Below are 57,671 nucleotides of genomic sequence, written 5' to 3'. Positions count from 1 at the left end.
TCACGGTGGCCGAGCCGATTCCGAGGTCGGCCAGGTTGACCGAGACGTTCGCCGCGCCGCTCTCGCGGTTGAACAGGGCAAGGTAGCGGTCGGTGCTGCCCGGCACGTCGGCGGTCCACGCCTGCCGGGTGCCACCGGTGAGCTGACGGTTGTTCGCGCTGTTCTGGTCGACGGCCAGCACGGCGGCGTTGGTCATCAACGCCAGCTCCGAGGCGCGGTTCTCAACCAGGTTGCCGCCCCACATCAGCGGCGCGCGGTTGATCGCCCAGAGGGTCATCAGGGTGCGCTGCTCGTCCGAGGTGAGGTTGGAGTAGCGCGGTGAGCCGACGGGCCCGTACTTGGAGAGCCGGCCGATGGGGATCATGTCCGGGTCGGGCCAGGCGCCGGTGGCGCGGTACGGGGTCCAGTTGCGGAGTTGGTCGAAGAGGGCGTCGACGGACGACCAGTTGTCCCAGAGGTCGTTGACGATCCGCCACATGTGCGCGTTGGCCTGGACGTGGCTTCCGCTGGCCAGCGGGGTCGCACCGGGCGACAGGCTCAGCACCATCGGACGGCCACTGCGCTGGATCGCCAGCTTGTAGCCCTCGATCTCCGCCTGCCGGTAGGTCGGCGCGGCGATGTCGTCCACCTTCACGAAGTCGATCCCCCAGGACGCGAGCAGTTGGAACACCGAGTCCAGGTAGCTCTGCGCGCAGGGGTTGGACATGTTCAGGCCCCACATGAGGTTGAGCCAGGCCGCGGTGGTGCTGTTGTTGATCTGGTTGGCGCGGCAGCTGGTGCCCGAGATCGGGACGTTGTCGGCCACCGCCTGGCGGGGGATGCCCCGCATCAGGTGGACCCCGACCTTCAGGCCCTGGGCGTGGATGTAGTCGGCCAGGGGTTTGAACCCGTTGTCACCGGCGGCGGAGGGGAACCGGGTGGTGTCGGGCAGCAGCCGCCCGTTGGCATCCATCCGGAGCCGGGGTTGCAGGTTGGAGTCCTGGTTGGGGCTGTTGTTGTGCCGTCCGGGGTAGTACCACCCCCAGTCGATGACGATGTACTGCCAGCCGGACTGCCGCAGGTTGGTGGCCATGTAGTCGGCGTTCGCCCGTACGTCGGCCTCGGTGACGCTCCAGTTGAACGAGTCGTAGCTGTTCCAGCCCATCGGCGGGGTGCTGGCCACCGCGTTGTCCCAGGCGCGCGCCGGCTCCGGAGCGCTGACGGCGACGCCGCCGACGGCAACCAGGGCGACGACCAGTACGGCGGCGAGGCGGCGGAATGTCGGTGGTACCAGGACGAGTCTCATCGGAGCCTCCCGGATAACACGCAGGAAATAGGCAGACGCCGATGTTAACGTTCACATAACAGGGCCGTCAACCAGCCGTCACCCGCCCTCAACGGCCGAAGCGGCGTTCGACCTCGGCGCGGGTGGGCATGGCGGTGGCCCCGCCCGGCGACTCACAGACCAGACCGGCGACCCGCAGCGCGAACGCCACCGAATCGACCCAGCCCGTCGGATCCGCCGGCTCGCCGTCACGGAGCAGGTCGGCGATGAGCGCGGCCATGACCGAGTCACCGGCGCCGGTGGCGTCGACGGCGTCCACCTTCGGCGCCGGCACCCGCACCGGGTCGGCCCCGGCGGCGGCCAGCACCGCGCCGGCCGCGCCGAGCGTCACCACCACGGTGGACGCGCCCAACTCCCGCAGGTACGCGGCGACCCCCTCGACCGGCTCACCCGGATACAGCAGCCCGGCGTCGGCGCTGCTCAGCTTGACCAGGTGCGCGCCCGCGGCGAACTCCGCCACCACCTGCCGCAACCCGTCCAGCGCGACCGGCCCGTCGAGCAGTCGCGGGCGAACGTTCGGATCGAGGACCCGCAGGCCGGTGGCGAACGACCAGGCCCGGCGGGCGGCGGCCAGCGTGCCCGGCTCAAGCAGCACGATCGAGCCGCAGTAGAGCACGTCGGCGCCCTCCGTCAGCGCCAGGTCCACGTCGTCCGGGCCGAGCAGGCCGTAGGAGCGCGGCTCGCCGTAGAAGTGGAAGTCCGGCTCCGGGCCGGCGTACGTCACCACCGCCAGCGTGGTCGGCGCGGACACCGTGACCGCACCGGCCAGGCCGACGCCGACCCCGCTCAGGAAGTCGCGGATCCGCTGGCCCAGCACGTCGTCACCGAGCGAGCCGACGAACTGGGCCGCCCCGCCGAGCCTGGTCACCCCGACGGCGACGTTGAGCGGGCCGCCACCGATGGCCTGCCGGTAGACCCGCTCCCCGTCGACGTCGCTGTCGAGCAGGTCGACGAGCGCCTCGCCGAGCACCACCGCGTACCCCATCAGAGCCCCCTCGCCCTCGGCGGCCGCGACGGCCGTCTCGCCCCAGGCTGGCACAGCGGGATCAGTCCGCGTGGTGGATCGGCCCGTCGGTCGCGGCCAGGGGGCGGCCACTGCCGCCCCAGCGGGCCGCGACGATCTGCGCGGCCACGCTGACCGCGGTCTCCTCGGGGGTACGACCACCGAGGTCCAGCCCGATCGGTGAGGCCAGCCGGTCGAGTTGCGCGGTGCCGAGCCCCGCCTCGCGGAGTAGTTTGTGCCGTTCGTCGTGGGTACGTCGTGACCCCATCGCGCCGACGTACGCCAGGGGTTCGCGCAGGGCCAGCGCCAGCAGCGGCACGTCGAACTTCGGATCGTGGGTGAGCACGCAGACGACCGTGCGCCCGTCGACGCGGCCGGCGTCGATCTCGTCCCGCAGGTAGCGGTGCGGCCACCGCACCACCACCTCGTGCGCGTCGGGGAAGCGCCGGCCGGTGGCGAAGACGGGCCGAGCGTCGCAGACGGTCACCCGGTAGCCGAGGAACACGCCGATGTGCGCCACCGCCGCCGCGAAGTCGATCGCCCCGAAGACGATCATCCGGGGCGCGGTGGCGTACGCGGCCACGAAGAGACTGAGGCCGCCGCCCCGACGCTGCCCCTGGTAGCCGTACCCCAGGACGCCGCTGTGCCCGGCGGCGAGCAGCCCGAGCGCGTCGTCGGCCGCGGCGTCGTCCAGCCGGTCGTCGCCGAGCGAGCCCGTCACCCGCCGCCCGGTCAGCACCAGCCGGCGACCCAGCCGCCCCGCCGGGTCGGACGTGTCACCGGCATCGGCGGCCACGCAGGTGACGACCGCGGCCGGTTCGCCGGCCTGCCGCGCGGCGGCGACCACGTCGAGTTGCGCCAGGGCATCGCCGTCGAACCGCTCGACGAACACGTCCAGCTGGCCGCCGCAGGTGAGCCCGACGGCGTACGCCTCGTCGTCGCTGACGCCGTAGTGGACCAACTCCGGTACGCCGGTGTCGAGCACGTGGCGGGCCCGCTCGTAGAGGTCCGCCTCGACGCAGCCGCCGGAGACGCTGCCGGTGACCGTGCCGTCCGCGGCGACGAGCATGGCGGCGCCGGGCGGCTGCGGCGCGGACCGCCAGGTGGCGACCACGGTGGCCAGGGCGACCGGCTCGCCGGCCCGGCAGCGGCGGTGCAGTTCGTCGAACACGTCGGGCACGCGCTGCCGCCTCCTTCGTCTGCGCGACGCTACGGGCGGCGTGAGGCGACCCGAGGCGGGCGATCTGCGCGGGAAGACCGTCGGGGCGCAGACCATCACTATAGGAAGCAACCCGCCGGACCGGATAGGAGTCCGCCGAGCCGGCGCCGACCCGCCGTGTTTGACATATCGAGGACCGACTATTGCGTCGGTGGCGGGCGACGTGGTGGGATGGCCCGTACCGGGTGGTGCGAGGGCTGTCGCGCCGCCGGTTGCCGGGTTGTTGGACGCGAGGGCACCGGTCCAGGACAGGACCGTCGATGGCGCGTGTCCGCCGGCCGATCTTCTGCCGGGGCGCGCCAGGGTGATCGTCGTATCCGCTTGCGGCGGGGCGGCCTCGGGCGGCACGCCTCGCGAGTCAGGAGAACCCGTGAACCGTTCCCGTACGGCCGCAGTGCTCACCGCGGCCCTGACCCTTGCGCTGGGCGCCGTCGCCCTGGCGTCCAGTCCACAACCGGCGGCCGCGCACGGCGCGGCGATGACGCCGGGCGCCCGCACCTACCTCTGCTGGCAGGACGGCATGAGCCAGACCGGCGAGATCAGGCCGAACAACCCGGCGTGTGCCGCCGCCGTGGCGCAGAGCGGCACGAACTCGCTCTACAACTGGTTCAGCGTGCTGCGCTCCGACGCCGGTGGCCGTACCACCGGCTTCATCCCGGACGGGCAGCTGTGCAGCGGTGGCAACACCGGCTACCGGGGCTACGACCTGCCCCGCACCGACTGGCCGCTGACCCACCTGACGTCCGGCGCGCGGTTGGACTTCCGGTACAGCAACTGGGCGCACCACCCGGGCACCTTCTACTTCTACGTGACGAAGGACAGCTGGAGCCCGACCCGCGCGCTGGCCTGGAGTGACCTGGAGGAGCCGTTCCTGACGGTGACCAACCCGCCGCAGCGCGGCGCGGTCGGCACCAACGACGGTCACTACTACTTCAGCGGCAACCTGCCGTCGGGCAAGAGCGGTCGGCACATCATCTACTCCCGCTGGGTGCGTTCGGACTCGCAGGAGAACTTCTTCGGCTGCTCCGACGTGACGTTCGACGGTGGTAGCGGTCAGGTGACCGGTGTGGGTCCGGGCGGGAACAACCCGACCACCCCGCCGCCCACCACGCCCCCGCCGACCACGCCTCCGCCGACCACCCCGCCGCCCACCACGCCCCCGCCCACCACGCCTCCGCCGACCACCCCGCCGCCGACCACGCCGCCGCCGTCCAGCGGTGACTGCATGGCCGTCTACTCGGTGACCAGCACCTGGCAGGGCGGATTCCAGGGACAAGTCACGATCATGAACCACGGCAGTACGCCGTTCTCCGGCTGGACCGCGAGCTGGACCTGGCCCAGCGGACAAGTGATCAACCAGGTCTGGAATGCCACCCAGACGACGTCCGGCGCCTCGGTGACCGCGACGAACGTCCAGTACAACGGCACGGTCGCGCCCGAGGGCACGACATCGTTCGGCTTCCTGGCCAGCAGCACAGGAACCAACGCCCTCCCGACGGTCACCTGCGCCCGTCGCTGAGGTCCCCCTGAAATGATCAAGAGGTTTGCGTCATCCGGAGCGCTTCCGGTGACGCAAACCTCTTGATCGACGGGGTGCGGGGTGGGTGCGCGGTTAGCGGACCATGGAGCCGACTACCGGCTTCGTCAGCAGGGCCGACTGGTTGCGCTGGATGCCCGGGTCGAGCGTCTTGGCCACGAAGATGGCGTGCCAGATGCAGAAGATCAGCACCGTCCACACCTTGCGGGAGTGGTCGAACTCCTCCCGCTTGTGCTCGTCGAGCAGCCGCAGCGCGTACGACAGGTCGAGCAGGTCACCCGCGCCGGAGGTGCTCAGCACGTGGCGGGCCCACTCGTACATCTCGCCGCGTAGCCACACCCGGGTCGGGGTCGGGAAGCCCAGCTTCTTACGGTTGACGATCGCCGGCGGCACGACGCCCTGCAACGCCTGACGCATCGCGTACTTGGTGGCGTCGGAGCGCGGCGGCAGCTTCAGGTCCACCGGGATCTTCGCCGCGACGTCGAACACCTCGCGGTCGAGGAACGGCACCCGCACCTCCAGCGAGTGCGACATCGAGATCCGGTCGGCCTTGACCAGGATGTCGCCGCGCAGCCAGGTGTAGAGGTCGACGTACTGCATCTTGGTGACGTCGTCCAGCTCGGTGCACTCGGCGTAGATCGGGGCGGTCACGTCGGTGTAGCGCACCGAGGGGTCGTAGCGACGCATCAGGTGCTGCTTCTCCTCCTCGGTGAACATCCGCGCGTTGCCGTAGTAGCGCTCCTCGATCGGCGTGGTGCCCCGCTCGAGGAAGCTCTTGCCCTTGACCCCCTGCGGGATGGCCTTGGAGACCGCCCGCAGCCCCTTCTGCACCCCACCGGGCAGGCCGTTGACGGTGCCCAGCGACAGCGGCTCCCGGTAGATCGTGTAACCGCCGAAGAACTCGTCGGCCCCCTCACCGGAGAGCACCACCGTGACGTGCTCGGCGGCCTTCTTCGCCACGAAGTAGAGCGGCACCAGCGCCGGGTCGGCCACCGGGTCGTCCAGGTGCCAGACGATCTTCGGCAGCGCGTCGATCATGTCCTGCGGACCGATCTTGGTGGGGATGGTGGTGACGTCCAGGTGCCGCGCCGAGTCCTGCGCGACGTCGATCTCGGAGTAACCCGGGACGTCGTAGCCGACGGTGAAGGTCAGGATGTTCGGGTTGAACTCGCGGGCCAGCGCGACCACGGCGGTCGAGTCGATGCCGCTGGACAGGAACGAGCCGACCGGCACGTCCGAGCGCATGTGCATGCGAACGCTCTCGCGCAGCGTCTCGCGGATCTCGTGGTACAGCTTCTGCTCATCGTCGACCGGCGCCGGCCGGAACACCGGCCGGTACCACCGCCGTACGTCGATCCGCCCGCCCGGGGTCCAGGTCAGGTACTCGCCCGAGCCGATCCGGCTGATGCCCTTGTGCAGCGTGCCGGGCTCCGGCACGTACTGCAGGGTCAGGTAGTGACTCAGGTTCGCCGCGTCCACGCCCGCGTCGCCCTGGTAGTTGCTGTGCGCGAACGGCAGCAGCGCCTTCTTCTCCGACGCCAGGTAGAGGCCGTCGGCGGTCTCCAGGTAGTGCAGCGGCTTGATGCCGAAGTAGTCGCGGGCGCCGAACGCGCGCCGCTCCTGCCGGTCCCAGATGACGAAGGCGAACATGCCGCGCAGCCGGGTGAGCACCTGCTCGCCCCAGTAGTGGTAGCCGGCGACGATCACCTCGCCGTCACCGGCGGTGGCGAACTGCGCGCCGAAGTCCCGGATCAGCTCGTCGCGCAGCTCGATGTAGTTGTAGATCTCACCGTTGAAGGTCAGCAGGTAACGGCCGTTCGCGTAGGGCAGCGGCTCGTGACTCGACGCGACGTCGATGATGGCGAGCCGCTTGTGGGCGAACACTCCGTCCGCGTACCGGCCGGACGCGTCGCCGACCACCTCGACCCCTGTCTCGTCCGGGCCGCGGTGGTGCAGGCATTCCAATGCTCCGGCGATGTGGTCGCGGTGCGCGGCGGCGTTGCCGTTCGCGCTGAAGAAGGCCAGGAGTCCGCACATGGTCGTCATCTTTCCACGCGCTCCGTCGGCCCGTCGCAGCCGTCCGTCGTTCGGGGCGCTCCCGGCCGCCACCACCGCGAACCGGGCGCGCGGTACCGTCGGGACCAGCCACGAGCGGAGGGGAGCGGCGCAATGACCGAGGAACGCAAAAGCACCGAGGGTACGCCGACAGACGGCACGGAATCGCACGATCCGGACTTCCCGGAGGCGTTCCTGTCGTTCATGCGGCAGGGCTGGCGCGACACCGAACTCCCGGTCACGCCGCGTCCAGAGATCCCCAACTACGCCAAGCGGCGGGCTGCGCTCTCCGCGGCCTTCCCGGGCGAGACGCTGGTCATCCCGACCGGCGGCGAGAAGGTCCGTGCCAACGACACCGCGTACCCGTTCCGGCCGGGCAGCGACTTCGCCTACCTGACCGGTGACCACGACCCGGACAGCGTGCTGGTGCTGCGCCCGAACGGCTCGGGCCACGACGCGACGCTGTACATGCGGCCCCGCTCGTCCCGGGAGACCGACGAGTTCTTCCGCAGCCGGCACGGCGAGCTGTGGGTGGGCCGGCGGCACACCCTCGGCGAGAAGTCCACCGAACTGGACCTGCCCACCGCCGACCTGACCGGGCTGGAGGCGGCGCTGGCCGACCTCGCTCCGGGGCGTACCCGGGTGTTGCGCGGTTTCGACGCCCAGGTGGACGCGGCCGTGCGCCCCTACGACGGGCCGCGCGCCGAGGGTCAGCCGGCCCGCGACCGGGAGCTGGCCATCGCCATCTCGGAGCTGAAGCTGGTCAAGGACGAGTGGGAGATCGGCCAGCTCCAGGACGCGATCGACGCCACCGTCCGGGGCTTCGAGGACGTGGCCCGCGTCCTGCCGGCCGACCGCGCCGTCTCGGAGCGCCTGCTGGAGGGCATCTTCGCGCTGCGCGCGCGGCACGACGGCAACGACGTCGGGTACGGCTCGATCGTCGGCGCGGGCGAGCACGCCACGATCCTGCACTGGGTGCACAACCACGGCGCCACCCGCCCGGGTGATCTGCTGCTCATGGACATGGGGGTCGAAGGGCGCAACCTCTACACCGCCGACGTGACCCGGGTGCTGCCGGTCGACGGCCGGTTCACCGCCCTGCAACGCCAGGTCTACGACATCGTGTACGCCTCACAGCAGGCCGGCATGGACGCCATCCGCCCCGGCGTGAAGTTCAAGGACGTCCACCTGACCTGTATGCGGGTGCTCGCCGAGGGCCTGTCCGACCTGGGCCTGCTGCCGGTGAGCGTGGACGAGGCCATGGACGAGAAGTCGTCGGTCTACCGGCGCTGGACGCTGCACGGCTTCGGCCACATGCTCGGCATCGACGTCCACGACTGCTCGAACGCCCGCAAGGAGACGTACCGCGACGGCGCCCTGGGCGAGGGCTACGTGCTCACCGTGGAGCCGGGTCTCTACTTCCAGCCCGAGGACGAGCTGGTCCCCGCCGAGCTGCGCGGCATCGGCATCCGCATCGAGGACGACGTCCTGGTCACCGCGACCGGCGCGGTCAACCTGTCGGCTGGCCTGCCGCGCACCTCCGACGAGGTGGAGACCTGGCTGGCCGAGCAGCGCGAAGCCGGGCCCCGTCTGCCCGGCTGACCCAAGCCCCACCCCTCGACCTCGCCCCCGAGCCCCTGGGGTCGCCGCCTCGGCATAGACCTGGGCCAGTGCCTGGACCTAGTCCGGGCCTGGCCTGGGCCTGGGCCTGGCCGATGTCCGGGCCTGGGCCTGGGCCTGGGCCTGGCCGATGTCCGGGCCTGGGCCTGGGCCTGGGCCTGGCCGATGTCCGGGCCTGGGCCTGGGCCTGGCCTCGGGCCTCGGGCCTCGATCTGGACTCGTGGCCGGCGGGTGCCGGACCACCGGCCGTGGCCGGCGCGTTGATCCACTCCAGATCACCGAGCTTGGGGTATCCAGACGCCGGGATACCGCGCCATCGGCGCACTGGAGTGGATCATGCCTGCTACCGGGCTAGATCCACTCGACCTCCTTGATGTCGGGGTTTCCGACCCGCTCGGAGAGCGCGTTTTCCAGGAACCCGAGCCGATCACCACCAGCGGCACCGCCAAGCGCCCCACGCCGGACGGCAAGGGGCGCCTCGTGGCGTTTGGGCTGCTCACACCCCTTCCTGTCGCCCCGGACCGTTACGGGCTCGTGCCCTAACTTGAGGCGTATGCGGGGTTTTCTCGGATACGTCCGCCTCGCGAAGATAGTTCTCATACGGTGGACATCAGAGGCTGCAACCGATTTGTAGCTGGTCGTGGCGCTGCGGGCGGTGCGACCCCGTCTGGTAGCAGGAGAGGCGGAAGGCTCTGATGTCCAACGACGTAACGAGTACCGACGGCGGGGCCTCGACGGCTCCGCCAACACGACGACGACGGGCCCTGTGGGTTGCCGGCGTCGCGGGCCTGACCGGGGTGGTCGGCCTGGCCGCCCTCGGTGGCGTAGCCGCACGGGACGACAAACCCACCTCCGCCCGGGTGTCCGACGCCCAGCCGTCGACCAACCGGCAGAACGTCAGCGACGCCGACGCGAACGCCGACGGCGGCAAGGAGAACGGCGGCAAGGAGAACGGTGGCAACGACGAGTGGAGCGGCGACGACTGGAGCGGCAGCGACGACCGCGCCGGCAAGGACGACAAGCGGGACGAGAAGGATCGCACCAAGCAGGTGCCCTGCGACTCGGACAAGCTGATCCAGGCGATCACCTTCGCCAACGACGGCGACGGCGGTGTGCTGGAGCTGGCCAAGGGCTGCACGTACACCCTGACCCGCAACCAGGACGGCAACGGCCTCCCGGTGATCACCGAACCCATCACGCTCAAGGGCGAGCACACGACCATCGGTCGTGCGGCCACCGCCGACTACTTCCGCATCCTGAACGTCGGACCGGGCGGGCAGCTCACCCTCAAGGGCCTGAGCATCAAGGGTGGGCAGACCATCCAGCGGGCGATGACCGTGGAGCCGGCGACGGTCTGGGGGCCGTACGCGACCTCGGTCCGGACCACGCCGGCCACGGGTAAGCCGGCGGCCACCACCGCAGCGGGCGCCGCAGCCCAGCCGGCCACGACGGCGGCGGCGAAGTCGGCGACGTCCACCGCAGCGGCAGCCAAGCCGACTACAACGACGGCCAAGCCGACGGCGGCCAAGCAGACGGCGGCCAAGCAGACGGCGGCCAAGCAGACGGCGGCCAAGCAGGCAACGACCAAGCAGGCGGCGGTCAAGGGCGCGGCGGTCAAGGGCGCTGCCGCCAAGCCGGGAGCGAGCAAGGCGGCGGAGCCCACAGCAGCGACCAAGGCGGCAGCCGCAGCGAAGCCGGCAGCGCCAACGGCCAAGGCGATCAAGGCAGCGGCCACCAAGCCGGCAACCGGAACCGCAGCCAAGCCGGCAGCGGCAACCGCCCCGACGACGGCGGCGACCGGAGCTCAGGTTGCGCCGCTGGTGGAGGAGCCCGGGTTCAACGACGGCGCCGGGGTGCTCGTACAGCCTGGGGGTCGGGCCGAGATCCTGGACAGTGAGCTGCTCTACAACCAGTCCGGCGGCAACGGCGGCGGGCTGGCCAACTTCGGCAGCACCAGGCTCAGCAAGACCACGGTCGCACACAACACCGCCTTCTTCTTCGGCGGTGGCATCTTCAACGCCGGCGTGCTCCAGGTCGACGAGTCGAAGATCAAGGACAACACCGGGATCATCGGTGGTGGCGGCATCGCCAACGGCGCGGCCGAGATCTTCACCGAGTCCGTCGACGGCGGTGCGGTCTGGGTCTACAAGAGCGAGATCACCGACAACGAGACGCTCGGCTTCGGCGGCGGCGTCCTGGACGTCGAGGGCACCACGACCCTGCACGACACGAAGGTCACCGACAACACGGCGGTGCTCGACGGGGGCGGCGTTGCCGTGGCCGACAGTCAGCTCACCCTCAAGCACGCCACGGTGGCCAGGAACAGCGCTGGCCGCGACGGTGGCGGTGTGGCGGTCGTCTCCGACAGCACCGCGACGATCGAGGACACCGCCATCAAGGACAACACCGCGGGGTCCGCCGGCGCTGGCCTCTTCAACGACGAGAGCCGCACGACGCTGCGCGACAGCGAGGTCGTCGGCAACCGGGCCATCGGCCCGTTCGCCCGGGGCGGCGGCATCCTCAACACCGAGGGCAGCGAGGTCACGCTCCACCGGACGAAGGTGGCGTACAACTTCTCCACCCTCGAGCCGGGAGGCATCTTCAACAGCCTCGGCGGCACCGTGACGCTGGACGACGAGTCCGCAGTCACCGCCAACCGTCCGACCAACTGCTTCAACGTTCTGGACTGCTTCGCCTGACCGGGTGGGGCTGAACCACATAGAACGCCCCTCCGAGCCGTCACCGGCTCGGAGGGGCGTACCCATTTGGGCAGGTCACGGGCCCACAGGCCGACTTGGGCAGGGGTGTGTCCGTCCGGTCCTCGCTGGGGGCAACGTGAACCTAATGTGGGGTTGTTTCGGATACACCCCCGAGGCGAGGAACATTCTCATACGGTGTTTTTGGGAGCTACAACCGATTTGTAGCAGGGGACGACCGTCTGAGGGCGGCGACCCTGTCTGGTACGAGGAGAGGGCAGAGAGCTCCGATGTCCAACTACCTAACGAACAACGAAGCCTCCGGGCGGGCGACGGCCAAGAGCCGCCGCAAGCTCTGGCTCGCCAGCGGCGTGGCCGGTCTGACGGGCGTGATCAGTCTCGCGGCGGTGGGCGTCGCGGGCAGCGCCGGGGCGGTCGGCCTGAACTGGAACACCGCGCAGGTGAGCAAGGACGGCGACCAGCACGGTGACGAGGGTCGTGACTGGGACAAGGACCAGAACAAGGACAAGGACAAGGACCGGGACAAGGACCACGAGCGTGGGAAGGAGGTGCCCTGCGACACCGACAAGCTGATCCAGGCGATCGTGTTCGCCAACAACAAGCACGGCGGTGTGCTGGAGCTGGCCAAGGGCTGCACCTACAACCTGAGCCGCAACGACTACCAGGGCAACGGTCTGCCGGTCATCACCGAGAACATCACCCTCAAGGGCGAGCACACCACCATCGCCCGTGAGGCCACGGCCGACTACTTCCGGATCCTCAACGTCGGTCCTGGCGGACACCTCACCATCAAGGGCCTGACCGTCAAGGGTGGTCAGACCCTCGAACTGTTGAGCGCCGTCGAGCCGGCGGCCGTCTGGGCGTCCTACTCGGACTCCGAGGCGATCGCGGCGCAGGTGAAGGCCGGCGTTCCGCTGGACCAGGCCCTCACCGCGCGGCAGGCCAACCCGAAGGCCGGCCTGAAGGCCGCGCCGAAGGCGACCGCGAAGGCCGCCACGAAGGCGGCGCCGGGCGCCGTCACGCCGCTCGTCGAGGAGCCGGGTGACACCGACGGCGCGGGCATCCTGGTGCAGCCGGGCGGCTCCGCCGAGATCATCGAGTCCGAGGTCGTCCTCAACCAGTCCGGCGGCAACGGCGGCGGTGTGGCCAACTTCGGCACCACGAAGATCTGGCACAGCACCGTCGCGGGCAACACCGCCTTCTTCTTCGGTGGCGGTGTCTTCAACGCCGGCCTGCTCAAGGTCGAGGAGTCGAAGATCAAGGACAACACCGCGATCATCGGCGGTGGCGGCATCTCCAACGGCGCCGCGGAGATCTTCACCGAGGACGTCGACGGCGGCACGGTCGAGCTCAAGAAGACCGTGATCAGCGACAACGAGACGCTGGGCTTCGGCGGCGGCTACCTCGACATCGAGGGCAACACCACCGCGTACGACACCGAGATCACCTCGAACACGGCGGTCCTCGCCGGTGGTGGTCTGGCGGCGGCGGACAGCCAGCTGAACCTGCACAAGGTGACGGTCGCGAAGAACAGCACCGCCGGGGTCGGTGGCGGTCTCGCCATCGCCTTCGACAGCGCGGTGACCGTCGAGGACAGCTGGATCAAGGAGAACACCGCCGGCTTCTTCGGCGGCGGGGTCTTCAACGCCGGCAGCATCCTCACGCTGCGCAACAGCGAGGTCGTCGGCAACCGGGCCATCGGCCCGATCGGGGTCGGCGGCGGCATCTTCAACATCTTCGGCGAGGTCAACCTGTCGAAGACGAAGGTCGCCAACAACTTCTCGACCTTCGCGCCGGGCGGTGTGTTCACCTTCTTCGGGCCGGTGAACGTGGACGACAAGTCCGCCATCACCGCGAACCGCCCGACGAACTGCCTGGCCATCCCGGGCGGCGCCATCGAGAACTGCTTCGCCTGATCAAGAGCACGGAGCACGACGCACCACACGGACCGGCCCCCTTCCGCGACGCGGGAGGGGGCCGGTCCCCGCTCACTTCTGGACGAACACCGCCACGCTGCGCGCCGGCACCGTGAAGGTGCCGGACGCCCGGTCGAACGACGACGTCCGCAGCGCCGGGTCGGCCGAGTTGACCAGCACCGGGTGCAGCGACACGTCCGCGCCCCGCAGACCGGTCACCGTCTGCGTCGCCGTCTCCGGAGTGCTGTTGAAGACGACGGTCAGCGCGGTCCACGCCCCGCCGAGACCACGCGCGTCCAGCGTCATGGTCAGCACGCCCGGGGTCTCCGACTCGCCGGACAGGGGGAAGGCCACCCGTCGCTGCACCTGCTCGGCGCTGCCCAGCCCGAACACCGGCGACGACGCCCGGACGCGCAGCAGCTCGGCGTACCGGGCGTCGGTGGTGCCGATCGCCGCACAGTCGGGCACCAGGGCCGGGTCGGCCAGCAGCGGCTTCGCGTACGGCCACTTGTCCTGGTTGTCCTGCGCCGGTGGCAGGCCGACGCCGAACCCGTTGCCGTTGGCGCAGTCCCAGCGGATCTGGTTGAACCAGTCACCGGAGTTGAACGAGTTGCGGTCCAGCGACTTCGACCGCAGCCGTTCCGTGCCGGCGGTGACGAACCCGACGCCCTGCCCCAGCACCACCGTGCTCAGCGCCAGCACCTGCATCCGGGACCGGTCCGCCGCGCTGGTGCCCTGCGGCAGCTTGTACGCCAACGCGTCGTACAGGATCTCGTTGTCGTGCGCGTCGACGTAGGTGACGGCCTCCCCCGGCGCGGCGGTGTAACCGGCCGGCGAGCCGTTGTAGTCCACCTGGGCCCCGGTGACCGTGCGCCCGGAGGTGTCGGTGAACCGGTAGTCCCGCAGGTTGCCGGTGAGGCCCACCTTGATCAGGTCGTGGGCGTGCAGCAGGCGGGCCTTCTGCTCGGCCGCCGACCCGTTCACCTCATCGCCGTTGGGGTCGGTGTAGAGCCCGGAGGCGAAGCCCTGCACGCGCGGGTTGGCGTCGAACGGGCCGCCACCGCGCACAGCGTCGCGCAGCCGGTCGTTGAACGTGCCGATGCCCGTGCCGGCCATGTTGGCCTGGGTGGCCTGCTCGAACCGGGCGTCGTTGGCGACCTCGCCGAAGTTCCAGCCCTCGCCGTACAGCATGATCGCCTTGCCGTCCACGCCGTCACGGGCGACGGTGAGCCGATCCAGGGCCGCCCGGACGGCCAGGATGTTCGCCTTGGGGTGGTGGCCCATCAGGTCGAACCGGAAACCGTCCACCTTGTACTGCCTGGCCCAGGTGACCAGCGAGTCGACCACCAGCTTGCCCATCATCGCGTGCTCGGGCGCGGTGTTCGCGCAGCAGGTGGAGTTGGCCACGGTGCCGTCGTCGAGCAGCCGGTGGTAGTAGCCGGGCACCACCTGGTCGAGCACCGACCTGGGGTCGACGCCGGCCGCCGCCGTGTGGTTGTAGACCACGTCCATGACCACCCGCAGGCCGGCGTCGTTCACTCCGGCCACCATGCGACGGAACTCGGTGGTCCGCGCCGCCCCGCTCGGGTCGAGGGCGTAGCCGCCCTCCGGAACGGTGTAGTGCAGCGGGTCGTACCCCCAGTTGTAGCCGTCGGTCTCGGCCACCGCCGCCACGCATTTCTGCTGCTCCGCCGAGTCCGGCGGCAGCGCCGCCAGGTCGCAGGCCGGCTGGCGCTGGTCGGCCCGCTTCTCGGGGATGGTGGCGAAGTCGAACGCCGGCAGCAGGTGCAGGTGGGTGACGCCGGCGTCGCCGAGCGCCCGCAGGTGTTTCATGCCGGCGGTCCCCGGGTCGGTGAACGCCAGGAACGTGCCCCGCCGCTGCGCCGGCACGGTGTCGTCGGCGATGGAGAAGTCACGCACCGACAGCTCGGAGATCTGCGCCTTCGAGGCGGGCACGGCGGCCGGCTTGCGCAGCGTCCGCCAGCCCGGCGGGGCCAGCGCCGCGTCGTCGAGATCAACGAGCTGGCTGTGCGTCGAGTCCGCCGCGAGGGACACCGAGTACGGGTCGGTGACCGACGCGGTGACCATCCGCTGCGCGGCCGGCTGCCACGCCTGCACCCGGTAGCGGTAGTACTTCCCCGTCCAGGCGTGGCTGCCGCGTACCGACCAGACGCCGGTGCGGTCGTCGCGGCGCATCGCCACCGTCGTCGGCGCGGCCGTGGGCGAGTCGAACAGTTCCAGCTCCACCGTCCGGGCGGTCGGCGCCCAGAGCGCGAGGCTCGGCGTCCGGCCGGCGAAGGTCGGGCCGAGCGTGACCTTGGTGGCCCGGGAGTACACGTCGTCGAGCACGCCGGGGATCTGCACGCCGGTCGCGGCGAGCAGCTTGCCCTGGGCGTCGCGCTCGGTGACCAGGAGCTGTCCGCGCAGCGCCGCCGGCACCTTCGCCAGGTCACCGCGGTCGAGGGTGAAGGCCCGGTGGGACCACAGGTGCGGGAACGCCGCGCGCTGGGCCTCGGTGAGCCCGTTGCGCTGCGCGCGCAACGGCAGACTGGTGTACGCCCCGGACAGCTCCCCGTCGACGACGCTCACCCCGCCGGCCGGGGCGGCCACCAGGGCGTACACCCGACCGTCGGTAGGTGGGGTCTGCCAGGCCACCGTGGACCTGTCGATCCAGTGCGCCTTCTGCTTGCCGATGTCGGTGTCCCCGCCGGCGCTGGTCGCGGTCGACGGCAGCAGCCGCCCCGGGGTGCCGGCGAGCAGCCACACCTCCCGTCCGGCGCTGGCGAAGTCGAGCCGCTGGTCGTCGGGCAGGTCCTTGGTGTCGCCCTTGTGCAGGATGTAGTTCAGCCCGGTGGCCCCGGCCGCCAGCGGCACCCGGAACACCGCGCCGAACGCGTCGGTCGACGTGGGCGCGAGCGGGGTGGCCCAGTCGGTCGGGTTGGCCGCGCCGTCCCACAGGTGCAGACCCCAGCCGTCGTAGGTGCCGTCGGCCCGCCGGTAGTGGATCACCGCGGTGCCCTTCTCGACGGGCGGGTCCGACTGGCCGGTGGCCGCCTGCCTGCTCGGGTAGATCGCCGGGTCACCCTGCTTGAGCCAGATCTCACCGGTGGCGCTCACGTCGATACTGCGGTCCTGGGCGACGTCCTTGGTGCCGTTCTTGTCGACCACCACGAAGCCCACCGACTTCGCGCCCGGCTTGAGCTTCACCCAGGCGAACCGGCCGTAGGAGTCCTCCCCGGCGAACGGTTGCCCGGTGGGCCACTCGGTGACGTACGCCGGGTCGATGTCGCCCCAGGCGTACAGCCCCCAGTCGTCGTACCCCCCGGCCGGGCGCTGGTAGTGCACCACCGCCCACTCCCGGGATCCACCCAGCTGGGGCGTGCCGACGACCGCGACGGACCGGGCGGTGGCGGTGCGGCCCCGGCCGTCGCGGACGACCGCGCGGTACTCGACGCGGGTGCCGCCGGCCAGCCCGTCCAGGTCGTGGTGCACGGTGTACGGCGCGTGGTCCGCGCTGCCCAGCAACGTCCACCGGCCGCCGCTGACCCGGGCCGCCACCGTGACGGTCGACAGCGGGTCGCCGGTCACCTGTGCGGTGACCGCCGCGCGGGTCGCCACCGACGCGTCCGGCGCGGGGGTGGTGATGGTGATGGTCGGCGTGCCGCTCGGCCGGGCGATGGGGCTGCCCGCGCGGTACACGGCCGCCGACAGCGGCGGCACGGTCAGCGTGACCTTCCCGTCGCCGCCGGCCTTCGCGCTGGCGGAAGCGCCGTAGATGCCGGTGAAGGTGGCGCCGGCCGACCAGGTGTCCACGCTGACAGTCTGCGCGGTCGCGGCGTTGTTCACCGCGACGAGGTACTCGGTCCGGTCAGCGGGCGCGACGCGGGAGGCGGCGAACACGCCGGGACCGTCGGCGGCGTACCGGGTGACCTGGATGCCGTCGCGCAGCGCGGGGTGTGCCTGGCGCAGCCGGCCCAGCTCGGCGATCGTCCGGTACAGCGGGTGGGCGGTGTCGAACTGGTCGCTGGCGTGGGTGCGGTCGGTGCCGAGCAGGTCGTCGTCGAGGTAGTCGGGCACCTTCGAGGCGAACATGTCCTGCCGGGCGTCCTTGTCCCCACCGGGGCCGGTGAAGCCCTGCTCGTCGCCGGAGTAGATCACCGGCTGGCCGCGGGTGAGGAACATGAGCTGGTGGGCGAGCTGGTCGCGGCGCAGGTGACTGGCCGGGTCGGTGCCGCCGCCGGCGATGAACGACCCGATCCGGCCCATGTCGTGGTTGCCGAGGAAGGTCGTCAGCCGGCCGGCGTCGGTGTCCCGAGCGGCGTAGAGGTCGTCCCGGGCGTACACGTCGGCGAGGGCCTTCGCCGAGCCGGCACCCGCCGTGTAGCCCCGCGCGGCCTCCTGGAACGCGAAGTCGAGGGTGGCCGGCAGGCCGCCGCGGCGCACGTACGTCGAGGTGACCTCCGGATCGGCGCTGTACACCTCGCCGAAGACGAAGAAGTCGCGTCTGCCGGCCGTCTCGGCGGCCCGCTCGACGCCCCGGGTGAACTGCGGCCAGAAGTCCATGTTGACGTGCTTGACGGTGTCCAGCCGGAACCCGTCGACGCCGGTCGCGCCGATCCAGTCCCCGTACGCCTTGGTCATCCCCTGGACCACCTCGGGCCGTTCGGTCCACAGGTCGTCGAGACCGAAGAAGTCGCCGTACTCGCTGTTCTCGCCGGCGAACGTGGAGTCGCCCCGGTTGTGGTACATGCTGGCGTCGTTGAGCCAGGCCGGCACCTTCACCGTCGCGTCACCCGGCTCGGGAAGGACCGGCGTGTACGGGCCGGCGTTCGCGTCGACGGTCGGGAAGTCCCGGCTGCCGTCGGCGTAGTTGCGGTCCTCGAAGGCCCGCCCCCGCGCGTCCGTGTACGGCGAGGTCGCCTTGTCCACGTAGGCGTAGCGGTCCTCGGCGTACCTGATGACGTCGGCGGTGTGGTTGACCACCACGTCGAGATAGACCTTGATGCCTCGCCGGTGCGCCAGCGAGACCAGCTCCTTGAGCTGGGCGTTCGTGCCGAAGTGCGGGTCGACCTGGGTGAAGTCGGTGATCCAGTAACCGTGGTAGCCGGCGGAGATGTCGTTCCCCTCGCCCTGCACCGGGCGGTTCTTGAAGATCGGGGCGAGCCAGATGGCGGTGGTGCCCAGGCCCTGGATGTAGGCCAGCTTGTCGATCACGCCCTTGAGGTCACCGCCGTGGTAGAAGCCCTTGTCGGCCGGGTCGAGACCGGTGCGCAGCCGGTCGCCGGTGAGCCCGCCGGAGTCGTTGCGGCGGTCGCCGTTGGCGAACCGGTCCGGCAGGACGAAGTAGAACTGCTCGGCACGCGCGGCGTCGGCGCCCGCGGCCAGCAACGCGTCGGCGCTGGGCTCGTCGCGCCATTGGACCGCGCCGGCCGCGGTCAGGGATTCGGCGCTGGACGGCCGGGGGTCGGCGTTGGCGCCGAGTGGACCGGCGGAGGCCGGCGCGCCGACGAGAGTCACGGTGAGCAGGCTGACGAGCGCGAGCAGGGCGGTACGGCGTATCGGCGGGGGTTTCATCGACGGCCTTCCTCTGGTCGTGATTGGCCGCACGCTAACCCTTGCCGCAACGATCTGCAATACCTTGCAAACAAAGTCGTAACAGAGCAGCAAACTTGCGGAAGGCTCGCTCAGAACCCGCTACAACGCGCCCCGTCGACAGTGCACCCGCGCGGCGTCGAGGACGCCCGCTCCAGGTGGAACCGCAGCGCCACCGACCCACCGGCCGGCACGTCCACCCCGCTGACGTACGTGAAGCCGCCGTCGAACTGCCGCAGCGTCCCCTGGGGCACGCCCTCCACCCAGGTGGTCACCAGTCGACCACCGGCGAACTCGAACCGCACCGTCCAACCCCGGTCCACACCGGACCCGTTGACGATCAGCACCTCGCCGATGAAACCACCGTCGAAGCTCTGCACCACCCGGTAGCGTCCGCTCACCGCCGACGGCTGCCGCGACGGCCGGATCGGCGGTCGCGCCGACGTCGACGCCACCGTCGGACCGACCGTCGACGGCCGCGACGTGACCGGCGTGACCGGCGCGCTCGGCGGCAGCCCACTGGCCCGCGGCGACAACCCGGGCAGCAGCGCCGAGTTCTCCGGCAGCGGCGTCGGCGACAGCCCGGACGGCGACACCGGCGCCTGCGGCAACGGCAGACCCGCCGGTGGCGGCCCGCCGTCCCGCGCCGGACTACGCCCCCGGTACGCGCCCAGAGCCACGAAGAGCAGGACCACCATCACGACGACACCGGCGCCCACCACGATCCACGGCGACGACGCGATGGCCGCCGGACCGTGCGACGGTCGCGGGGCACGACGCATGCCGGACATGTACCTCCCTCAGCGGGCCGTCCGGGCAGCCTAGCGATCGACGGCCCGCCCCGGAAAGCGTCGGCGTCGCGCGCGACGCGCCCGACGCCCGGTCAGCTGAGCCGGCACTCCACCCCGTTGATCACGCACCGCACCGGACGCTGCGCCGATCCATCCCAACTGACCCGCAACCGCAGGGTCTGCGTGTCACCGGCACCCAACGACTCTCCGCCGCTGAGCACGAACGCGCCGTCACCCTGCGCCGCCACCGAGATCCCCGCCGCCCCGCTGACGCGCAGACCCCGCGTGTCATCCGCGAAGGCCAACTCCACCCGCCAGTCCACCGACCGGTCCGACCCGTTCGTCACCGACAGCGTGGCATCGGTCGCGTTCCAGCCATCCGTGCCGACCTTGTACTGCGCCGACACCGCCGGGTCCTTTGTCGCCAGGGCCGCGGCGCTCGTCGCGCCCGGCGACGGCGACTTCGTGGTGACGCGCGGCGACGGCGTCCGGCTGCTGCGCGACGCGCGCGGCGACGCCGACCGCCGCTCCAACCCACCCGGTGTCGGGGCCGACGACGAGGCAGCCGGCGTCGTCGGCAGGAACACCGGCGGCGCGGCCTGCGGCGCGCTTTCCCGCTCCCGGGTACGGAACGACAACAGCGCGACCACCAACAGCACCGCCAGCGCGCAGACGCCCACCAGCACCACGATCCACGGCAGCGACAGCACCACTCGCGCCGTCCGCGGACCTCCCGCGCCGTCCGGCCCCACCGCCATCAGGTCTCCCCTCGTCCCACCGACGCGACAGCGTAGCCAGCGCCGGGCGGACCGGAAACCTGGCGGGTACGGATCAGACCGACCGGCCCCCTCCGTCCGGAAAACGGCTCGGGCGCGTCGACGCTCCGCTGGCGGTCAGCCCGTCCGGACGACCGTGCAGATCAGCGGCCCCTCGCCCGAGGTTCGCAGCAGGTAGCGGTACCGCTCCCCCGGCACCGCACGCCCCTGGCTGTCCAGGAACTCCCACTCGACCGACACCAGGGTCAGCAGCGCGGACACCGCCTGCACGTCCTCGATCCGGGCGTGCGCGGCGATCAGCTCCCGGTCCTGGTAGTCGGGTGCGGCACCCACAAAGGACAGCGCGACCGCCGCCAGCGAGGTGAACGAGAAGCTGTACGTGTCCGCCACCACCAGCCCGGGTAGGGCGTAACACCCACCGAGGGACGGCAGGTCGCCCGAGGTCAACGCGGCGCCGTACCGGTCGAAGAACCCGGTCAGCGTGTCGAGATCCGTGGAGGCGTTCACGGGGACAGCAATTGCCCCGCGCCGGGTGGGCCAAACCTCGGGCCGAGCCTCAGCGGGGCGGGACCCGCACCTCGATCTCCGTACCCAGTCGGGCGCCCCCGGCCAATCCCAGGTCGTCACCACTCCAGAACCGGCCCGGGTCGTACCAGTTCGGACGCTTGCCGGCGGGCAGCAGGCCCATCGCCTCGTAGGTCACGGCCACCACCTCGGCGCAGTACGCCGTCTCCAACGCCCGGTCCCGGGCAGCCGCGCTGGTCGGAGCGGCAGTTGTCCCCCGGTTGGCCGCACTGCCCGCAGCGACCGGGGTGACCCCGTCGGTCGAAGCGGTCGGGGTGACCCCGTCGGTCGACCCGGTCGGGGTGGCCGATGCAGCGGGATCGATCCAGGCCGCTTGGGCGGCCCGCGATACGGCTCGGAGTGCCGCCCGGCCAGGACCCGGCAACGACGGCACCCGGCCGCGCACCCACCGCCACGCCAACTGGGCGGTCGACGGGAACGGCGTGCCGTCCAGGCGCGCGACGGTCCGCAGCACCGCGCGTTCCATTTCGCCCTCCGCCGGCGGGTCGAGCTGCCGCAGCCAAGCCCGCTGACCGTACCGGTTGGCCCACACGCAGACCGCGTCCCGCAGGTCGTGCAACTGAACACCGCGCTGGTGCGTGCCCGACCACAGGTCCGGCAGGGACTTGCCCAACTCCGCGTGCCACATCAGCGGCGGCATGTCGTCCAGCACGACAGCCATTCCGACGTGGTTGACCGGACTGTTCGTGGTGAACTGGATCGCCCGGTCCGGCACGCTGCGGCCCCGGAACACCCACACGTCACCGGTGCGGGTCAACTCGACGGCCTCATCCAGGCTGATGCTCATGAGGGACTAGCCTAGGCCGATGCGGCAACGAGTGCGGTGGTGGAAGGTCCTCGGCCTGGCCGGCCTCGCCGGGGTGGCAGCGTCCGGTGTGGTCATTGCCCGGGCCGAGCGGCGCCGACGCGCGTACACCCCGGAGGAGATCCGGGAGCGACTGCGGGAACGTCACGCCCAGGCCAACGACGCAGCGGACTCCGCCTAACCACCCGCCGGTCCAACCTCCGGGCAACCGAGGCAGGTCCGTGCGGGCATGATCGTGCTCGATCCTGGTTGTAGTGGCCTCGGCCGCGCGACGAGGGCCCTCTTTCCTGGTTCGAGCACGATCTTGCGCCGTGTGCGCCGTCTCAGACTTCACTCGGGTTGGTGCGCCCTGGTCGGTGAGAGAGCACTTTCGGGGATGTTGCTGCCTCAGCGGGTTCTGAGGCAGCAACATCCCCGATACTGCGCGGATTACCGAGCGTCGGATTGTGATTTTGTCCGGTTTCGGTAGGCCAATGCGCTTGGACACGCGCGGACGATCGTGCCCGCCCCTTTGATCGACTCCAGGTCAGCGATATCGGGGTATCCCGCACGCCCGGACACCCCGACATCGCCGACGTCGACTCGATCACGCCCCCACATCTCCCCCGAGACACCGGATCGCCCGGATGATCCACTCCGGGCGGTGATGTGGGGGCGTCCCTCTGCGCGGACGCCCCCAGATCGGCGCTCTGGTGACGATCACGCCGGTGGGGCCCGTGCACGGCGTCACGGATGCGATGTCTGTCCGGGTTTGGGCCGTCGGCATGCTGTGGTCGGTGACACCGAGCGGGCGGAATCGCGGGCCGGGCGGGGTCGTTATACCTGGCACGCCGTCGCGACCCCCGGGTCGCAGCCCCGGCCGCCGGGAACACCCGCCAGGCCGGCGTCGTTACACCCCCCGCACCGCCGAGCAGCTCGCCAGCGCAGGCCGGTAGCCGCGGCCGGGAACAGCCGCCAGGCCGGCGTCGTTACACCCCCCGCGCCGCCGAGCAGCACGCCGGCCCAGAGCCGGTAGCCGCGGCCGGGAACACCCGCCAGGCCGGCGTCGTTACATCCCCCGCGCCGCCGAGCAGCACGCCGGCCCAGAGCCGGTAGCCGCGGCCGGGAACACCCGCCAGGCCGGCGTCGTTACATCCCCGCACGGCCGAGCACCACCGGCCGTCCCCGGTCCATCAGCGGGGGAATGATCCGCTGACCCGGACCGTTGGACCACCCTCCGGAACATCCGAGCAGGCCCCTGCTGGGCCGCCGGCTGATCCCCCCACGATCTTTCCCCGCCTTGGCGCGCCCCCGTGTGCCGAGTGCGCGTTTCCCCCGACGCAGAGGAGCACGCCATCATGCGTACCGATCTGATTCGTAAGGCCGCTCTGACCGCTGCTGGTCTCGCGTTCACCGGCGGCGCTATCGCCGGCCCCGTTACGGCCGCGTTCGCCGCGGAGAGCACCGCCAAGCCGACGTCCCAGCCGCAGTCGCAGTCGCAGTCGCAGTCGCAGTCTGAGCGTAAGGGTCATGGTGAGCGGCAGTTGGGTGTGCGGTATGAGGCGCAGCCGAACTTCTACTACTGCGGTCCGGCCGCTACCCGTAACGCGCTGAGTGTGCAGGGTAAGGACATCAGCGTGGACGCGATGGCCAAGGAGATGGGCACCACCGAGGCCGGCACCAACAGCATCAACGACATCACGCCGGTGTTGAACAAGGAGACCGGTAAGCCGGACGCCTACCACAGCGTGGAGATCAGCAAGCCCGACGCCGACGCCACCCAGACCGACCGGTTGCGCGCCGACATCGTCAAGACCGTTGATGACGGTCGGGCCGTGGTCGCGAACATCGCCGGCACCAGCGTCGACACCGACGGCAACACGCACTCCTTCGAGGGCGGGCACTACATCAGCGTCGTGGGCTACCGCGATGACGGCAACACCGTGCGGATCGCCGACTCCGCCGATGCGAACACCGCCGCCTACGACATCACCGTCGAACACCTCGCCGACTGGATCGCCACCCGCGGCTACGCCACCAGCTGACAACCAACGACAAGGGCCGGACCCCACGGGGTCCGGCCTTTCGGCGTACCCGGGTCCGGGATCTTCCTGCCGGCAGCGAGCCGGCGCCAGGTGCGCTACCGGTGTCGGGTCTGGGCCAGCGCCGGGTCGGCAGGCTGCTCTGAATCGGTGGCCGGCGCAGGCTCGCCCGACGGCTCCGGCTCGGCGGCCTCCAGACGGTGGGCACGTCGACGTAGCCACCACGTGCTGCCCAGGCCGGCCAGCACCGCGAGGACAAGGCCGGCCCAGGAGATGTCCTTGAGCCAGTGCTCGGCCGCCCGACCGACGCTGAACAGCAGGTACGTGGTGCCGAACGCCCAGACCAGCCCGCCGGCGGCGTTGGCCACCAGGAACCGCCGGTACGGCACGTGCAGGGCCCCGGCGAGCGGGCCGGCCAGGATCCGCAGCAGCGCCACGAACCGACCGAAGAACACCGCCCACACACCGTGCCGGGCGAAGCTCTGCTCGGCGCGGGCGAGTTGGGCGGGGCCGAGATGACGGGGGAAGCGTCGGCCGAGCCGGGCGAGCAGCGGACGTCCGCCGCGACGCCCCACCGCGTACCCGATGGAGTCACCCACGATCGCTCCGGTCGCGGCGGCCGTCGCCACCCACTCGGGTTCCACCACTCCGGTGGCCGCGAGCAGCGCGGAGCTGACCAGGACGATCTCACCGGGCAGGGGCACGCCCATGCTCTCCACGCCGATCACCCCGGCGACGAGCAGGTAGACCGCGATCGGCGGCAGCGACACGAGCCAGTGCTGGACGTCGAACACGGGTGACCCTCCTCCGGCCGGGCCTCGAACCCTACCCGCGGTCGACGCGGCCGATCGGCCCCTCGACTACTGCCGCACATTCCGTAACGCGTCCTAGGAGGCTAGGGGTGAGGGGTGGCGAGCGGCGGGGCGGCCGGGTTGCGCAAATAGCAAGACGGACGTACGGTTTTGTTTGAGAGCAGAATCGGCGGTAAGTGTTACCTAACCTCGGCGGCGCCCCGGCCGGTGCGACAGACTGCTCAGGACTACTCACGGTCGCTGGTGTGAAGGAGTACGACGTGGCGAGCCTCGACACCTTCGGTGCGAAGACCCAGCTACGCGTCGGAGACGCGAGCTACGAGATTTTCAAGATCGACAAGGTGGACGGCCACGACCGGCTGCCGTACAGCCTGAAGATCCTGCTGGAGAACCTGCTGCGGACCGAGGACGGCGCGAACATCACCGCCGACCACATCGAGCAGCTCGGCGGGTGGGACCCGACCGCCGACCCGAGCGTGGAGATCCAGTTCACCCCGGCGCGGGTGCTCATGCAGGACTTCACCGGCGTGCCCTGCGTGGTCGACCTGGCCACCATGCGCGAGGCCGTCCGCGAGCTCGGCGGCGACGCCACCAAGGTGAACCCGCTCGCCCCCGCCGAACTGGTCATCGACCACTCGGTCATCGCCGACCTGTTCGGCCGCGAGGACGCGTTCGCCCGCAACGTCGAGCTGGAGTACGAGCGCAACAAGGAGCGCTACCAGTTCCTGCGCTGGGGCCAGACCGCGTTCAACGAGTTCAAGGTCGTCCCGCCGGGCACCGGCATCGTGCACCAGGTCAACATCGAGTACCTGGCCCGCACGATCATGGAACGCAACGGGCAGGCGTACCCGGACACCGTGGTCGGCACCGACTCGCACACCACGATGGTCAACGGCCTGGGCGTGCTGGGCTGGGGCGTCGGCGGCATCGAGGCCGAGGCCGCGATGCTCGGCCAGCCGGTCAGCATGCTGATCCCCCGGGTCGTCGGCTTCAAGCTCTCCGGCGAGATGCCGGCCGGCACCACCGCCACCGACCTGGTGCTGACCATCACCGAGATGCTGCGCAAGCACGGCGTGGTCGGCAAGTTCGTCGAGTTCTACGGCCCCGGCGTGAGCGCCGTGCCGCTGGCAAACCGGGCCACCATCGGCAACATGTCCCCGGAGTACGGCTCCACCGTGGCGATCTTCCCGATCGACGCCGAGACGATCCGCTACCTGGAGCTGACCGGTCGGGACGCCGCGCAGGTCGCGCTCGTCGAGGCGTACGCCAAGGAGCAGGGCCTCTGGCACGACCCGGCGGCCGAGCCCTCCTACTCGGAGCGCCTCGAGCTGGACCTGAGCACCATCGAGCCGTCGCTCGCCGGCCCGAAGCGCCCGCAGGACCGAGTGCCGCTGGGCAGCGCCAAGACGCTGTTCCGCTCGGCGCTGACCGACTACGTCGCCGACGACTCCACCGGCGAGCGTGACCTCAAGCCGAGCGTGGCCCGCGAGGAGCTGCCGCGCGGCGCGAACGGCCCGGCCGACGAGGCCAGCGCCGAGTCGTTCCCGGCCAGCGACCCGCCGGCCAACGAGTTCAGCGACCCGGCCGACGAGCCGCGCGACCTGGAGACCGCCGCCACCGGCGCGGGCGGTCGGGCCAGCAACCCGATCCGGGTCACCGGCACCGACGGCGTCGAGTACGAGCTGGACCACGGCGCCGTGGTGATCGCCGCCATCACCTCCTGCACCAACACGTCCAACCCGCAGGTAATGATCGGCGCGGCCCTGCTGGCCCGCAACGCGGTCGAGAAGGGCCTGACCCGCAAGCCGTGGGTGAAGACCACCCTGGCCCCGGGCTCGAAGGTGGTCATGGACTACTACGAGCGGGCCGGTCTCACGCCGTACCTGGACAAGCTCGGCTTCAACCTGGTCGGCTACGGCTGCACGACCTGCATCGGCAACTCGGGTCCGCTGCCCGAGGAGGTGTCCGCCGCGGTCAACGAGCACGACCTGTCGGTCGTCTCGGTGCTCTCGGGCAACCGCAACTTCGAGGGCCGGATCAACCCGGACGTCAAGATGAACTACCTGGCGTCCCCGCCGCTGGTCGTCGCGTACGCCCTCGCCGGCACGATGGACATCGACCTGGCCAACGAGCCGATCGGTGAGGACACCGAGGGCAACCCGGTCTACCTGCGGGAGATCTGGCCGAACAGCGCCGAGATCCAGGACGTCATCGCCCAGGCGATCGGCGCGACCGGCTTCAGCGCCGCGTACGCCGACGTCTTCGCCGGTGACGAGCGGTGGCAGTCGCTGCCCACCCCGACCGGCGACACCTTCGCCTGGGACAGCGACTCGACCTACGTGCGCAAGCCCCCGTACTTCGAGGGCATGCAGCAGGAGCCGAGCGCGGTCGTCGACATCTCCGGCGCCCGGGTGCTGGCCAAGCTGGGTGACTCGGTGACCACCGACCACATCTCGCCGGCCGGTGCGATCAAGGCGGACTCCCCCGCCGGCACCTACCTGGCCGAGCACGGCGTGCCGCGCCACGAGTTCAACTCGTACGGCTCGCGCCGGGGCAACCACGAGGTGATGATCCGGGGCACCTTCGCCAACATCCGGCTGCGTAACCAGCTGGTGCCCGGGGTGGAGGGCGGCTTCACCGTCAACCACCTCACCGGCGAGCAGACCTCGATCTACGACGCCTCGATGGCCTACCAGGAGGCCGGCATCCCGCTGGTCATCCTGGCCGGCAAGGAGTACGGCTCGGGCTCGTCGCGGGACTGGGCGGCCAAGGGCACGATGCTGCTGGGCGTCCGGGCGGTTATCGCCGAGTCGTACGAGCGGATCCACCGCTCCAACCTCATCGGCATGGGCGTGCTGCCGCTGCAGTTCCCGGTGGACGTCACCGCCGAGTCGCTGGGCCTCACCGGCACCGAGATGTTCACCATCACCGGTGTGACGGCCCTGAACGACGGCGAGACCCCGCGCACGGTGACGGTCACGACCGACACGGGTGTCGAGTTCGAGGCCGTCGTGCGGATCGACACCCCGGGTGAGGCGGACTACTACCGCCACGGCGGCATCCTGCAGTACGTGCTGCGCCGCATGATCGCCAACTGATCAGGTACGGCTGGTCGAAGGCCGCTCCCGCTTCGGCGGGGGCGGCCTTCGCCGTCAGAGCCGAGGAAGGTTTGCCGTCCGAGCACGGGCGGGAAGCCCGCTGGTCACGCCGGTCCGTCGTGGGTGCCCGGGAGCGCGAGGGCAGCAAGCCGTTGGTCTATCGCCGCATCCACCTGCTGCATCTCGTAGCCACGTAGCCGCCGTCGAAAGCTGGCCGCCCGAAGCGCGTCCCGCGCGGCAGCCCGTGACACCGCGCTGTCGGTAGCCAGAGCCCTGTCGACCTCGGCAAGGAGACTCTCGACCTGACGCATGTCGTAACCACGCAAAGCGAGTTCGAACGGCAATGTCATGCGGCCACCGTAGCGGTCGCCGGCTCGTGTCCGACGGGGTCAGCGCTCAGCGCAGCCGCAGTGCGACCGCGCGGGCCTCCTCGTCGGTCAGCGGCAGGAACCAGAGGAAACGGCGGACGATGGCGACCGGGCCGGGGCCGCCCGGCCGGCCGCGCAGGTCGCGGGTTGCCCGGCGGGTGATCCGCGAGTACTCGGGGATCAGGGTCGCCCGTCGGGCGGCGTCCGTCGGGGTCGCGGGCAGCGTCGGGCAGGGCCAGTCCTTCCCGCAGGCGTCGCAGATCCAGGAAGGACCATCGGCGGTGTGCGCGGCCGGCGGCCCGCACCGGGGGCGCCAGCGCTCTTCGGGTACGACGCCCGGCGCGCGGTACGACCGCTGGCGTGGTCCGGTCGGGTCGGCCGTCGCCGAACGGGGCCAGGGCGGCCGGCCGCTCGCGTCCGCAGAGGAAGACACGGCAGCGCGACGCGTGCTCGCTGAGGGTCTGGGCCAGCTCGGACAGCGCCGTGAACCGCTCAACCGGCAGCGCATCGCCCGCACTCTCCACACTCGATTCGCTCGGGCCGGATCGGCCATCGCCACGCACCGACGTTGACAGGCACCTGCATCGGCTTCTCCTCGGGCAGCACCGGCAGCACCTCCACACGACGGGCGGAACACCCGCCTCCTGTCACGAGGCGGGACGCCCGTTTCTCCGGCAGCGACCCGTGCCGACCCGATGTCTACCAGGGGCCACGCCTTATGCCCATCCCGTACACGGCCCGAGAGATCGAGGACGATCTGACTCGACGGATCGCCGCCGGGGAGCTCCGACCGGGCTCACGCCTACCGACGTACGACGCGCTGGCCCAGGAGTACGGGTCAGCCCGGCGGACGGTCGCCCGCGCCGTGGACGCTCTCAAATCTCGCGGACTGGTGGTCGGCGTACCGGGCTCAGGAACCTTTGTCGCCGAGTAGCGCGTCGAGGTGACCAACAGTCTCGCGGGCGTCATCGACGTACGAGACTCCACGAACCCCGCCGGCCCGGCGCTCGCCCTCGCCCCGGCGACCCGGAGCGCGCCGAGGGAGAAGATCGCGCCGATCTTGCAGTTTCTGTTGTCCACATGAGTGGGATACCCCTTTTTTCGGGACAGAAAGTGCAAGATCGCGGAGCGGGAGCGGTCCCGGCCCGTCGATCATGGAGTTGTGGTGCCTGGTTTGAGGTTTCACGGGGGTTTTGTTGCCCACCACAACTCCATGATCGACGAGGCGGGGCGGGGCGAGGGCGGGGCGGGGCGGGGCGAGGCAGGGCGGAGCGGGGCGAGGCGGGGCGAGGGCCGGGGGGGGAGTGCGGATGGTTCGTTAGCGAGACAGCTCGTCCGCCCGGTCGAGCAGGGCGCGGCGCTGCGCGGGCGAGTCCACCGCGGCCGCCGCCGCCCGGAACAGCGTGACGGCCCGCAGCGGATCATCCTGCCGGGCCACCAGGTCGGCCTCCACCGCCCCGGCGAGCGGGTTGCCGGACAGCCCACCCTCGGCACGCGCCTCGTCGAGCAGGGCCAGCCCGGCGGTCGGCCCGTACGCGTAGCCGTGCGCGACCGCACGGTTGAGCGCGATCACCGGTGAAGGCCGGATACCCGCCAGCGCGTCGTAGGCCCGCGCGATCGTCGCCCAGTCGGTGGCGTCGACGGACGGCGCGGTGGCGTGGCAGGCCGCGATCCGAGCCTGCCACGCGTACGGACCGTCGTCGCGTACCCGGGCAAGAGCCGCCTGGCCCTCGGCGATGGCCGCCCGGTCCCACCGCGCGCGGTCCTGCCGCGCCAGGGTGAGCAGGTTGCCCGCGGCGTCCCGACGGGCGTCCCGACGGGAGTGCTGGAACAGCAGCAGCGCCCGCAGCGCCGCGACCTCGGACTGCTCCGGCATCAACGCGTCCAGCAGCCGGGCCAGCCGCACGGCCTCGTCGGCGAACGCCGGTTCGCCGTCGGGGACGTAGCCGCGGGTGAAGAGCAGGTACAGCACGGCGAGCACGCCCGGCAGCCGTTCGGCCAGCGCCGGCCCGGTCGGCACCCGGTACGGGATGCCGGCCTGCGCGATCCGGGTCCGGGCCCGGGTCAGCCGGCGGGTCATCGTCGACTCACTGACCAGCAGGAGGCGGGCGATGTCGGCGGTCGGCACACCGCAGACGGTCCGCAGCGTCAGCGCCACCCGGGCGTCGAGGGCGAGCGCCGGGTGGCAGCAGGTGAAGACGAGTCTCAAGCGGTCGTCCTCGACGTCGTGCTCGGGCCGCGCGTCGGTCGGCGCGAGCAGCGCCAGGTCGTGCAGCTTGCGGCGCTCCACGGTGGCCCGACGCAGCACGTCGATCGCTCGGTTGCGGGCCACCGTCATGAGCCAGCCACCGGGATTGACCGGCACCCCGTCGCCGGGCCAGCGTTCCAGCGCGGCGGCCAGGGACTCCTGGGCGCAGTCCTCGGCCAACGCCCAGTCCCCGGTCAGTCGGATCAGGGTCGCGACGATCCGGGGGTACGCGTCCACGCCGGCGGCCGCGACGGCCCGCGCCGCCGCGGCCGGGCCGACACGGTCCGGCGCACCGGTCGTGGTGTCGGTGCCGGTCATCCGCTCAACTGGACAGAGCGCCGAACGGGCGCAGCTCCAGCCGCCCCTCCCGGGCCATCGGGTGGGTACGGGCCACCTCGATCGCCTCGTCCACGTCGGCGCAGTCGAGCAGGTCGAAACCCACGATCACCTCGGCGGTCTCCGCGAACGGTCCCTCGGAGACCAGCAGCTCGCCGTCACGAACACGGACCGTGGTGGCCGCGCTGGTCGGCGCCAGCACGTTGCCGGTCAGGCGGCGGCCCCGGGCGTCGTTGTCGGCCACCCACTTGTGGATGTCGGGCAGCTCGGTCGGGTCGGTATCCGGTGCGGTGTCGCTGCAGACGAACATCATGAACTTCATCGGTCGCTCCCTGTTTCTCGGGTTGTCGCCAGCATGACGAGCGGACAGGAGCGATCCGGACAGCCTCCCGGAAAAAACCTCGATCAGTCTCCGCTGGCGGCGCGGCGACGGGCCTCGCGGGTCTTCATGGCGTGCTCCATGAGGGTCACCAGCACCTCCTTGCTGGACTCCCGCTGACGCGCGTCGCAGAGCAGCACCGGTACGCCCGGGTCGAGGTTCAGCGCGGTCTGCACCTCGTCGAGCCGGTACTGACGCGCGCCTTCGAAGCAGTTGACCGCCACGACGAACGGGGTGCCCCGACCCTCGAAGTAGTCGATCGACGGGAAGCAGTCGGCCAGCCGACGGGTGTCGGCCAGGACGACCGCGCCGATCGCGCCCAACGCCAGCTCGTCCCAGACGAACCAGAACCGGTCCTGACCGGGCGTGCCGAACAGGTAGAGCACGAGGTCGTCGCTGATGGTGATCCGGCCGAAGTCCATCGCCACCGTGGTGGTGGTCTTGCCCTCCACCCCGGACAGGTCGTCGATGCCGACGCCGGTCTCGGTCAGCACCTCCTCGGTGCGCAACGGCCGGGTCTCGCTCACCGCTCCGACCATGGTGGTCTTGCCCACGCCGAAACCACCGGCGACCAGGATCTTGATCGCGGTGGGCAGTGGCGTCGCTCCCGCCGGCCGGTCAGAGTGCCCGTAGTCCATTGATTACCGCCTCGAAGATGCTGTTGTCGGGAAGGCCGGCCGTGGTGTGCGGCTCGCGTACCTGCACGAGGTTGCGGGCCGCCAGGTCGCCGAGGAGCACCCGGATGGTTCCCACCGGCAGGTCGAGGTGGGCCGCGATCTCGGCGACGGACTGTATTCGCTGGCAGAGGCCGACGATCGCCAGGTGCTCAGGACCGATCCCGATCTCCGGCGTCACGTCGGCGCGGGTCGCGGTGACCAGGGAGATCAGGTCGAACGTGCCGGTGACCGGGCGGGCCCGCCCACGGGTCACCGCGTACGGGCGCACCACCGGGCCCGCATGGTCATCCACCCACTGATGCTCTGCGGACTCTCCCTGCACCGTCATGGCCGTTACCTCTCGCCAGCCGACTGTTCGGCGCTCCGCGACGGGGAGGCCACGTACTTGCCGACGCGGGTGACGAGCATCGCCATCTCGTACGCGATGAGACCGACGTCGGCGTCCTCGGTGGCGAGGACGGCCAGGCAGGCGTTGCGGCCGGCGGCGGTCACGAACAGGAACGACGACTGCATCTCGATGATGGTCTGCTGCACCTGCCCGCCGCCGAAGCGCTTGCCGGCGCCCCGGGCCAGGCTCTGGATACCGGCCGCCATCGCCGCGAGGTGCTCGCCGTCGTCCCGGTTCAGCCCCTGCGAGGAAGCCATCAACAACCCGTCGGTGGAGAGCGCGACCGCATGCTCGGCCTGCTTCACCCGGCCCACCAGATCATCCAGCAACCACGTCAGGTCGGCACTCGAAGCCGTCTTCTGGGCCACTTCGTCGTCCTCTTCTCGCCCGGCAGTTGCGCCGTATTCGTCTTGGGCTTGACCGTCACACCACGCGGAACCCGCAGCGAAGGTGCTCGGTCAGGTGGCTTGCGGTTCCTCGTCGGTCGAGTCGGGCGTGGCGCCCGGCGCGCCGCCGAGCAGTCGCGCCGCGTCGGTCCGGCCGCGCCGGGTGCCGGTCTGATAGGAACTCATCATCCGGCGTACCTGCTCGGGTGGCCGTACCACGTCCTCCTCGTCGGACTCGGTCGCCGCCGGGTCGTCGCGCAGCTCGGGCACGATGTTCGCCTGGCGGACGCGGACCGGCAGTCCGGAGCCGGTGCGGTCCGTCTCGGTCCGCGCCGGGACCGGCCCGCCGTCGGTGCTCGGCTCGCTGCCACCGGCGCCGGCCCGCTCCACGGCGGGCAGGCCGGTCGGCACGGTCGGGCCCTCCAGGGCCGGCTGGCCCAGGACACGCCGGGCCCGGGTGGGCAGGTCCGCCGCCGCGGTCCGCTGGCGGGTGGGGAGTACGACGTCCTTGTCGCCCTCGTCCGTCTGCTCGGTGGTGGTACTGCTCTCGGCCAGCGCCGGGGCGACCGGGGTGACCGGCTGCGCCGCGCCGGGGGCGCTGGTGTCCGTCGCCGCGGTGGCGACCGCGACCGTCGAGAGGCTGGCGGGACGACCGCCCTCGACGGGGCCGGCCGCGGTCGGGCCGGCCGGCAGCGCGATGGCCGTCGGGCCGGCCGGGATCGCGCCGGAGTCCTCCGGGGCGGCGCCGTTCGCCGTGATCAGCTCCAGCGGGATGAGGACGACGGCGGTGGTGCCGCCGTACGCCGATTCCTTGAGGCGGACCCGCACGCCGTGCCGCTCGGTCAGCCGGCTCACCACGTAGAGGCCCAGGCGGGCGGCGTTGGCCAGGTTCAGCTCGGACTGGTCGACGATGCGGTGGTTCGCCGCCGCCAGATCCTCCTCGCTCATGCCGAGGCCCCGGTCCTCGATCTCGATGGCGAAGCCGTTCGCCACGAGCTGGCCACGGACCTCCACGGTGGTGTGCGGTGGCGAGAACGACAGGCCGTTCTCGATCAGCTCGGCGAGCAGGTGGATGATGTCGCCGACCGCCCGGCCGGCGAGTGAGACGGCCCCCAGCGGCAGCACGTTGACCCGGGTGTAGTCCTCCACCTCGGCCACCGCGCCACGTACGACGTCCACCATGGGGACGTTGCGCCGCCAGGCCCGGCCCGGGGTGGAGCCGGAGAGCACGATCAGGTTCTCCGCGTTGCGCCGCATCCGGGTGGCCAGGTGGTCGACCCGGAACAGGTCCTCCAGCTCCTCCGCGTCGTGCTCGCGCCGCTCCATCGCGTCGAGCAGGGTTAGCTGGCGGTGAACCAGCGCCTGGGTTCGTCGGGCCAGGCTGAGGAAGACCTCGCGGACGTTGCGGCGCAGGTCGGCCTGCTCGACGGCGGTGCGCAGGGCGGTCTCCTGGACGGCGTTGAACGCCTTGCCGACCTGGCCGATCTCGTCGGTGCCGAACTCCAGCGGGGGCGCTTCGGTGGCGACGTCGACCTCCTCGCCACGGCCGAGCCGGTCGACCACGCGGGGCAGCCGCTCGTCGGCGAGCTGCCAGGCGGCCTGCCGCAGCCGGTCGAGCTGGCGCAGGAGGGTGCGGGCCGTGGTGATCGAGACGACGACCGAGGCGATGACGGCGAGCAGACCCAGGCCGGTGGCGAGCACGAGTCGGACGACGACCATCACGGCCACGCCGGTGGCCCGGCCGACGATGTCGTCGCCGCCGTCGACGACGGCGTCGTTGACCTCGGCGAGCGCCGGCTCGACGGTGCCGCGCCACTGTTCGGAGCCGACCGGCAACTGGGTCGCCGGCCGGCCCTCGCGGATGATGCTGTCCTGGACGGCGCGCAGCCGGCTGAAGGCCTCACCCTCGACGAGCTGTTGGTAGCGCCGCTGATCGGCGTCGGCGAGCCGGGCGCGGGTCTCCTCGCCGAGGAACCGCTCGGCGCCGACCAGGCTGACGTAGCGGGCGTACTCGGGGCCGCTGATCCGACCGGTGCCGAAGAGGCCGCTGAGCAGCGCGTCCTCCTGCGAGATCAGCTCCTTCATCCGGTTGAGCTGGATCAGGGCGGCCGCATCGGCGGCGATCTCCTTGTCGTCGAGGCTGCCGGTGACGTCGTAGATCCGGAAGATCGATTCGATGGCGTCCGTGTAGGCGTCCGCGGCGGAGATCCGGTCGACCTTGCGGCCCAGCACGTCGGCCCGGGTCTGTCTCAACTCGTTGATCTGCGCGATCGTGTCGTCGAGCTGGACGTCGAGGGCGGAGCTGCCGGCCACGTCGACCTGCCAGTTGCGGACCGAGTCGGCGAAGTCGTCCGCCAGTTGGGTGGCCTTGCGCTGCTCGGCCTCCAGGGCCGCGCGCTGCGCGGCGTCGGGGTTGCTGAGGTACGCCTGGGTCAGCCGCCGCTCAAGCTGAAGCTCCTGCAGCAGGGGTTCGCTGGGCGCGTAGACCCTGCTGTTGAGCAGCTGGACACCGAGCAGGTTGAAACCGTCCCGCAGGGTGACCCACGCCGCGAACATCCAGAGCGCGACCAGGGAGAGCAGCAGGGCGACAACCTTGGTGCGGATACTCGTACCGCGAGAACGCATTGAACCGTCCCAGGCAGGGCGTTGACTCAGCTCATCAACGGGTGATCATGGAGGACGACGTCCCGCCACGGCGGGGCGTACGGGGCTGAGGCTCTGCGTACGCTAGCAGTGTCCACACAACCCCTCAAGTCGCTGTTTTTGTTGCCTGGTAACCACAATCCACCACCGAACGGTCGACCCCGCCCAGATGGGCGGAGGCGAGCCGACAGGCAGCCAGGACAGCCGCGCGAACGATCGCGGTAGGACAGTACAGCTCTTTTCCGTACCACAGTGGAGGGTCCGACCGGTCGGACCGTTGGTGGAGATAGGCGTGGCCGCGCGCCACCGCGTCGTCGACCCGGGGCGCTCCGGTCGGCACGGCCACCAGCACCTGCAGGGCGTACGCGGTCTCCTCGACCGTGCCGTCCCACCGCCCCCACGACCCGTCGGCCCGCTGCCCGTCCAGCACCCAACCGGCCGCCCGGTCGAGCGCCTCGGCCGCCACGCCGCCGCGACCGAACTCCGCCAGGGCCAGCACGCAGCAGGCCGTCGCGTAGTACGGCGAGGCGTGCCACCGGTCCTGCCAGCGGCCGTCGGCGAGCTGGTGCGCCGGCAGCACGGCGCTGAGCCGGTCGACCGTCCGGTGGTACCGCGCGTCCGCGCCGGGGTGCCCGGTCACGTACTGGCCGAACGCGTCCAGCACGTGCGCGTTGGTGGTGACCGAGAAGCCGTCCTCACTCCCCGGCCAGGTGCAGAAACCGTCCGCCGTCTCGTACGCCCACAGGCCCGCCGGGTCGGCGAGGTGGCCGAGCCGGGCCAGCGCGTCCAACGTGACCGAGGTGGTGTCGGCGTCGGTCGGCAGCCCCTCGCCGGTGGCGATGCCCTCGGCGGCGGTGGCGGCGGCCAGGGTGCGCAGCACGGCCGCCGGCGGGTTGAGCGCGACACCGGCACGACGCAGGCCGCCGAGCACCCAGGCCCGCTCGAACACGGTGATCGGGGTCGGACAGGGCACCGGACCGTCGCCGTCGCGGATCAGCGTCCGCAGGAACGTGTACGCGGCGGGGCCGGCGTCCGGGCCGGCGGCGCTCAGCCAGGCGGCGGTCGCGGCGGGTGACGCGCCGACCGCGGTGAGGGTCGGCCCGGCGTCGGCCGGCGTCGCGCCCAGCACCTCGTAGAAGTGGGCCAGCTTCGCCGGCAGCGGCGCCCCGGCGGCGACCGCGCCGCGTACCGCCCGCAGCCGGTCGGGGCCGAGCCCGGCGGGCAGCGCGAGCGGCGGACGGGGCAACCGGTCGGCGACCGCCCGACCCAACCGGGTCAACCGCCCGTTGATCGACTCGACCAGGGCGGGAACGATGAGATCCAGCGCCGGGGTGTCGGGCAGCGCCCGCGCGTGCGTGGCGAGCAGGCGGCCGGTGAGCGCGTCCAGCCCGCGCCGCACCGGGGTGAGCAGGTGCGGACCGGCAGACTTTCCGTCGGCCAGCGCCGCGAGCAGGGCGTCGACGGCGCTGAGGGTGGGCACCAGGGCGTACCCCTCGGGTGGGCCCCACGCCCCGTCGGGGCGCTGCCCGCGTAGCAGGAACCCGATCCGCTGGTGGTGCCCCGGCAGCCAGGGCGCGTCGGCGACCAGCCGGCCGCTCTCGTACACCGAGGGGGCTACCTGCCCCCACGGGCGCAGCGCCAGGCCGGCGATCAGCTCGCGCGCGGCGTCGGTGGGGGGTTGGACCAGCACGTGCCCCGGGCCCTCACTCATCGCGTGCTCCCCAGAAGTCCGAGAGCTGGTAGAAGCCACCCGTGAAGGAGATCTGCCGGTGCAGGTAGTCCGCCTGGCGAGGGCAACGCTCGGCGAGGGCGGCGAGGTCGCCGCGGGACCGGGTGGTCAGCTCGGCGAGCCGGGCGTGCACCCGCGCCGGGTCGTCGACCAGCAGCAGGGCGTTCAGGTCGCCCCACTCGGCGTCCCGCTCGTGCGTGGCGAGGTCGTTGACCAGCCGCAGCACCCGCTGCACGCCACGGCCGGCGTCGAGCAGGTCGGTCAACTGGGCGAGGGTCCTGTCGTCACCGGTGGCGATCCAGTGGGTGACGTTGACGAAGGAGCAGGCGAGGTTGTCGGCGTTGTCCAGGTAGCGGTCCAGGTCCGGCAGGCGCTGCCCGGTGGTCGGGTCGGTGGGCAGGTTCTTCCAGTCCCACTCCCGCGACACGGCGGCGAGCATCCGGGCCAGCTCCTCGCGCCAGATCGGGCGCAGCCGGCGGAACGCCGGCACGGCGGCCAGCTCGTCGCGCAGGTCGGCCAACAGTCGCGCGAGGTGCCGGCCGGGCGGCGGCGCGGCGCCGTCGGCGACCGCCAGGCAGTCGGTCACGATCGCCCGGACGTCGTCCGCCGACCGGGCGAGGTAGTCGACCTGCCAGTCGGCGGCGAAGACCCAGAGCAGGGTACGGGTGGTGAGCCGCAGTTCGGCGGCGGTGTGCCACGGCGCGGTGAACGCGATCGCGGTGGCCACCGAGCTGAGCAGCGCGGCGTCGAACGGCGCGGCGTCGAAGAGTTCCGGGTGGGCGGCGGTGACGCCCTGCAGGTCGCGGACGCCTCGTACGGCGAGCGCGCACACCCGGCCCTGCTCGGCGACGGCGTCGGGCCCGGCCTGCACCGGCCACGGCGCGCCGGTCACGAGACGACCGGGCGTTCGACCGGAGTGACGATCAGCTCGGCCCGCTGCTTGGGTTGCAGCGAGGCGCCGAGCCGGGGTGTCAGGCCGACGGGCTCGCGCAGCCGGAACCGGTAGCGGCTCAGCACGGTGCTGACGATGAGCTGCGCCTCCAGCAGGAACAGGTACTGCCCGAGGCACTGGTGCGGCCCACCACCGAACGGGAAGTACGAGTAGCGGTAGCGCCGGCGGGGCTTCTCCGGCGCGAAGCGCTCCGGATCGAACAGCGTCGGATCGTCCCAGAAGGTCGACATCCGCTGGGTGACGTACGGGCTGACCAGCACGGTGCCACCCGCCTTGATCCGCGCACCGCCCAGCACGTCGTCCGCGACGGCGGTACGGGGGATCATCCAACCGGCCGGGTAGAGCCGCAGCATCTCGTCGAGCACCATCCGGCCGTAGCGCAGTTGCGGCAGGTGCTCGCGGCCGACCCGTTCGGAGCCCACCACCCGCTCGATCTCGTCGGTCATCAGCTCCGCCACGTCGGGCCGGGACGCCAGCACCGGCCACAGCCAGGAGAGCAGCGCGATCGTGGTCTCGGTGGCGGTGGAGAACATCGCGACCACGTCGCCGCGGATCGCGTACTCGTCGGGCTCGCTGCCGTCGGCGCGCGGCCGGCAGAGGGTGGAGATGATGTCGTCGCCGTCGGTGGGCCGGGCGCGGGCCTCCCGGATGATCGGCAGCACCACCTCGTCGATGGTCCGCACCGCCTCGCGGAAGGGCCGGTCGCCGGGCATCGGCACCGCGTACGGCACGAACGGCACCAGCAGACGCGGGAGCATCGCGGTGGTGACGGTGTCCAGCGCGGCGCTGATCCGCAACGCGTCCGGCACCGAGATGCGGTCGGCGAAGAGCACCCGCATCGTGGTCCGCAGCACGATCCGGGTGAGTTCCGCGCCGCCGTCGATCGGGCGGCCGTCGCGGGCCGGCTCCAGCCACTCGTCGACGGCCTCGTTGATCGCCTCGGCCATCCGGTCGACGAGCGTCTCGGCGCGCTTGGCGGTGAACAGGGGTTGCAGCGCGCCGCGGCTGGACTCCCAGATCTCACCCTCGGCGACCAGGATGGCGTCGCCGACGATCCGCCGGACCGGCCGCCACAACAGGCCCTCCCCGTCGCGGGTGTAGTTGGCAACGTTGTCCCTCAGCACTCGTTGCAGGTGCTCGGGATGGCTGACCAGGTAGGGACGGAACGAGCCGAGGTTCAGCCGGACGACGTCGCCACCGGCGGCGTCCGCGAAGCCGACGAGCGCGCCGAGCGGATCGCGGACCAGCGCGGGCAGGGCACGACGGAGTGGGATCATCCGGGGTTCGGTGCTGACGGGGGCGGGGCCGGCATCGGACACCTGGGACATGCGCTGTCTCCTCGTCGCCCCGGCGGCCTGGGCGGTCCACTTCGGCCGGTCGGGACTGTGGAATTTTCACCTTCTGGGCGTCGGAAGCATCTCACCAAATCCGGGACACCTCCAGACCTGTGACCGGTGAGATTCGATCGTTGCCCTAGACGGGCATCGATGTCTGCGCCCTAGTCGGTCCTGAGTGGATTGTGAGGACCCGGCACCGGCGCAGGTCGCGCCCGTAGATCGATCCGCCGCCGCCGTCGGCCGGTCCGGACGACGACGGTTCCGCGGTCGGTCGTCCACCGGACCCGCCGGGGCGGGCCACGTCCGGGCAGTCCCAGAGGGCGGGCAGCGCAGTGAGCAAGGACGCACCGGTACCCCCGAATCCGGGCGATGACGGGCACCCTGTGCCAGGCTCTGTGGCATGGACGACAAGACCATCCTGAACCGGATCTCCGAGCTGGTCGACGAGGAGCACCGGCTGCGCGCGGAGGCCCAGGCCCACGAGTCCGGCACCGAGGGCGAGACCAGCGAGCGGCTGCGCGCCCTGGAGGAATCCCTCGACCAGTGCTGGGACCTGCTGCGCCGCCGCCGGGCCGCCCGATCCAGCCACGGCGACCCCGACTCGCAGGGCGAACGCCCCAAGCCCGAGGTGGAGCGCTACCTGCAGTGATCGACACGGGCGGGTCGGGCGGCCACCCCGGCCACCCGACCCGCTCCGGTCAGCGGATGCCCGCCTCGCGCAGCAACTCCCCCGTCAGCGCGCCGGGATCGGCCTGTTCGGCGCTCAACCCCCGGGCCACGAACCAGGCGCCGACCACCCGTACGTCGCGGGCCAGGAACTCGGGCCCCTGCGGGTTCGCCACCACGTCGACCACCTGCGGCAGATCGATCACGACCAGCCGCCCGGAGTGCACGAGCAGGTTGTACGGCGACAGGTCGCCGTGCGCGTAGCCCGCCCGGGCCAGCACGCGCAGCGCCTCGACCAGCTGGCCCCACAGGTCGCGCAGCTCGGCTGGGCCGGGCCGCAGCTGGGCCAGCCGGGGCGCCGCCAGGCCCGACCCGGCGTCGCCGACGAACTCCAACATCAGCTCGGTGCCCCGCAACTGCACGGGGTACGGCACGGCGATCCGGTCGTTCCCGGCGCCGATCTCCCAGAGCCGCGCCAGCGCCGCGAACTCGGCCGCCGCCCACTGCCCGGCGATCATCTGGCGGCCGAAGGCCGTCCGGCCGACCATCGCCCGCATCTCCCGGGAACGCCGCACGCGGCGGCCCTCCAGATAGCCGGCGTCACGGTGGAACAGCCGATGCTCGGCGTCCCGGTACCGCTTCACCGCCAGCAGGCAGGACCGGTCCGTGTCCGGCACCGCCCGGCGGACCAGGTGGACGTCCGCCTCCTTGCCGGTCTTCAGCACACCCAGCTCGGTGTCCTTGGCGGCCAGTTCGGTGACCAACCAGTCCGGGTACGGCTGTGGCCCGTGCACCGCGTCGTCCCAGGACGACCAGCGTTCGCCGGTGTCGGGATCAGGCTCGGTGTCGGGATCGGCGGGCGACTCGGTGGGCCGGGCCCGCTTCAGAAACTGCGGTTCGTCGTCGTCGAAGCGGCGCTTGCCGCGGGTCCGGCGCTCCAGCGCCGGGAGGTCATGATCGCGCACTGTGGTGAGGTTCCCTTGGTCGAGGCTGAGATAGGCAGCGGAAAGCGACCTGCGAAGACGGCCATGACCGGCCTCCTCTCCTCGAACGGGCGGTATGCCCGGTGCACGATGCGCCGCCCATCCTCGCCGCGGCTCGGTCAGCGGGTCAACCGAATTACGACGGTTTTCCGCGTCGGCCAGCGCCGGAAGCGTCAGCTCGACAGCGGTGGCCGCCGTCAGCCAGCGCCGGAAGTGTCAGCCAGCGGTGGCCGCGTCAGCTCGACTGCGGTGGCCGCGTCAGCTCGACTGCGGTGGCCGCGTCAGCTCGCGAGGACCGTGGCGACGGCGGCGATCAGCCCGTCCACCGTGCGGCTCGGCGCGAACCGGACGTCCGACCAGGTCCGCCCCCGGTGCAGCCAGACGCTGGGCAACCCCACCGCGGCGGCGCCGCCGATGTCCGCCTCCGGGCTGTCGCCGACCACCCACGCGCCACGCAGCGGCATCCGGACCCGCTGCGCGGCGAGCGCGAAGATCCGCGGGTTGGGCTTGCTGACCCCGGCCTCCTCGGAGATCACCCAGTCGGCGACGTAGCGGTCCAGGCCGGTACGACGGATCTTGGCGTCCTCCAGGCGTACCGTGCCGTTGCACACCACCACGGGCACCCACCCCGCGTCGTCGGCGATGCGCAGCGCGCAGGCGGTCAGCGGGTCGAGCCGGGTCTGCGCCACCACCCCGTCGTGCAGCTCCTCCACCAGGTCGATCGAGGGAATGCGCAGCTCGTAGCGGTCCCGGATCGCGTCGGCCAGGTCCCAGCGGTCGGTCAACCCGTCCGCGTCGAGCGAGACCAGCCAGTCGATGTCGGTGGAGGGCGCGCCGATGCGGTCCAGGAAGCGCTCACCCCAGCGGCGGAAGGGCCCGGCCCGGTCCAGCAGGGTGTTGTCCAGGTCCAGCAGGAGCAGTGGCACTCGGGCACCCTACGGGACCGACGTGTCCGCCAACAGACCCGCGTGTTTCGAGTTGACGATGGGCTTAACCGGTCAGCGACATCCGCGCGCCGCCCTGGCCCGGCAGCAGATCGGCGAGCATCGAATGGGCTGCCCGGGTGGCCGTCAGCACGGCCGGCTCGAGGGTCGCCACGAGCGTGTCCGTGCCCTCGTCGGCGCCCCGGGCGAGCGTACGTCCCTGCGGGTCGTAGATCGCCGCACCGCCGTTGAACCGCCACGGGTCGCTGCCGCCGACAGCGTTGGCGAAGACCACGAACATCGTGTTGTCCAGTGCCCGCGCCGCGTAGTACAGGTCCCGGCGGTGCTCCGAGCCGGCCAGGTAGCCGCTGGGACACAGGTAGGCGTGCGCGCCGTCGCGCGCGGCGGCCCGGCCGTGCTCCGGGAAGCAGCCGTCGTAGCAGATGCCCAGCCCGAGCCGCCAGTCGTCGACGAGCAGCGTGGCGCCCCGCCCGCCGGGGCTGAACAGGTCGCGCTCGTCGCCCCAGAGCTGCTGCTTGTCGTACCCGACCCGGACGGCGCCAGCGCGGTCGACCACGAGGGCGGCGATGGTCCGCCGGTCGTCCGGGTGCCGGACCGCGGCGCCGACCACCACGGTCACCCCGGCGGTCCGTGCCGCGGCGCGCAGCGGGTCGAGCCGACCGTCGGCGACCAGCCCGGCCGGGTCGGCCGCCACGTGGGTGCCGACCGGATCGGCGGCGAGGGTCGGCGGGTGGTACGCGCACAGGTACAGCTCGGGGAGGACGACCACCCGGGCGCCCTGCCCGGCGGCGAGCCGGACCAGCTCGGCGGCGGCCGCCGCGTTTCCGGCGACGTCACCGGGCGCCGGGGTGGCCTGGACGGTGGCGACGGTCAGCGGGCCGGACGGCGCGGGGTACGAGCGGGTCACCGCTGGATCGTAAACGTCGCGTTACCAAGCCGTACGTACGGTTTGCACCGCCCGAGGTGACCTGCGACGATCGAGGTGTGCCCAGAGTAAGTCAGGACCAGCTCGACGCGCGCCGGCAGGAGATCCTTGCCGCGGCCCGGGCGTGTTTCGCCCGACTCGGCTACGAGGGGGCCACCGTCCGCCGCCTCGAGGAGGCCACCGGCCTGTCCCGGGGCGCCATCTTCCACCACTTCCGCGACAAGGACTCGCTCTTCCTCGCCGTCGCCGAGGACGACGCCGCCGCCATGGTCGAAACGGTCGCCCGTAACGGTCTGGTGCAGGTGATGCGCGACCTGCTGGCCCGCGCCGTCTCGCCGGACACCACCGGCTGGCTGGGCAGTCAACTGGAGGTGTCCCGCCGGCTGCGCACCGATCCGGCGTTCGCCAAGCGCTGGGCCGAGCGGTCCGCCGCGATCGCCGAGGCGACCCGGGACCGGCTGGCCCGCCAGCGCGACGCCGGGGTGCTGCGCGAGGACGTACCGATCGACGTGCTGGCCCAGTTCCTGGAGCTGGCCTACGACGGCCTGGTGCTGCACCTGGCCATGGGCCGACCGGCCGGTGACCTGGGCCCGGTGCTGGACCTGGTCGAGGAGGCGGTCCGCCGCCGCTGAGCGGTGTTCGCGCCACCGCCGACGACGCGGGTGCCCCGGCCCGACCGGATGGCGACGGTGCTCCACAATGGGGCCGCCGACCCCTCCGGCGACAGGAGCAACCGATGATCGTCCACGCCGCCTCGGGCGACACCTGGGGTGTCCCCGGTCCGACCTTCCTGCGGCTCTACCTCGTGGCGGCCGTCGTGGTGGCCGCCGTCGCGGTGCTGCACCGGGTGCGTCTCGGCACCGGCGCGGAACCCCCCGTCGCCAAGCGGCTCGACCCCGAGGAGGTCGGCTACCTCAACGGTGGGCCGACCCTCGCGGTGCACGCCGCGCTGGGCGGCCTGCGGAGCAGCGGCGCGATCGACGTCGGCCCGGATCGTCACCTGCGCACCACCGGCCCGGCCCCGACCGGGCTCACCCCACTGAAGCAGGCGATCCACTGGGCCGCCCACCAGGGCGTCCGAGCCCGGGACCTGGCCCAGGACGAGCGGGTGGCCGCCGCGCTCGACCAGCTCGGGGCCCGCCTCGAAGAGCGGGGACTGCGAGTGAACCCGGCGCGGCGGGTCACCGCACAACAGTGGCGGCTGCTCCTCGCCGCCCTGCTGGTGTTCGGCGTCGTACGGCTGTTCGCCGGGCTGGCCAACGGCCGACCGGTGGGCTTCCTGCTGCTCACCCTGGTCGGCGTGGCGGTGGCGGTGCTGCTGCTCTGGCGGGTGCCGGAGACCACCCCGGCCGGTCGCAGCGCGCTGCGCGACCTGCGGAACCGACACCGCCACCTCGCTCCCGACTCGTCCCCCGCGTACGCCACCTACGGCGCGGCCGGCGCGGCGATGGGCGTGGCGCTGTACGGCACGGTGTCGCTGTGGGCCATCGACCCGGGCTTCGCCGCGCAGGCCGAGATCCAGCGCCAGGCGATCGCCAGCAGCGGCTGGTCGTCGGGTGCCGGCACCGGGTCGTCGGGTACGACCGGCAGCTCCTGCGGCGGTGGCAGCTCCTGCGGTGGAGGCGGCGGGTGCGGCGGCGGTGGGTGCGGCGGGTGACCGGCCCGTACGGCGTCGGCATCGGCTGGCGTCCCGAGATCGCCGGTTTCGTGGCCGAGCTGCCCGGGTTGCGCTTCGTCGAGGTGGTGGCCGAGTCCGTGGCGTCGGCCGGGCCCCTTCCGGTCGGGCTGACGGGGCTGCGCGAGCGCGGTGTGACAGTCGTACCCCATGGGGTGCGGCTCTCCCTCGGCGGCGTCGAACCGGTCGACCCGGCCCGCGTCGCCCACCTGGCCGCCGTCGCGCAGCGGGTGGACGCCCCGCTGGTCAGCGAGCACATCGCGTTCGTGCGGGCCGGTGGGCTCGAGGCCGGGCACCTGCTGCCGCTCCCTCGCAGCCGGAAGGCGGTCGACGCGGTCTGCGCGAACGTGGCCCGCGCGCAGGCCGAGCTGCCGGTGCCGATCGCGCTGGAACCGATCGCCGCCCTCTTCGACTGGCCCGACGACGAGCTGGACGAGGCGGACTTCCTCACCGAGATCCTGGACCGGACCGGCGCGCTGCTGCTGCTGGACGTCGCCAACGTGCACGCCAACGCCCGCAACCGGGGCACCGACCCGCTCGCGCTGCTCGACCGGCTGCCGCTGGACCGGATCGGCTACGTGCACGTGGCCGGCGGGGCCGAACACGGCGGCTTCTACCACGACACGCACACCCATCCCATGCCGCCGCAGGTGCTGGAGCTGGTCGGCGCGCTCTGTGCCCGGCGACGGCCGCCGGCGCTGCTGCTGGAGCGCGACGGCGGGTACCCGCCGGCCGCCGAGCTGCGCGCCGAACTGGACGCCCTGGCCGCGGCGTCCGGCTTCCCGGCCGTGACATGACCGGCGCTGCCGGCCGTGACCTGACCGGCGCTCCCGGCCGTGACCTGGCCGGCGCGGCCGGCGGCGACCGGGACGGCGCACCCGAGCGGCCCGCACCCCGGCCCGGCCTGGCCGCGCGGCAGGCGGAGTTGGTCGCGGCGCTGGTCGCCGGAGGTCCGTCGCCGGCCGGATTCGCGGTGGGGCCGCTGGCCGCCGCCCGGGCGGCGCTGCTGAACAAGCGCGCCGGCGAGGTGGCCCGGCACTGGCCGCTGCTCGCCGCCGGCCTCGGCCCGGCGTGGCTGTCGACCTTCGTCGACTGGGCCGCCGGCCGCCCCACGGCCGGCTCGCTGCGCGACGGCTGGGATCTGGCCCGGACCCTGCGCGGGCGGGCCGCACTGCCGCCATCGGGCGCGGAGGAGCTGGCGGTCCGGGAGGCGGCCCTGCGCTACGACGGGCACACCGCGCCACGTCCGCGCCGGCTGCCGGCCGTCGCCCGCGTCGGCGGCGCCATCGCGGTGCAGGTCGCCGGTCGGGTACGTCTGCTGCGCCCCGCCGCCAACGTTGGCGGGGACGCTCCGGATCGGGCAGGATCGGCGTTATGGATCTCGGACTGACCGACCGCGTGTACGTGCTGACCGGCGCCTCCCGCGGCCTGGGTTACGCGACGGCGCAGTGCCTGGTCGCCGACGGTGCCCGGGTGGTGCTCTCGGCGCGGGACGCGGACGCGGTGGCCGCCGCCGCCGAGCAGCTGGGCGGTCCGGGCAAGGCGGTCGGCGTCGCCGCGGACCTGACCGACCCGCAGACCCCGGAGCGGCTCGTCGCGGCGGCCCGCACCCACTTCGGCCGGCTCGACGGCGCGCTGATCTCGGTCGGCGGCCCGCCCGCCGGCAACGCCGCGTCGATCACCGACGAGCAGTGGCGGAACTCCTTCGAGACCGTCTTCCTGGGCACCGTCCGCACCGCGCGCGCCGTCGCCGGGGCCCTGCCCGACGGGGGCGCGATCGGGCTGGTGCTGTCCACGTCGGCCCGTGGGCCGGTGCCCGGCCTCGGCATCTCCAACGGCCTGCGGCCCGGCCTCGTCGGCGTCGCCAAGGACATCGCCGACGACTACGGCCCGCGCGGCGTACGCGTCGTCGGCCTGCTGCCCGGCCGGATCATGACGGACCGCAACCGGGAGCTGTTCGCCGCGACCGGCGACCCGGAGCGCGCCCGCGCCGAGGCGGAGGCCCTCATCCCGTTGCGACGCCTCGGCGACCCGGCCGAGTTCGGTCGGGTGGCCGCGTTCGTGCTCTCCCCCGCCGCGAGTTACCTGACCGGCCTCACCGTGCCGGTCGACGGCGGCGCGTTGCGGGGCCTGTGAAGCCTGACCGACCGCGAGCTTCCCGTGCGGTCACGCCGCACGGGCCGACCCAGCCCGGTCACCCGGCCGTTGATCGACTCGGCTCGCAGGAAGTCGGGCCGTCGACGCGACCAGGACACCCCGACTTCCAAGAACCCGGGTCGATCAACACGCGGTCCCGTCCGACCAAGACGGACCTGGCCGCAGCCGCGGACCGGACCATCCCGGACGTGCTCGCGCCAGCGCTGTCGGTGCTCTTCGTCGGCATCAATCCCGGCCTCTGGTCGGCCGCGACCGGGTGGCACTTCGCCCGGCCCGGCAACCGGTTCTGGCCGGCGCTGCACCTGGGCGGGTTCACCCCCCGACTGCTGCACCCGAGCGAGCAAGACGAGTTACCGCCCCTCGGCCTCGGCATCACCAACATGGCCGCCCGGGCCAGCGCCCGCGCCGACGAGCTGAGCGCCGCGGAACTGCTCGACGGCGCCGCGGTCCTGACCGACAAGGTGGCCCGATTCACACCACGCTGGGTGGCCGTGGTGGGGGTGACCGCGTACCGGATCGGTTTCCAACGGCCGAAGGCGGCCTTCGGGCCGCAACCGGAGTCGCTGGCCGGCTCCCGGCTCTGGGTGCTACCGAACCCGAGCGGGCTGAACGCCCACTTCACACCGGTCACGCTGGGCGCGGCGTTCGCCGAGCTGCGCGCGGCGACGGGCCTGCGGGTGCGCCGCCCGACCTGACCGTGTCGCCGTTGATCGACTCGACGTCAAGGAAGTCGGGCCGTCGACGCGACCGGGAGACCGCGACTTCCAGCAACCCGAGTCGATCAACCAAGGCGTCCGTCAGTTGGCGGCGGCCGGCGGCATCGCCTCGTCGGCGACGTACGTGCCCAGGGGCATGACCACCGGCTCGGGGCCGGTCGCGTCCACGAAGGGGCGGGGCGAGTCGGCGACCGCGAACTGGGTGCGGTACAGCTCGGCGTAGAGCCCGCCGACGGCGACCAGCTCGTCGTGCCGGCCGCGCTCGACGATCCGACCGCCGTCGAGCACGAGGATCTGGTCGGCGTCCCGGACGGTGGAGAGCCGGTGGGCGATCACCAGGGCGGTACGTCCGGCCAGCGCCACCGACAGCGCACGCTGCACCGCGGCCTCGCTCTCCGAGTCGAGGTGTGCGGTCGCCTCGTCGAGGATGACGATCGACGGGGCCTTGAGCAGCAGTCGGGCGATGGCGATGCGCTGCTTCTCGCCGCCGGAGAAGCGGTAGCCGCGCTCCCCCACCGTCGTGTCCAGACCGTCGGGCAGCGACCGGACCAGGTCGGCGACCTGGGCGCCGGCGAGCGCAGCCCAGATCTCGTCGTCGGTGGCGTCGGGCTTGGCGTAGCGCAGGTTCTCGGCGATGGTCTCGTGGAACAGGTGCGAGTCCTGGGTGACCACACCGATCTCGTCGCGCAGGGAGGCGAGCGTCGCGTCGCGCACGTCCACCCCGCCGACCAGGACCTGGCCGTCGGAGACGTCGTAGATCCGGGAGACGAGCATCGACAGCGTCGACTTGCCCGCGCCCGACGGCCCCACCAGGGCGACCATCTGCCCCGGCTCGACGCTGAACGAGACGCCCTTGAGCACCGGCTCATTGACGGTGCGGTCGAGGGTGGCGACCTCCTCCAGCGAGGCGAGGGAAATCTCGGCCGCGCTGGGATAGCGGAAGCGCACGTCGCGGAAGTCGACCCGGCCGGCGCCCCGGGGCACCGGGACGGCATCGGCCTTCTCCACGATGCCGGGCTTGAGGTCGAGCACCTCGAAGACCCGGTCGAAGGAGACCAGCGCGCTCATCACGTCCACGCGGACGTTGGAGAGCGCGGTGAGCGGCCCGTACAGGCGGGTGAGCAGCAGCGCGAGGGTCACGACGGTGCCCGCGCTGACGCCGCCGGTGACGGCGAGCCAGCCGCCGAGACCGTAGGTGAGCGCCTGCGCCAGCGAGGCGACCAGCAGCATCGCCACGAAGAATGTCCGGGAGTACATGGCGGACTGGATGCCGATGTCACGCACCCGCTCGGCCCGGTCGGCGAACCGGCGGGCCTCGATCTCGGGCTGCCCGAACAGCTTCACGAGCAGCGCGCCGGCCACCCCGAACCGCTCGGTCATCGTCGCGTTCATCTTGGCGTCGAGGTTGTACGCCTCGCGCGTGATGTCGGCCAGCCGCCGGCCCACCCGGCGTGCCGGGATGATGAAGATCGGCAGCAGCACCAGCGAGAGCGCGGTGATCTGCCAGGAGAGGGTGAACATCACCGCGGCGGTGAGCACCAGTTGGATGACGTTGCTGACCACGCCGGACAGGGTGGAGGTGAACGCGCGCTGGGCGCCGAGCACGTCGTTGTTGAGCCGGCTGACCAGGGCGCCGGTCTGGGTGCGGGTGAAGAACTGCAACGGCATCCGCTGCACGTGGTCGTAGACGCGGGTGCGCAGGTCGAGGATGATGCCCTCGCCGATGCGGGCGGAATACCACCGCTGGGCCAGGGACAGCAACGCGTCGGCGACCGCCAGCCCGGCGATGAACAGGGCCAACCGGACGATGAGCCGACCAGCCTCGGTGCCGCCCCGGTTGATCGCGTTGATCACGTCACCGGCGAGCACCGGCGTGGCGACGCCGATGATGGCGGCGAGCACGACCGTGGCCAGGAAGACGACGATGTCGCGCCGGTAGGGCTGGGCGAAGGCGACGATGCGGCGGGCCACCCCGCCCTTGAGCCGGTGGGTGGAGACTTCGTCGCGGTTGCGCATCGACCGGAGCATGCTCCACCCGGCCATGCCACCGCCGGACATCGGGCTGGACACCACTCACCTCCGGGTCGTCGGGCGGACCGCGCTGTCGGGTCAATTCTCCCGACAGGTGTGACAACCTCGGTCGTAACCCGGATCTTCCCGCGCGGTCCTTACTATTCGCCCCGGCCGGCGAGATCGCGCAGGCGGCGGGTCTGCGCCTCACGCTCGGCCCGCTGCTGGTCGGCGTGCGACCGCCCGGCCGCGCCGGCGAGCAGCGCCTTGATCTCCACCACCGCGTCCCGCGGGCCGGCCAACAGGCCCGCCGTGAGGTCGCGGACCGCGTCGTCCAGCTCTCCCGAGGGTACGACGAGAGTAGCCAGCCCGATCCGGTCGGCCTCGGCGGCGTCCAGCCGGCGGCCCGTGGCGCAGATCTCCAGCGCCCGGGAGTAGCCGACGAGCTCCACGAGACGCTTCGTGCCAGCCAGGTCGGGCACCAACCCGAGCGTCACCTCGGCCATCGAGAACCTCGCGTCGGCGGCGAGGACCCGCAGGTCGCAGGCGAGGGCAAGCTGGAAGCCGGCACCGATCGCGTGCCCCTGCACCGCCGCCACGGAGATGACGTCCGGCCGGTGCAGCCAGCTGAAGCCGCCCTGGAACTCGGCGATCCGGTCGGCGCACTCGTCCTCGGGCAGCGTGGCCAGCTCGGCGAACGACCCCGGGCCGGACGCACCGGCAACCGCGAGGTCGAGACCGGCGGAGAACGCACGCCCCTCGCCCCGGACCACCACCACCCGTACGTCACCGGGCAGGTCGCGCGAGAATTCGCTCATCGCGCGCCACATGGCCGGTGTCTGGGCATTGAGCACGTCGGGCCGGCACAACGTCACCGTGGCGACCGGCCCGTCGCAGGTCAGCCGAACCCCGGTCGCCTCGGCGGTCACCGGACTGCCCGGGGAGCGGCGTTGGTCAACGACGCTAAGGGGCGGGTCACGCCTTCTTGCGGCGCCGGGCACCGCCGCGCTGACGCAGCTGAACCCCGGACTCGGTGAGCACTCGGTGGATGAACCCGTAGGAACGGCCGGTCGAGGCCGCCAGCGCGCGGATGCTCTCCCCCGAGGTGTACCGCTTTACCAGGTCCTTGGCGAGCGTCTGACGCTCGGCTCCGACGATCCGGCGACCCTTCTCAGTGCTGGTGGCTGTGCCAGTGGCTGCCATGCTGTGTCCTCACGTCCCAGACTGTGCGGTTCGGATACGGTCCCACCTATTAGACCGCCTCGGACGATCATGCGCCAGATATCAACTCTTCGCCAACCGACACGCTATGCAATGTCAGGTTCCCGATAGAGTGATCCTCCCGAACCGTCCCGCTCTGCCACCCGAACGGTCCACCCGAGCGCGGTGACACCTCCACCCGTACGCTCCCGGACGTGATCGACCTGTTCGGCACCGCAGCCGGCGCGGCCGTCGTCTTCGCCGCCACCGACATCGACGACATCGTCATCCTCACGCTGTTCTTCGTCGCGGCCCGCACCACCGGCCGCCCGCGCACCGCGCAGATCGTCGCCGGCCAATATCTGGGCATCGGCGCGCTCGCGCTGGCCAGCGCGGTGGTCGCCGCCGGGTTGCTGGCCGTGCCGGACCCGTGGACCGGGCTGCTCGGCCTGCTGCCGATCGCGCTGGGCGTCCGCGCGCTGTGGCACCGGGACGACGACGAGCCGGCCACCGTGGTCACCGGCACGCTCGGCGTGGCCGGGGTGACGATCGCCAACGGGGCCGACAACGTCGCCGTCTACGTACCCGTGTTCCGGGCTCTCGGCCCCGGCGACAGCGCGGTGTTCCTGCTGATCTTCGTGGTGCTGATCGGCCTGTGGTGCGCCGCCGCGGCCTGGCTGGGCGGCCACCGGCGGGTGGTCGCCCTGGTGGAGCGTGCCGGGCACTGGCTGGTACCGGCGATCTTCGTCGGCATCGGTGTGGTGATCCTGGTCAGCTCCGGCGTGCTGGGCCGGCTCGTCGACCTGCTGGGCTGAGACCGGTCCGGCTGGTCGACCCTGCTGGGCTGAGGCCCGGCGGTCCGGCCACCCGACCGCCCGGCGCAGCGGTCAGGCCAGCTCGACCAGTTCGAGGAGGTCGTCGCTCCAGGCGTCCTCGTCGCCGTCGGGCAGCAGGATCGCGCGGTCCGGCTTGAGCGCGAGCACCGCGCCCGGGTCGTGCGTGACCAGCACGATCGCGCCCGGGTAGTTGGCGATCGCGTCGAGCACCTGCTCGCGGCTGACCGGGTCGAGGTTGTTGGTCGGCTCGTCGAGCAGCAGCACGTTGGCGCCCGAGCAGACCAGCGTGGACAGGGCCAGCCGGGTCTTCTCGCCACCGGAGAGCACCCCGGCCGGCTTGTTCACGTCGTCGCCGGAGAAGAGGAACGCGCCGAGGATCTTGCGCAGGTCCGTGTCGGACTGCTCGATCGCGGCGGCGCGCATGTTCTCCAGCACCGTCCGCTCCACGTCCAGCGTCTCGTGCTCCTGCGCGTAGTAGCCCAACCGCAGTCCGTGCCCCGCGTGCACCTCGCCGGTGTCCGGGCTGAGCAGCCCGCCGAGCATCCGCAGCAGCGTCGTCTTGCCGGCGCCGTTGAGCCCGAGGATGGCCACCCGGGAACCCCGGTCCACCGCCACGTTGACGTCGGTGAAGATCTCCAACGAGCCGTACGACTTGGAGAGGCCGGTCGCCGTCAGCGGCGTCTTGCCGCACGGGGCGGGGCTGGGGAAGCGGACCTTTGCCACCCGGTCGGCGACGCGTACCTCCTCCAGGCCCGAGATCAGCTTCTCGGCGCGGCGGGCCATGTTCTGCGCGGCGACGGTCTTGGTGGCCTTGGCCCGCATCTTGTCGGCCTGCGCCATCAGCGCGCCGGCCTTCTTCTCGGCGTTGGCCCGCTCGCGGCGGCGACGTCGCTCGTCGGTCTCGCGGGCCTCCAGGTACGCCTTCCAGCCCAGGTTGTAGACGTCGATCACGCTTCGGGTGGCGTCGAGGAACCAGACCTTGTTGACCACCGACTCCAGCAGCGCGCCATCGTGGGAGATCACGATGAGCCCGCCCTTGTGGTTGGCGAGGAAGCCGCGCAGCCAGGTGATCGAGTCGGCGTCGAGGTGGTTGGTCGGCTCGTCGAGCAGCAGGATGCCGCCGCCGTTCTCACCGGCGTCCCGGAACAGGATCCGGGCCAGCTCGATGCGCCGGCGCTGACCGCCGGAGAGGGTGCCGATGGTCTGGGCGAGCGCGCGGTCCGGCAGCCCGAGGTTGGCGCAGATCCGGGCGGCCTCGGCCTCGGCGGCGTACCCGCCGAGGGCGGCGAACTGGTCCTCCAGCGCGCCGTAGCGGCGGACCAACTTGTCGCTGGCGTCCTCGGCCAGTTGGGCCTCGATCTCCTTCATCTGGGACATCAGCACGTCCAGGCCGCGGGCGGAGAGCACCCGGTCGCGGCCGGTGACCTCCAGGTCGCCGGTGCGGGGGTCCTGCGGGAGGTAGCCGATGGCGCTGCGCTGGTCGATCTGCCCGCCGTACGGCTGGCCCTCGCCGGCGAGCACCTTCAGGGTGGTGGTCTTGCCGGCGCCGTTGCGGCCGACCAGGCCGATCCGGTCACCGGGCTGCACGCGCAGGGTGGTGTCGGACAGCAGGATCCGGGAGCCGGCGCGCAGTTCCAGGCCGGTGGCAGTGATCATCTTGTGGGACTCGCTCTCGGGGTCTGGAAGGCTGACTCAGGGCACGCGAAAGCGCCGGCGGGCGGTGGGCCCGTCGGCGCGGGGCGGTTCAGCCTTCGCAGCGCGGCACGGGGACAAGTGTACCGGGGCGCGGTCGAGCGGCCGGGTCGGATTACCAATCAAGATCATCGGGTACCGAATCGCCGTCCGGACCCGGTCCGGCGCTGACGGCCTATCACAGGACATTTCACGCGATCGAGGTCATCATGGAGCTGAACGAGAACGCGCAGGTCGACACCAGTCAGGTAGAGGACATGCGTGGATCCGGCGGAGGCGGCGGGGGCGGAGGCCTCGGGATCCCGATCCCCGGGGGCGGCGGCCGGGGCGGCGGCCTGATCGGCATCATCATCGCCGTCGTGCTGGCGTTGGCCGGTGGCGGGTTCGGGCTCAGCCAGCTCGGCGGCGGAGGCGGCAGCGACCAGCCAGCCGACAACTCCAGCCTGGACGCCGAGTGCTCCGCGAGCGCGACCAAGACCGAGGACTGCCGCAACACCCTCTTCATCAATTCCATCCAGGCTTACTGGAAGGACGCCATGCCGAAGGCGTTCGGCGACCAGTACCAGCCGGTCACCACCCGGTTCTTCAGCAACAGCGTGAACACCGGCTGCGGTCAGGCCGACTCGGGTGTCGGCCCGTTCTACTGCCCGGCGGACAAGCATGTCTACATCGACCTGACCTTCTACGACACGCTCAAGTCCGAGTTCGGCGTCACTGGCGAATTCCCCCAGCCGTACGTTCTCGCGCACGAGTACGGCCACCACGTGCAGGACCTGCTCGGCACCGAGGCCAAGGCGCAGGACGGCAAGACCGGGCCTACCTCCGGCTCGGTCCGGCTGGAGTTGCAGGCGGACTGCTTCGCGGGCGCCTGGGCCAACCACGCCACCGAGACCAAGTCGAAGAACGACAAGGCGATCTTCAAGTCGATCAGCGAGCAGGACATCCAGGACGCGGTGGACACCGCTGGCGCGATCGGCGACGACGCCATTCAGCAGAAGTCCGGCCGGGGCAGCGACCCGAGCTCGTACACCCACGGCACCGCCGCCCAGCGGCAGAAGTGGTTCGAGCAGGGCTACAACAGCGGCGACCCGAAGACCTGCGACACCTTCGGCACCAACCAGCTCTGACAGCTCCACGCGGTCGCGGCAGGCCCTCCGAGCGGGCCTGCCGCGATTGTCGTTGGGTGGTCAGTCGAGCCGGGACACCTGGTAGTGCCCGATCAACCAGGCGTCGTGGACCCGCCGCACCAGCACGCCGAGGTACACCCTCAGCGCCGGCCGGTCGGTGAACCCGAACTCGACCTCCAGATAGCCGAGGACCACGTCGTCCGCGAGCCGCCGGGTCTCCCGGATCTCGTACGCGGCGGTCAGGCCCAGCGGCTGTGCCGCGTAGTACGCCGCGATGCCGTCCCGGCCGACGGCGTACGGGTGCAGGCCCTGGAAGATCGCGTCATCCGCGAAGACCGACGCGACGCGGTCCGGCTCGTGCGCGTCGACCGCCGACCTCCACCGGTTCAGGACCGCGCGCAGGATCTCCACCTCGTCACCGGCCACGGTCACCGCCCCGGCCGACCGGGGTCGTTCGGGTGCGGCGTCAACGGCGTGACGGTCTCCCGCCGCCAGGCGCGCAGCGGCATCGACGCGAGGACCGCCTCCAACTCGTCCGCGTCGGCAGCCTCGAAGAGCCCCCACGTACGCCACTCCCCCGGCGCCAGCGGCGGCCGCCACAGGCGCAGCAGACTGCCCCGCGCCGTCAACTCGGCCGAACGCGCCGCCTCACGCGCACGCATCTCGGCAACCCCGTCCTCCGAGGTGCCGGCGGGCACCGTCGTCACCATGTCCACCAGGAACTCCACGCGCCCATCCTCCGACGATGCGCGCCGCACCACGCCCCGAACCCCCGTTCGGGTGGCGGTCATCTCTGCTCCGGCTCGACGGGGCGGCCAGCCGAGAGCAGTCGCCGCCGCCGTGATCCGGCACGGGTAGCGTCGCCGCTGACCACACGCCGCCCGTTCGGGGCGGGGGTAGCGTCGCCGCGGACCAGACGCGGTCAGTCTGCGGCCGGGGCGGGGTCGCGCAACCGGATCCGTACCGCCCAGGCCGCGCTCACCGCCGCGACCAGGACCGCGTGTCGAGGCTCCGGCACGTCGAGCAGCCGCTCGGCCCGCAGCGGCAGCAGCGGGGCCAGCCGCCGGTCCGCGAGCACCGTGTCCACGGCCCGCCGGTCACCGCCGCAGACGAGGGCCGCCAGCTTCGCCGCCTCCGGCAGCAGCAGCCGTACGGCCAGGTCCGCCGCGTCACCCAGCGCCGCCTTGGCCTGGTTGTCACGCCGCCGGGCGAACCGGTGCTGCGACCACCCACCGGCCGCGGTGCGCCCCTGCACGTACCGGGTGTCCACCTTGGAGACCACCAGCTCGGCGCCGAGCGCCACGCCGATCGCCACCGCACCCTTGCGCGCCAACAAGAGACCGATCCGGTACGGCGTGCCGGCGGCGGCCACGAAGGCGGCCACGTCGCCGCTGGCGGGTGACCCGGGTGGCGTGTGCAACTCGGCGGTGGCTCCGTCGGGGGCGGTCAGCAGCAGCCCGTACTCCCGTGCGGTGGTGGTGGGCGGGCCGTGCCGGTCGGCGAAGCCCTCGACCCAGCGGCCGACGCGGGCCGGGTCGACCTCGACCCACCGGCCTCCCCCGGCAGCGGGTCGACTGGTCACCGCCCGACCGTACGCCACCGCCGGCGCACCCGGACCGTCAGCCCGGCACCACCGCGGCCACCGCCAGCGCGGCGATGAGGACGCTGGAGAGCACGCCCGTGACCAGCCGGCCGCGCGGGCCGGTCAGCGCACGGCCGACCACCGTGCCGCCACCGGCGATGAGCAGCTGCCAGCTCGCCGACGCCAGGAACACTCCGGCCACGAACAGGGCCGCCGGCACCGGTCCCGCGTCGGCCGTGTCCGGACGACCGAGGACCAACGCGACGAAGTAGAGCACCGTCGTCGGGTTCAGCAGGGTCAATCCGAGCAGCGCCGCGTAGGCGCGGCCCGGAGTATCCATCCCCCGACCGCCCCGCGCCGTCGGCGCGCGTCGGGAGCGGTGGGCAGCCCAGGTCCGCCAGAGCCCGTGCGCGGCCAGCCCTAACAGGACCACGGCGGCGGCCACCCGCAGCGGACCGGCGGCCGGCGCGATGACCCCGGCCAGGCTCGCGCCGCCCAGCGCGGCCACCGCCGCGTAGAGCCCGTCGGCCGTCGCCACCGCGAGGGCCGCTGCCGCGCCGACCCGGAACGAGGTACGGGCACTGAGCCCCAGGATGAGGATCGCGATCGCGCCGACCGGGATGGCGACGCCGTAGCCGGCCACCAGACCGGCGAGGAACGCCCCGCTCATGGCCGTCGACGCAGGATCGAGGCCCGCCCCGGTACCGGCCGCTGTCGACGACCGGCAGTCGTCGCAGGGACCAGAACCCGCATCGCGTACGCCTCGATCACATCGGCATCCTGCGCGCCGGCAGTCGTCCCCGCAACGGATTTCCCCGCAGCGCCGTCGCATCCGCCCGCCGATCTTGCACTTAGCGACGCCGAAATGTTCACCTTCGCGAATTAAGTCGGCACAGAAAGCGCAAGATCGGCGTCGTAGTCCGCCCCGCGCCCCGCGCCCCGCGCCCCGCGCCCCGCGCCCCGCGCCCCGCGCCCCGCGCCCCGCGCCCCGCGCCCCGCGCCCCGCGCCCAAGATCCTCACAACTTCACCGATGTTGCTGCATCCGCCACGCGGGAAACCGCAACATCGGTGAAGTTGCGCAGATCTTGCCGGGATCGGGCGCCCGATCACTCCCACCCGGCGGGCGAGCCGCGGGCGCCGATCGAAGATCGTGCTCGCACCATGTTGTAGTGGCCTCGGCGAGACACCGAGGCCACTACAACAATGATCGAGCACGATCTTGGCGGATCGGGACCGGTCAGTGCCGCGACTCGGCCCACCGGGGGTCACGGCCGAGGTAGGAGAGCAGCGCGCTCACGTCGTCGGCTTCCGCTCCCGGGTCGAGCGCCGCCGCGTACGCGCCGTAGGACCGCAGCGGCTCGACGATCTGCCGCGCGACCTCGAACAGGGGGCGGGCCAGGTCGTCGTGGAGCGGGGACGGCTGACCGGTGGCCACCGCGATGTCCCAGGCGTGCACCGCCGCGTCGAGGGCGGCGGCGACGGCAGCCAGGTGGGCCGGCAGCGCGCCGTGCGGCAGCGGTGTCGGCACCTGCGGATCCTCGTCGGCGACGCCCACCCAGGCGAGGGCGGACGCGTCGAGGGCGGCGTACAGGCCGGTCAGCTTGTCCCCCTCGATCCGCCCGGAGGGCGCGAACGGATCCTCCTCCGGCCCCGATCCGCCGGTGATCGCCGCGACGTAGGCGAGCTGGTCGCCGGTCGCGTGCTGGAGCACCTGGGTGACCGTCCACCGCTCGCAGGGGGTGGAGAGGTCCCAGGCCTCGGCCGGGATCCCCTCGGCGGTCGTCCGCAGCGCCCGGTGCGCCTCGTCGAGCACGATCCGCCACTGTCCCGCTGCCGTCTCGTT

The 57,671-nt window shown here is 72.1% G+C and carries 50 protein-coding genes and 2 pseudogenes (2 of these 52 cut by a window edge); 18 read left to right on the top strand and 34 right to left on the bottom strand.

Annotated features, from left to right (window positions below):
* The 3 genes from AB0B55_RS07080 to AB0B55_RS07070 form a co-directional block, all read right to left on the bottom strand.
* Positions 1-1,285: the 5' portion of an RICIN domain-containing protein gene (locus tag AB0B55_RS07080; protein WP_357128080.1), read on the bottom strand. The gene continues 545 nt to the left of window position 1, outside the view; the window shows 1,285 of its 1,830 coding nt (coding positions 1-1,285); it begins with the start codon at positions 1,283-1,285; its stop codon lies off the left edge, out of view.
* A gap of 88 nt (positions 1,286-1,373) precedes the next feature.
* Positions 1,374-2,309 carry a PfkB family carbohydrate kinase gene (locus AB0B55_RS07075; protein WP_357171223.1) on the bottom strand — a complete coding sequence of 312 codons (936 nt, stop codon included), beginning with the start codon at positions 2,307-2,309 and terminating at the stop codon, positions 1,374-1,376.
* Between the two features lie 61 nt (positions 2,310-2,370).
* A complete protein-coding gene (locus AB0B55_RS07070; protein WP_357128077.1) occupies positions 2,371-3,507 on the bottom strand; it encodes an XdhC family protein in 1,137 nt (378 codons plus the stop codon).
* Between the two features lie 409 nt (positions 3,508-3,916).
* On the opposite strand from AB0B55_RS07070, the gene AB0B55_RS07065 reads away from it, so the two are divergent.
* Complete coding sequence (locus AB0B55_RS07065; protein ID WP_357170888.1) at positions 3,917-5,065, top strand: lytic polysaccharide monooxygenase; 1,149 nt, start codon at positions 3,917-3,919, stop codon at positions 5,063-5,065.
* A 93-nt stretch (positions 5,066-5,158) separates the two neighbouring features.
* Here the strand turns inward: AB0B55_RS07065 and asnB are convergent, their stop codons facing one another.
* Positions 5,159-7,120: an asparagine synthase (glutamine-hydrolyzing) gene (gene asnB / locus AB0B55_RS07060; RefSeq protein ID WP_357128568.1), complete on the bottom strand. Its 1,962-nt coding sequence runs from the start codon at positions 7,118-7,120 to the stop codon at positions 5,159-5,161.
* Between the two features lie 132 nt (positions 7,121-7,252).
* Here asnB and AB0B55_RS07055 point away from each other — a divergent pair, with 132 nt between their 5' ends.
* The 3 genes from AB0B55_RS07055 (at position 7,253) to AB0B55_RS07045 (ending at position 13,391) form a co-directional block, all read left to right on the top strand.
* Complete coding sequence (locus tag AB0B55_RS07055; protein WP_357128071.1) at positions 7,253-8,740, top strand: aminopeptidase P family protein; 1,488 nt, start codon at positions 7,253-7,255, stop codon at positions 8,738-8,740.
* Positions 8,741-9,453: 713 nt separating this feature from the next.
* The gene (locus AB0B55_RS07050) at positions 9,454-11,457 is read left to right on the top strand and encodes a right-handed parallel beta-helix repeat-containing protein (protein WP_357170886.1); all 2,004 of its coding nucleotides are present in this window, start codon (positions 9,454-9,456) and stop codon (positions 11,455-11,457) included.
* Between the two features lie 287 nt (positions 11,458-11,744).
* On the top strand, positions 11,745-13,391 hold the full coding sequence (locus AB0B55_RS07045) for a hypothetical protein (protein WP_357128065.1): 1,647 nt from the start codon (positions 11,745-11,747) through the stop codon (positions 13,389-13,391).
* 72 nt (positions 13,392-13,463) lie between these two features.
* Here AB0B55_RS07045 and pulA read toward each other — a convergent pair whose 3' ends face one another.
* From pulA to AB0B55_RS07020, 5 genes are all read right to left on the bottom strand, one after another.
* Entirely contained in the window at positions 13,464-18,965 is a 5,502-nt protein-coding gene (pulA, locus tag AB0B55_RS07040; protein WP_357170884.1) for a pullulanase-type alpha-1,6-glucosidase, read from the bottom strand.
* Between the two features lie 110 nt (positions 18,966-19,075).
* Positions 19,076-19,774 (bottom strand): cellulose binding domain-containing protein, encoded by a 699-nt coding sequence (locus AB0B55_RS07035; protein WP_357128059.1) that lies wholly within the window; start codon positions 19,772-19,774, stop codon positions 19,076-19,078.
* A 92-nt stretch (positions 19,775-19,866) separates the two neighbouring features.
* Positions 19,867-20,532, bottom strand: coding sequence for a hypothetical protein (locus AB0B55_RS07030; protein ID WP_357128056.1), 666 nt, complete (start codon positions 20,530-20,532; stop codon positions 19,867-19,869).
* Between the two features lie 135 nt (positions 20,533-20,667).
* The gene (locus AB0B55_RS07025; protein ID WP_357170881.1) at positions 20,668-21,057 is read right to left on the bottom strand and encodes a hypothetical protein; all 390 of its coding nucleotides are present in this window, start codon (positions 21,055-21,057) and stop codon (positions 20,668-20,670) included.
* Positions 21,058-21,106: 49 nt separating this feature from the next.
* Positions 21,107-21,922, bottom strand: coding sequence for a hypothetical protein (locus AB0B55_RS07020; protein WP_357170879.1), 816 nt, complete (start codon positions 21,920-21,922; stop codon positions 21,107-21,109).
* A 19-nt stretch (positions 21,923-21,941) separates the two neighbouring features.
* Here AB0B55_RS07020 and AB0B55_RS07015 point away from each other — a divergent pair, with 19 nt between their 5' ends.
* Together AB0B55_RS07015 and AB0B55_RS07010 are read left to right on the top strand one after the other, a co-directional pair.
* A complete protein-coding gene (locus tag AB0B55_RS07015; protein ID WP_357128614.1) occupies positions 21,942-22,121 on the top strand; it encodes a hypothetical protein in 180 nt (59 codons plus the stop codon).
* 1,156 nt (positions 22,122-23,277) lie between these two features.
* Positions 23,278-23,964: a C39 family peptidase gene (locus AB0B55_RS07010; RefSeq protein ID WP_357170877.1), complete on the top strand. Its 687-nt coding sequence runs from the start codon at positions 23,278-23,280 to the stop codon at positions 23,962-23,964.
* Between the two features lie 95 nt (positions 23,965-24,059).
* On the opposite strand, the gene AB0B55_RS07005 is transcribed toward AB0B55_RS07010, so the two are convergent.
* Positions 24,060-24,755 carry a DedA family protein gene (locus tag AB0B55_RS07005; RefSeq protein WP_357134367.1) on the bottom strand — a complete coding sequence of 232 codons (696 nt, stop codon included), beginning with the start codon at positions 24,753-24,755 and terminating at the stop codon, positions 24,060-24,062.
* A 263-nt stretch (positions 24,756-25,018) separates the two neighbouring features.
* Here AB0B55_RS07005 and AB0B55_RS07000 point away from each other — a divergent pair, with 263 nt between their 5' ends.
* Positions 25,019-27,871 (top strand): aconitate hydratase, encoded by a 2,853-nt coding sequence (locus AB0B55_RS07000; RefSeq protein ID WP_357134365.1) that lies wholly within the window; start codon positions 25,019-25,021, stop codon positions 27,869-27,871.
* A gap of 104 nt (positions 27,872-27,975) precedes the next feature.
* On the opposite strand, the gene AB0B55_RS06995 is transcribed toward AB0B55_RS07000, so the two are convergent.
* On the bottom strand, positions 27,976-28,221 hold the full coding sequence (locus tag AB0B55_RS06995) for a DivIVA domain-containing protein (RefSeq protein ID WP_357170875.1): 246 nt from the start codon (positions 28,219-28,221) through the stop codon (positions 27,976-27,978).
* Positions 28,222-28,267: 46 nt separating this feature from the next.
* The gene (locus AB0B55_RS06990; RefSeq protein ID WP_357134361.1) at positions 28,268-28,672 is read right to left on the bottom strand and encodes a hypothetical protein; all 405 of its coding nucleotides are present in this window, start codon (positions 28,670-28,672) and stop codon (positions 28,268-28,270) included.
* Between the two features lie 285 nt (positions 28,673-28,957).
* Here AB0B55_RS06990 and AB0B55_RS06985 point away from each other — a divergent pair, with 285 nt between their 5' ends.
* Both AB0B55_RS06985 and AB0B55_RS06980 read left to right on the top strand, forming a co-directional pair.
* Positions 28,958-29,173: a winged helix-turn-helix domain-containing protein gene (locus tag AB0B55_RS06985; protein ID WP_357134360.1), complete on the top strand. Its 216-nt coding sequence runs from the start codon at positions 28,958-28,960 to the stop codon at positions 29,171-29,173.
* Positions 29,174-29,182: 9 nt separating this feature from the next.
* On the top strand, positions 29,183-29,323 hold the full coding sequence (locus AB0B55_RS06980) for a hypothetical protein (RefSeq protein ID WP_357134358.1): 141 nt from the start codon (positions 29,183-29,185) through the stop codon (positions 29,321-29,323).
* A 234-nt stretch (positions 29,324-29,557) separates the two neighbouring features.
* On the opposite strand, the gene AB0B55_RS06975 is transcribed toward AB0B55_RS06980, so the two are convergent.
* The 9 genes from AB0B55_RS06975 to AB0B55_RS06935 all read right to left on the bottom strand — a co-directional run bounded on the left by AB0B55_RS06975 (position 29,558) and on the right by AB0B55_RS06935 (position 39,251).
* Positions 29,558-30,805, bottom strand: coding sequence for a sigma-70 family RNA polymerase sigma factor (locus tag AB0B55_RS06975; protein ID WP_357170873.1), 1,248 nt, complete (start codon positions 30,803-30,805; stop codon positions 29,558-29,560).
* A gap of 4 nt (positions 30,806-30,809) precedes the next feature.
* Positions 30,810-31,145, bottom strand: coding sequence for a YciI family protein (locus AB0B55_RS06970; RefSeq protein WP_357134355.1), 336 nt, complete (start codon positions 31,143-31,145; stop codon positions 30,810-30,812).
* A gap of 83 nt (positions 31,146-31,228) precedes the next feature.
* Entirely contained in the window at positions 31,229-31,840 is a 612-nt protein-coding gene (locus AB0B55_RS06965; protein WP_355053540.1) for an ATP/GTP-binding protein, read from the bottom strand.
* On the bottom strand, positions 31,821-32,207 hold the full coding sequence (locus tag AB0B55_RS06960; RefSeq protein WP_357134353.1) for a DUF742 domain-containing protein: 387 nt from the start codon (positions 32,205-32,207) through the stop codon (positions 31,821-31,823). The genes AB0B55_RS06965 and AB0B55_RS06960 overlap by 20 nt, the downstream gene beginning before the upstream one ends.
* 5 nt (positions 32,208-32,212) lie before the next feature.
* Positions 32,213-32,635, bottom strand: coding sequence for a roadblock/LC7 domain-containing protein (locus AB0B55_RS06955; protein WP_357134351.1), 423 nt, complete (start codon positions 32,633-32,635; stop codon positions 32,213-32,215).
* 90 nt (positions 32,636-32,725) lie between these two features.
* Entirely contained in the window at positions 32,726-35,278 is a 2,553-nt protein-coding gene (locus tag AB0B55_RS06950) for a nitrate- and nitrite sensing domain-containing protein (protein WP_357170871.1), read from the bottom strand.
* Between the two features lie 124 nt (positions 35,279-35,402).
* The gene (locus AB0B55_RS06945; RefSeq protein WP_357134348.1) at positions 35,403-37,007 is read right to left on the bottom strand and encodes a prenyltransferase; all 1,605 of its coding nucleotides are present in this window, start codon (positions 37,005-37,007) and stop codon (positions 35,403-35,405) included.
* The gene (locus AB0B55_RS06940; RefSeq protein ID WP_357134347.1) at positions 37,000-37,917 is read right to left on the bottom strand and encodes a terpene synthase family protein; all 918 of its coding nucleotides are present in this window, start codon (positions 37,915-37,917) and stop codon (positions 37,000-37,002) included. Before AB0B55_RS06940 ends, AB0B55_RS06945 begins: the two co-directional genes overlap by 8 nt.
* Positions 37,914-39,251: a cytochrome P450 gene (locus AB0B55_RS06935; protein ID WP_357134376.1), complete on the bottom strand. Its 1,338-nt coding sequence runs from the start codon at positions 39,249-39,251 to the stop codon at positions 37,914-37,916. Before AB0B55_RS06935 ends, AB0B55_RS06940 begins: the two co-directional genes overlap by 4 nt.
* A gap of 463 nt (positions 39,252-39,714) precedes the next feature.
* Here AB0B55_RS06935 and AB0B55_RS06930 point away from each other — a divergent pair, with 463 nt between their 5' ends.
* Entirely contained in the window at positions 39,715-39,963 is a 249-nt protein-coding gene (locus tag AB0B55_RS06930) for a DUF2630 family protein (RefSeq protein ID WP_355053546.1), read from the top strand.
* 49 nt (positions 39,964-40,012) lie between these two features.
* On the opposite strand, the gene AB0B55_RS06925 is transcribed toward AB0B55_RS06930, so the two are convergent.
* From AB0B55_RS06925 to AB0B55_RS06915, 3 genes are all read right to left on the bottom strand, one after another.
* Positions 40,013-40,945 carry an RIO1 family regulatory kinase/ATPase gene (locus tag AB0B55_RS06925; RefSeq protein WP_357170869.1) on the bottom strand — a complete coding sequence of 311 codons (933 nt, stop codon included), beginning with the start codon at positions 40,943-40,945 and terminating at the stop codon, positions 40,013-40,015.
* Positions 40,946-41,244: 299 nt separating this feature from the next.
* Positions 41,245-41,889: an HAD family hydrolase gene (locus AB0B55_RS06920; RefSeq protein ID WP_357134343.1), complete on the bottom strand. Its 645-nt coding sequence runs from the start codon at positions 41,887-41,889 to the stop codon at positions 41,245-41,247.
* A 64-nt stretch (positions 41,890-41,953) separates the two neighbouring features.
* The gene (locus AB0B55_RS06915) at positions 41,954-42,814 is read right to left on the bottom strand and encodes a carbon-nitrogen hydrolase family protein (RefSeq protein ID WP_357134341.1); all 861 of its coding nucleotides are present in this window, start codon (positions 42,812-42,814) and stop codon (positions 41,954-41,956) included.
* A 56-nt stretch (positions 42,815-42,870) separates the two neighbouring features.
* Between AB0B55_RS06915 and AB0B55_RS06910 the strand changes: the two are divergent.
* Positions 42,871-43,065, top strand: a pseudogene (locus tag AB0B55_RS06910) (helix-turn-helix domain-containing protein); the annotation flags it as partial.
* Between the two features lie 324 nt (positions 43,066-43,389).
* Here the strand turns inward: AB0B55_RS06910 and AB0B55_RS06905 are convergent.
* Positions 43,390-43,530, bottom strand: a pseudogene (locus tag AB0B55_RS06905) (hypothetical protein); the annotation flags it as partial.
* 38 nt (positions 43,531-43,568) lie between these two features.
* Between AB0B55_RS06905 and AB0B55_RS06900 the strand changes: the two are divergent.
* From AB0B55_RS06900 to mug, 5 genes are all read left to right on the top strand, one after another.
* Positions 43,569-44,489 carry a TIGR04222 domain-containing membrane protein gene (locus AB0B55_RS06900; RefSeq protein WP_357170866.1) on the top strand — a complete coding sequence of 307 codons (921 nt, stop codon included), beginning with the start codon at positions 43,569-43,571 and terminating at the stop codon, positions 44,487-44,489.
* Positions 44,486-45,304, top strand: a complete 819-nt coding sequence (locus AB0B55_RS06895; protein ID WP_357170864.1) for a DUF692 domain-containing protein — start codon at positions 44,486-44,488, stop codon at positions 45,302-45,304. Before AB0B55_RS06900 ends, AB0B55_RS06895 begins: the two co-directional genes overlap by 4 nt.
* Positions 45,305-45,411: 107 nt before the next feature.
* Positions 45,412-45,897 (top strand): hypothetical protein, encoded by a 486-nt coding sequence (locus tag AB0B55_RS06890; RefSeq protein ID WP_357171221.1) that lies wholly within the window; start codon positions 45,412-45,414, stop codon positions 45,895-45,897.
* Complete coding sequence (locus AB0B55_RS06885; RefSeq protein WP_357170862.1) at positions 45,882-46,643, top strand: SDR family oxidoreductase; 762 nt, start codon at positions 45,882-45,884, stop codon at positions 46,641-46,643. The genes AB0B55_RS06890 and AB0B55_RS06885 overlap by 16 nt, the downstream gene beginning before the upstream one ends.
* A 143-nt stretch (positions 46,644-46,786) precedes the next feature.
* On the top strand, positions 46,787-47,359 hold the full coding sequence (gene mug, locus AB0B55_RS06880) for a G/U mismatch-specific DNA glycosylase (protein ID WP_357171219.1): 573 nt from the start codon (positions 46,787-46,789) through the stop codon (positions 47,357-47,359).
* A 102-nt stretch (positions 47,360-47,461) separates the two neighbouring features.
* On the opposite strand, the gene AB0B55_RS06875 is transcribed toward mug, so the two are convergent.
* The 3 genes from AB0B55_RS06875 to AB0B55_RS06865 form a co-directional block, all read right to left on the bottom strand.
* Positions 47,462-49,438 (bottom strand): ABC transporter ATP-binding protein, encoded by a 1,977-nt coding sequence (locus AB0B55_RS06875; RefSeq protein ID WP_357171217.1) that lies wholly within the window; start codon positions 49,436-49,438, stop codon positions 47,462-47,464.
* A gap of 113 nt (positions 49,439-49,551) precedes the next feature.
* A complete protein-coding gene (locus AB0B55_RS06870) occupies positions 49,552-50,319 on the bottom strand; it encodes an enoyl-CoA hydratase/isomerase family protein (RefSeq protein ID WP_357134333.1) in 768 nt (255 codons plus the stop codon).
* Between the two features lie 46 nt (positions 50,320-50,365).
* Positions 50,366-50,593: a helix-turn-helix domain-containing protein gene (locus AB0B55_RS06865; RefSeq protein ID WP_007462679.1), complete on the bottom strand. Its 228-nt coding sequence runs from the start codon at positions 50,591-50,593 to the stop codon at positions 50,366-50,368.
* A 212-nt stretch (positions 50,594-50,805) separates the two neighbouring features.
* On the opposite strand from AB0B55_RS06865, the gene AB0B55_RS06860 reads away from it, so the two are divergent.
* Positions 50,806-51,405 (top strand): cadmium resistance transporter, encoded by a 600-nt coding sequence (locus tag AB0B55_RS06860; RefSeq protein ID WP_357134331.1) that lies wholly within the window; start codon positions 50,806-50,808, stop codon positions 51,403-51,405.
* Positions 51,406-51,477: 72 nt separating this feature from the next.
* On the opposite strand, the gene AB0B55_RS06855 is transcribed toward AB0B55_RS06860, so the two are convergent.
* Positions 51,478-53,082: an ABC-F family ATP-binding cassette domain-containing protein gene (locus AB0B55_RS06855; RefSeq protein WP_357134329.1), complete on the bottom strand. Its 1,605-nt coding sequence runs from the start codon at positions 53,080-53,082 to the stop codon at positions 51,478-51,480.
* A 245-nt stretch (positions 53,083-53,327) separates the two neighbouring features.
* Here AB0B55_RS06855 and AB0B55_RS06850 point away from each other — a divergent pair, with 245 nt between their 5' ends.
* The gene (locus tag AB0B55_RS06850; protein WP_357134327.1) at positions 53,328-54,245 is read left to right on the top strand and encodes a neutral zinc metallopeptidase; all 918 of its coding nucleotides are present in this window, start codon (positions 53,328-53,330) and stop codon (positions 54,243-54,245) included.
* Positions 54,246-54,305: 60 nt separating this feature from the next.
* On the opposite strand, the gene AB0B55_RS06845 is transcribed toward AB0B55_RS06850, so the two are convergent.
* The 5 genes from AB0B55_RS06845 to AB0B55_RS06825 all read right to left on the bottom strand — a co-directional run.
* Positions 54,306-54,671, bottom strand: a complete 366-nt coding sequence (locus tag AB0B55_RS06845) for an SgcJ/EcaC family oxidoreductase (RefSeq protein WP_357170860.1) — start codon at positions 54,669-54,671, stop codon at positions 54,306-54,308.
* Between the two features lie 2 nt (positions 54,672-54,673).
* The gene (locus tag AB0B55_RS06840; protein ID WP_357134323.1) at positions 54,674-54,973 is read right to left on the bottom strand and encodes a muconolactone Delta-isomerase family protein; all 300 of its coding nucleotides are present in this window, start codon (positions 54,971-54,973) and stop codon (positions 54,674-54,676) included.
* A 194-nt stretch (positions 54,974-55,167) separates the two neighbouring features.
* Entirely contained in the window at positions 55,168-55,827 is a 660-nt protein-coding gene (locus AB0B55_RS06835; RefSeq protein ID WP_357170858.1) for an acVLRF1 family peptidyl-tRNA hydrolase, read from the bottom strand.
* Between the two features lie 37 nt (positions 55,828-55,864).
* Positions 55,865-56,497 (bottom strand): LysE family transporter, encoded by a 633-nt coding sequence (locus tag AB0B55_RS06830; protein ID WP_357170856.1) that lies wholly within the window; start codon positions 56,495-56,497, stop codon positions 55,865-55,867.
* A gap of 568 nt (positions 56,498-57,065) precedes the next feature.
* On the bottom strand, positions 57,066-57,671 hold the 3' portion of the coding sequence (locus AB0B55_RS06825; RefSeq protein ID WP_357134316.1) for a TIGR03086 family metal-binding protein. 3 nt of this gene lie beyond the right edge of the window; the window shows 606 of its 609 coding nt (coding positions 4-609); its start codon lies off the right edge, out of view; the stop codon is at positions 57,066-57,068.

The organism is Micromonospora sp. NPDC049107, assembly GCF_040648595.1.
GTDB lineage: Bacteria > Actinomycetota > Actinomycetes > Mycobacteriales > Micromonosporaceae > Micromonospora.
This window is presented reverse-complemented; position numbering and strand designations above follow the sequence as displayed.

Coding starts and splice junctions, on each gene's coding strand:
- AB0B55_RS07010 (WP_357170877.1), top strand. CDS start 23,278: ATGCGTACCGATCTGATTCGTAAGGCCGCTCTGACCGCTGCTGGTCTC.
- AB0B55_RS07055 (WP_357128071.1), top strand. CDS start 7,253: ATGACCGAGGAACGCAAAAGCACCGAGGGTACGCCGACAGACGGCACG.
- pulA (WP_357170884.1), bottom strand. CDS start 18,965: ATGAAACCCCCGCCGATACGCCGTACCGCCCTGCTCGCGCTCGTCAGC.
- AB0B55_RS06945 (WP_357134348.1), bottom strand. CDS start 37,007: ATGAGTGAGGGCCCGGGGCACGTGCTGGTCCAACCCCCCACCGACGCC.
- AB0B55_RS06855 (WP_357134329.1), bottom strand. CDS start 53,082: ATGATCACTGCCACCGGCCTGGAACTGCGCGCCGGCTCCCGGATCCTG.
- AB0B55_RS06930 (WP_355053546.1), top strand. CDS start 39,715: ATGGACGACAAGACCATCCTGAACCGGATCTCCGAGCTGGTCGACGAG.
- AB0B55_RS06885 (WP_357170862.1), top strand. CDS start 45,882: ATGGATCTCGGACTGACCGACCGCGTGTACGTGCTGACCGGCGCCTCC.
- AB0B55_RS06875 (WP_357171217.1), bottom strand. CDS start 49,438: ATGTCCGGCGGTGGCATGGCCGGGTGGAGCATGCTCCGGTCGATGCGC.
- AB0B55_RS06850 (WP_357134327.1), top strand. CDS start 53,328: ATGGAGCTGAACGAGAACGCGCAGGTCGACACCAGTCAGGTAGAGGAC.
- AB0B55_RS06970 (WP_357134355.1), bottom strand. CDS start 31,145: ATGAAGTTCATGATGTTCGTCTGCAGCGACACCGCACCGGATACCGAC.
- AB0B55_RS07075 (WP_357171223.1), bottom strand. CDS start 2,309: ATGGGGTACGCGGTGGTGCTCGGCGAGGCGCTCGTCGACCTGCTCGAC.
- AB0B55_RS06865 (WP_007462679.1), bottom strand. CDS start 50,593: ATGGCAGCCACTGGCACAGCCACCAGCACTGAGAAGGGTCGCCGGATC.
- AB0B55_RS06995 (WP_357170875.1), bottom strand. CDS start 28,221: ATGACATTGCCGTTCGAACTCGCTTTGCGTGGTTACGACATGCGTCAG.
- AB0B55_RS06830 (WP_357170856.1), bottom strand. CDS start 56,497: ATGAGCGGGGCGTTCCTCGCCGGTCTGGTGGCCGGCTACGGCGTCGCC.
- AB0B55_RS07020 (WP_357170879.1), bottom strand. CDS start 21,922: ATGAGCATCAGCCTGGATGAGGCCGTCGAGTTGACCCGCACCGGTGAC.
- AB0B55_RS07035 (WP_357128059.1), bottom strand. CDS start 19,774: ATGTCCGGCATGCGTCGTGCCCCGCGACCGTCGCACGGTCCGGCGGCC.
- AB0B55_RS06900 (WP_357170866.1), top strand. CDS start 43,569: ATGATCGTCCACGCCGCCTCGGGCGACACCTGGGGTGTCCCCGGTCCG.
- AB0B55_RS06975 (WP_357170873.1), bottom strand. CDS start 30,805: ATGACCGGCACCGACACCACGACCGGTGCGCCGGACCGTGTCGGCCCG.
- AB0B55_RS06950 (WP_357170871.1), bottom strand. CDS start 35,278: ATGCGTTCTCGCGGTACGAGTATCCGCACCAAGGTTGTCGCCCTGCTG.
- AB0B55_RS07050 (WP_357170886.1), top strand. CDS start 9,454: ATGTCCAACGACGTAACGAGTACCGACGGCGGGGCCTCGACGGCTCCG.
- AB0B55_RS06965 (WP_355053540.1), bottom strand. CDS start 31,840: ATGGACTACGGGCACTCTGACCGGCCGGCGGGAGCGACGCCACTGCCC.
- AB0B55_RS07030 (WP_357128056.1), bottom strand. CDS start 20,532: ATGGCGGTGGGGCCGGACGGCGCGGGAGGTCCGCGGACGGCGCGAGTG.
- AB0B55_RS07045 (WP_357128065.1), top strand. CDS start 11,745: ATGTCCAACTACCTAACGAACAACGAAGCCTCCGGGCGGGCGACGGCC.
- asnB (WP_357128568.1), bottom strand. CDS start 7,120: ATGTGCGGACTCCTGGCCTTCTTCAGCGCGAACGGCAACGCCGCCGCG.
- AB0B55_RS07015 (WP_357128614.1), top strand. CDS start 21,942: ATGCGGCAACGAGTGCGGTGGTGGAAGGTCCTCGGCCTGGCCGGCCTC.
- AB0B55_RS06960 (WP_357134353.1), bottom strand. CDS start 32,207: ATGACGGTGCAGGGAGAGTCCGCAGAGCATCAGTGGGTGGATGACCAT.
- AB0B55_RS06985 (WP_357134360.1), top strand. CDS start 28,958: ATGCCCATCCCGTACACGGCCCGAGAGATCGAGGACGATCTGACTCGA.